General features: G+C 47.8%; 70 protein-coding genes. 21 read left to right on the top strand and 49 right to left on the bottom strand.

Going from position 1 to position 54,731, the window contains the following annotated elements; genetic code table 11:
• Window positions 1-59 precede the first annotated feature (59 nt).
• Window positions 60-1,100: a rod shape-determining protein gene (locus IE082_RS09010; RefSeq protein ID WP_189493595.1), complete on the bottom strand. Its 1,041-nt coding sequence runs from the start codon at window positions 1,098-1,100 to the stop codon at window positions 60-62.
• Between the two features lie 604 nt (window positions 1,101-1,704).
• Here IE082_RS09010 and IE082_RS09005 point away from each other — a divergent pair.
• Window positions 1,705-2,505, top strand: coding sequence for a sulfite exporter TauE/SafE family protein (locus IE082_RS09005; RefSeq protein ID WP_189493594.1), 801 nt, complete (start codon window positions 1,705-1,707; stop codon window positions 2,503-2,505).
• A gap of 105 nt (window positions 2,506-2,610) precedes the next feature.
• On the opposite strand, the gene IE082_RS09000 is transcribed toward IE082_RS09005, so the two are convergent.
• The gene (locus IE082_RS09000; protein ID WP_189493593.1) at window positions 2,611-4,815 is read right to left on the bottom strand and encodes a PhoX family protein; all 2,205 of its coding nucleotides are present in this window, start codon (window positions 4,813-4,815) and stop codon (window positions 2,611-2,613) included.
• 140 nt (window positions 4,816-4,955) lie between these two features.
• On the opposite strand from IE082_RS09000, the gene IE082_RS08995 reads away from it, so the two are divergent.
• Entirely contained in the window at window positions 4,956-5,420 is a 465-nt protein-coding gene (locus IE082_RS08995; RefSeq protein WP_189493592.1) for a methylglyoxal synthase, read from the top strand.
• A gap of 68 nt (window positions 5,421-5,488) precedes the next feature.
• Here the strand turns inward: IE082_RS08995 and dsbD are convergent, their stop codons facing one another.
• From dsbD to rplC, 29 genes are all read right to left on the bottom strand, one after another.
• Window positions 5,489-7,249 carry a protein-disulfide reductase DsbD gene (dsbD, locus tag IE082_RS08990; RefSeq protein WP_229809802.1) on the bottom strand — a complete coding sequence of 587 codons (1,761 nt, stop codon included), beginning with the start codon at window positions 7,247-7,249 and terminating at the stop codon, window positions 5,489-5,491.
• A 162-nt stretch (window positions 7,250-7,411) separates the two neighbouring features.
• Window positions 7,412-7,783, bottom strand: coding sequence for a 50S ribosomal protein L17 (gene rplQ, locus IE082_RS08985; RefSeq protein WP_189493590.1), 372 nt, complete (start codon window positions 7,781-7,783; stop codon window positions 7,412-7,414).
• Between the two features lie 154 nt (window positions 7,784-7,937).
• Complete coding sequence (locus tag IE082_RS08980; protein WP_189493589.1) at window positions 7,938-8,924, bottom strand: DNA-directed RNA polymerase subunit alpha; 987 nt, start codon at window positions 8,922-8,924, stop codon at window positions 7,938-7,940.
• A gap of 210 nt (window positions 8,925-9,134) precedes the next feature.
• A complete protein-coding gene (gene rpsD, locus IE082_RS08975) occupies window positions 9,135-9,758 on the bottom strand; it encodes a 30S ribosomal protein S4 (protein WP_189493588.1) in 624 nt (207 codons plus the stop codon).
• A gap of 403 nt (window positions 9,759-10,161) precedes the next feature.
• On the bottom strand, window positions 10,162-10,563 hold the full coding sequence (rpsK, locus tag IE082_RS08970) for a 30S ribosomal protein S11 (RefSeq protein WP_189493587.1): 402 nt from the start codon (window positions 10,561-10,563) through the stop codon (window positions 10,162-10,164).
• A 24-nt stretch (window positions 10,564-10,587) separates the two neighbouring features.
• Window positions 10,588-10,953: a 30S ribosomal protein S13 gene (gene rpsM / locus IE082_RS08965; protein WP_189493586.1), complete on the bottom strand. Its 366-nt coding sequence runs from the start codon at window positions 10,951-10,953 to the stop codon at window positions 10,588-10,590.
• 20 nt (window positions 10,954-10,973) lie between these two features.
• Entirely contained in the window at window positions 10,974-11,090 is a 117-nt protein-coding gene (gene rpmJ, locus IE082_RS08960; protein WP_114561834.1) for a 50S ribosomal protein L36, read from the bottom strand.
• Window positions 11,091-11,125: 35 nt separating this feature from the next.
• A complete protein-coding gene (gene infA, locus IE082_RS08955) occupies window positions 11,126-11,344 on the bottom strand; it encodes a translation initiation factor IF-1 (protein ID WP_189493585.1) in 219 nt (72 codons plus the stop codon).
• Window position 11,345: 1 nt separating this feature from the next.
• Entirely contained in the window at window positions 11,346-12,671 is a 1,326-nt protein-coding gene (gene secY / locus IE082_RS08950; RefSeq protein WP_189493584.1) for a preprotein translocase subunit SecY, read from the bottom strand.
• Between the two features lie 15 nt (window positions 12,672-12,686).
• Window positions 12,687-13,121, bottom strand: a complete 435-nt coding sequence (gene rplO, locus IE082_RS08945; RefSeq protein WP_189493583.1) for a 50S ribosomal protein L15 — start codon at window positions 13,119-13,121, stop codon at window positions 12,687-12,689.
• Between the two features lie 12 nt (window positions 13,122-13,133).
• On the bottom strand, window positions 13,134-13,313 hold the full coding sequence (gene rpmD, locus IE082_RS08940; RefSeq protein WP_189493582.1) for a 50S ribosomal protein L30: 180 nt from the start codon (window positions 13,311-13,313) through the stop codon (window positions 13,134-13,136).
• 9 nt (window positions 13,314-13,322) lie between these two features.
• Window positions 13,323-13,838 carry a 30S ribosomal protein S5 gene (rpsE, locus tag IE082_RS08935; RefSeq protein WP_189493581.1) on the bottom strand — a complete coding sequence of 172 codons (516 nt, stop codon included), beginning with the start codon at window positions 13,836-13,838 and terminating at the stop codon, window positions 13,323-13,325.
• A gap of 20 nt (window positions 13,839-13,858) precedes the next feature.
• A complete protein-coding gene (gene rplR / locus IE082_RS08930) occupies window positions 13,859-14,218 on the bottom strand; it encodes a 50S ribosomal protein L18 (RefSeq protein ID WP_229809801.1) in 360 nt (119 codons plus the stop codon).
• A 65-nt stretch (window positions 14,219-14,283) separates the two neighbouring features.
• A complete protein-coding gene (gene rplF / locus IE082_RS08925) occupies window positions 14,284-14,814 on the bottom strand; it encodes a 50S ribosomal protein L6 (RefSeq protein ID WP_189493579.1) in 531 nt (176 codons plus the stop codon).
• Window positions 14,815-14,832: 18 nt separating this feature from the next.
• Window positions 14,833-15,228, bottom strand: coding sequence for a 30S ribosomal protein S8 (gene rpsH, locus IE082_RS08920; RefSeq protein ID WP_189493578.1), 396 nt, complete (start codon window positions 15,226-15,228; stop codon window positions 14,833-14,835).
• Window positions 15,229-15,242: 14 nt separating this feature from the next.
• Window positions 15,243-15,548: a 30S ribosomal protein S14 gene (gene rpsN / locus IE082_RS08915; RefSeq protein WP_189493577.1), complete on the bottom strand. Its 306-nt coding sequence runs from the start codon at window positions 15,546-15,548 to the stop codon at window positions 15,243-15,245.
• A gap of 10 nt (window positions 15,549-15,558) precedes the next feature.
• Window positions 15,559-16,098 carry a 50S ribosomal protein L5 gene (gene rplE / locus IE082_RS08910; protein WP_189493576.1) on the bottom strand — a complete coding sequence of 180 codons (540 nt, stop codon included), beginning with the start codon at window positions 16,096-16,098 and terminating at the stop codon, window positions 15,559-15,561.
• A 12-nt stretch (window positions 16,099-16,110) separates the two neighbouring features.
• Window positions 16,111-16,422 carry a 50S ribosomal protein L24 gene (gene rplX / locus IE082_RS08905; protein ID WP_189493575.1) on the bottom strand — a complete coding sequence of 104 codons (312 nt, stop codon included), beginning with the start codon at window positions 16,420-16,422 and terminating at the stop codon, window positions 16,111-16,113.
• Between the two features lie 11 nt (window positions 16,423-16,433).
• Complete coding sequence (gene rplN, locus IE082_RS08900) at window positions 16,434-16,802, bottom strand: 50S ribosomal protein L14 (protein ID WP_189493574.1); 369 nt, start codon at window positions 16,800-16,802, stop codon at window positions 16,434-16,436.
• 354 nt (window positions 16,803-17,156) lie between these two features.
• Window positions 17,157-17,423 (bottom strand): 30S ribosomal protein S17, encoded by a 267-nt coding sequence (gene rpsQ / locus IE082_RS08895; RefSeq protein WP_189493573.1) that lies wholly within the window; start codon window positions 17,421-17,423, stop codon window positions 17,157-17,159.
• Window positions 17,423-17,626, bottom strand: coding sequence for a 50S ribosomal protein L29 (gene rpmC, locus IE082_RS08890; RefSeq protein ID WP_189493572.1), 204 nt, complete (start codon window positions 17,624-17,626; stop codon window positions 17,423-17,425). The genes rpsQ and rpmC overlap by 1 nt, the downstream gene beginning before the upstream one ends.
• A 9-nt stretch (window positions 17,627-17,635) precedes the next feature.
• Window positions 17,636-18,052: a 50S ribosomal protein L16 gene (rplP, locus tag IE082_RS08885; protein ID WP_189493571.1), complete on the bottom strand. Its 417-nt coding sequence runs from the start codon at window positions 18,050-18,052 to the stop codon at window positions 17,636-17,638.
• Between the two features lie 2 nt (window positions 18,053-18,054).
• Window positions 18,055-18,846, bottom strand: coding sequence for a 30S ribosomal protein S3 (gene rpsC, locus IE082_RS08880; RefSeq protein WP_189493570.1), 792 nt, complete (start codon window positions 18,844-18,846; stop codon window positions 18,055-18,057).
• Window positions 18,847-18,855: 9 nt separating this feature from the next.
• Entirely contained in the window at window positions 18,856-19,185 is a 330-nt protein-coding gene (gene rplV / locus IE082_RS08875) for a 50S ribosomal protein L22 (RefSeq protein ID WP_189493569.1), read from the bottom strand.
• Between the two features lie 12 nt (window positions 19,186-19,197).
• The gene (gene rpsS, locus IE082_RS08870) at window positions 19,198-19,473 is read right to left on the bottom strand and encodes a 30S ribosomal protein S19 (protein WP_133621062.1); all 276 of its coding nucleotides are present in this window, start codon (window positions 19,471-19,473) and stop codon (window positions 19,198-19,200) included.
• Window positions 19,474-19,483: 10 nt separating this feature from the next.
• Window positions 19,484-20,311 carry a 50S ribosomal protein L2 gene (gene rplB, locus IE082_RS08865; protein WP_189493568.1) on the bottom strand — a complete coding sequence of 276 codons (828 nt, stop codon included), beginning with the start codon at window positions 20,309-20,311 and terminating at the stop codon, window positions 19,484-19,486.
• A complete protein-coding gene (gene rplW / locus IE082_RS08860) occupies window positions 20,311-20,610 on the bottom strand; it encodes a 50S ribosomal protein L23 (protein WP_189493567.1) in 300 nt (99 codons plus the stop codon). The genes rplB and rplW overlap by 1 nt, the downstream gene beginning before the upstream one ends.
• Entirely contained in the window at window positions 20,607-21,212 is a 606-nt protein-coding gene (gene rplD, locus IE082_RS08855) for a 50S ribosomal protein L4 (RefSeq protein WP_189493566.1), read from the bottom strand. Before rplD ends, rplW begins: the two co-directional genes overlap by 4 nt.
• The gene (gene rplC, locus IE082_RS08850) at window positions 21,212-21,877 is read right to left on the bottom strand and encodes a 50S ribosomal protein L3 (protein ID WP_189493565.1); all 666 of its coding nucleotides are present in this window, start codon (window positions 21,875-21,877) and stop codon (window positions 21,212-21,214) included. Before rplC ends, rplD begins: the two co-directional genes overlap by 1 nt.
• Window positions 21,878-22,322: 445 nt before the next feature.
• On the opposite strand from rplC, the gene ggt reads away from it, so the two are divergent.
• The gene (gene ggt / locus IE082_RS08845) at window positions 22,323-24,089 is read left to right on the top strand and encodes a gamma-glutamyltransferase (protein ID WP_189493564.1); all 1,767 of its coding nucleotides are present in this window, start codon (window positions 22,323-22,325) and stop codon (window positions 24,087-24,089) included.
• A 118-nt stretch (window positions 24,090-24,207) separates the two neighbouring features.
• Here ggt and IE082_RS08840 read toward each other — a convergent pair whose 3' ends face one another.
• Complete coding sequence (locus IE082_RS08840) at window positions 24,208-25,140, bottom strand: alpha/beta hydrolase family protein (protein WP_189493563.1); 933 nt, start codon at window positions 25,138-25,140, stop codon at window positions 24,208-24,210.
• A 183-nt stretch (window positions 25,141-25,323) separates the two neighbouring features.
• On the opposite strand from IE082_RS08840, the gene IE082_RS08835 reads away from it, so the two are divergent.
• Complete coding sequence (locus tag IE082_RS08835; protein WP_229809797.1) at window positions 25,324-26,235, top strand: helix-turn-helix transcriptional regulator; 912 nt, start codon at window positions 25,324-25,326, stop codon at window positions 26,233-26,235.
• 65 nt (window positions 26,236-26,300) lie between these two features.
• Here the strand turns inward: IE082_RS08835 and ygiD are convergent, their stop codons facing one another.
• Window positions 26,301-27,128 (bottom strand): 4,5-DOPA-extradiol-dioxygenase, encoded by an 828-nt coding sequence (ygiD, locus tag IE082_RS08830; protein WP_189493561.1) that lies wholly within the window; start codon window positions 27,126-27,128, stop codon window positions 26,301-26,303.
• Window positions 27,129-27,257: 129 nt separating this feature from the next.
• On the opposite strand from ygiD, the gene IE082_RS08825 reads away from it, so the two are divergent.
• Window positions 27,258-27,848: a glutathione S-transferase C-terminal domain-containing protein gene (locus tag IE082_RS08825; RefSeq protein WP_229809796.1), complete on the top strand. Its 591-nt coding sequence runs from the start codon at window positions 27,258-27,260 to the stop codon at window positions 27,846-27,848.
• 72 nt (window positions 27,849-27,920) lie between these two features.
• Here IE082_RS08825 and aceB read toward each other — a convergent pair whose 3' ends face one another.
• The 4 genes from aceB to IE082_RS08805 form a co-directional block, all read right to left on the bottom strand.
• Entirely contained in the window at window positions 27,921-29,504 is a 1,584-nt protein-coding gene (gene aceB / locus IE082_RS08820) for a malate synthase A (RefSeq protein ID WP_189493560.1), read from the bottom strand.
• Between the two features lie 276 nt (window positions 29,505-29,780).
• Window positions 29,781-30,170, bottom strand: a complete 390-nt coding sequence (locus IE082_RS08815; protein WP_189493559.1) for a DoxX family protein — start codon at window positions 30,168-30,170, stop codon at window positions 29,781-29,783.
• Between the two features lie 83 nt (window positions 30,171-30,253).
• Window positions 30,254-30,493, bottom strand: a complete 240-nt coding sequence (locus IE082_RS08810; protein WP_505706068.1) for a DUF2798 domain-containing protein — start codon at window positions 30,491-30,493, stop codon at window positions 30,254-30,256.
• 7 nt (window positions 30,494-30,500) lie between these two features.
• Entirely contained in the window at window positions 30,501-31,223 is a 723-nt protein-coding gene (locus tag IE082_RS08805; protein ID WP_189493557.1) for a pirin family protein, read from the bottom strand.
• A 107-nt stretch (window positions 31,224-31,330) separates the two neighbouring features.
• On the opposite strand from IE082_RS08805, the gene IE082_RS08800 reads away from it, so the two are divergent.
• Window positions 31,331-32,239, top strand: a complete 909-nt coding sequence (locus IE082_RS08800) for a LysR family transcriptional regulator (RefSeq protein WP_189493556.1) — start codon at window positions 31,331-31,333, stop codon at window positions 32,237-32,239.
• Between the two features lie 814 nt (window positions 32,240-33,053).
• Here IE082_RS08800 and IE082_RS08795 read toward each other — a convergent pair.
• From IE082_RS08795 to IE082_RS08785, 3 genes are all read right to left on the bottom strand, one after another.
• On the bottom strand, window positions 33,054-33,683 hold the full coding sequence (locus IE082_RS08795) for a hypothetical protein (RefSeq protein WP_189493555.1): 630 nt from the start codon (window positions 33,681-33,683) through the stop codon (window positions 33,054-33,056).
• The gene (locus IE082_RS08790) at window positions 33,683-34,216 is read right to left on the bottom strand and encodes a PAAR domain-containing protein (protein ID WP_189493554.1); all 534 of its coding nucleotides are present in this window, start codon (window positions 34,214-34,216) and stop codon (window positions 33,683-33,685) included. The genes IE082_RS08795 and IE082_RS08790 overlap by 1 nt, the downstream gene beginning before the upstream one ends.
• Before the next feature lie 83 nt (window positions 34,217-34,299).
• Window positions 34,300-34,737 (bottom strand): OB-fold-containig protein, encoded by a 438-nt coding sequence (locus tag IE082_RS08785; RefSeq protein ID WP_189493553.1) that lies wholly within the window; start codon window positions 34,735-34,737, stop codon window positions 34,300-34,302.
• Between the two features lie 129 nt (window positions 34,738-34,866).
• Here IE082_RS08785 and IE082_RS08780 point away from each other — a divergent pair, with 129 nt between their 5' ends.
• The 5 genes from IE082_RS08780 to mutT all read left to right on the top strand — a co-directional run bounded on the left by IE082_RS08780 (window position 34,867) and on the right by mutT (window position 39,146).
• The gene (locus IE082_RS08780; RefSeq protein WP_189493552.1) at window positions 34,867-35,715 is read left to right on the top strand and encodes a DUF3025 domain-containing protein; all 849 of its coding nucleotides are present in this window, start codon (window positions 34,867-34,869) and stop codon (window positions 35,713-35,715) included.
• Between the two features lie 33 nt (window positions 35,716-35,748).
• Window positions 35,749-36,972, top strand: a complete 1,224-nt coding sequence (gene argJ / locus IE082_RS08775) for a bifunctional glutamate N-acetyltransferase/amino-acid acetyltransferase ArgJ (RefSeq protein ID WP_189493551.1) — start codon at window positions 35,749-35,751, stop codon at window positions 36,970-36,972.
• Window positions 36,973-37,272: 300 nt separating this feature from the next.
• Complete coding sequence (locus tag IE082_RS08770) at window positions 37,273-37,611, top strand: hypothetical protein (RefSeq protein WP_189493550.1); 339 nt, start codon at window positions 37,273-37,275, stop codon at window positions 37,609-37,611.
• A 210-nt stretch (window positions 37,612-37,821) separates the two neighbouring features.
• Entirely contained in the window at window positions 37,822-38,709 is an 888-nt protein-coding gene (locus IE082_RS08765; protein ID WP_189493549.1) for an ATP-binding protein, read from the top strand.
• Window positions 38,706-39,146: an 8-oxo-dGTP diphosphatase MutT gene (gene mutT / locus IE082_RS08760; protein ID WP_189493548.1), complete on the top strand. Its 441-nt coding sequence runs from the start codon at window positions 38,706-38,708 to the stop codon at window positions 39,144-39,146. Before IE082_RS08765 ends, mutT begins: the two co-directional genes overlap by 4 nt.
• 222 nt (window positions 39,147-39,368) lie before the next feature.
• Here the strand turns inward: mutT and IE082_RS08755 are convergent, their stop codons facing one another.
• The gene (locus tag IE082_RS08755; protein WP_189493547.1) at window positions 39,369-40,301 is read right to left on the bottom strand and encodes a glutaminase; all 933 of its coding nucleotides are present in this window, start codon (window positions 40,299-40,301) and stop codon (window positions 39,369-39,371) included.
• 162 nt (window positions 40,302-40,463) lie between these two features.
• On the opposite strand from IE082_RS08755, the gene IE082_RS08750 reads away from it, so the two are divergent.
• Genes IE082_RS08750 through pyrF form a run of 4 tightly spaced genes read left to right on the top strand, consistent with a single transcriptional unit; the run spans window position 40,464 to window position 45,907 of the window.
• On the top strand, window positions 40,464-42,803 hold the full coding sequence (locus IE082_RS08750) for a patatin-like phospholipase family protein (RefSeq protein ID WP_189493546.1): 2,340 nt from the start codon (window positions 40,464-40,466) through the stop codon (window positions 42,801-42,803).
• Between the two features lie 3 nt (window positions 42,804-42,806).
• On the top strand, window positions 42,807-43,997 hold the full coding sequence (locus tag IE082_RS08745; protein ID WP_189493545.1) for a YjgN family protein: 1,191 nt from the start codon (window positions 42,807-42,809) through the stop codon (window positions 43,995-43,997).
• 8 nt (window positions 43,998-44,005) lie between these two features.
• Window positions 44,006-45,052, top strand: a complete 1,047-nt coding sequence (locus tag IE082_RS08740) for a M48 family metallopeptidase (RefSeq protein WP_189493544.1) — start codon at window positions 44,006-44,008, stop codon at window positions 45,050-45,052.
• 6 nt (window positions 45,053-45,058) lie between these two features.
• Complete coding sequence (gene pyrF / locus IE082_RS08735; protein ID WP_189493543.1) at window positions 45,059-45,907, top strand: orotidine-5'-phosphate decarboxylase; 849 nt, start codon at window positions 45,059-45,061, stop codon at window positions 45,905-45,907.
• Between the two features lie 63 nt (window positions 45,908-45,970).
• Here the strand turns inward: pyrF and nhaA are convergent, their stop codons facing one another.
• The 6 genes from nhaA to IE082_RS08705 all read right to left on the bottom strand — a co-directional run bounded on the left by nhaA (window position 45,971) and on the right by IE082_RS08705 (window position 50,248).
• Window positions 45,971-47,134, bottom strand: coding sequence for a Na+/H+ antiporter NhaA (gene nhaA / locus IE082_RS08730; RefSeq protein WP_189493542.1), 1,164 nt, complete (start codon window positions 47,132-47,134; stop codon window positions 45,971-45,973).
• Window positions 47,135-47,222: 88 nt separating this feature from the next.
• On the bottom strand, window positions 47,223-47,957 hold the full coding sequence (locus IE082_RS08725; protein ID WP_189493541.1) for a 2OG-Fe dioxygenase family protein: 735 nt from the start codon (window positions 47,955-47,957) through the stop codon (window positions 47,223-47,225).
• Window positions 47,958-47,961: 4 nt separating this feature from the next.
• A complete protein-coding gene (locus IE082_RS08720; protein WP_189493540.1) occupies window positions 47,962-48,966 on the bottom strand; it encodes an NAD(P)H-dependent glycerol-3-phosphate dehydrogenase in 1,005 nt (334 codons plus the stop codon).
• A gap of 118 nt (window positions 48,967-49,084) precedes the next feature.
• Window positions 49,085-49,540: a protein-export chaperone SecB gene (secB, locus tag IE082_RS08715; RefSeq protein ID WP_189493539.1), complete on the bottom strand. Its 456-nt coding sequence runs from the start codon at window positions 49,538-49,540 to the stop codon at window positions 49,085-49,087.
• Between the two features lie 31 nt (window positions 49,541-49,571).
• Complete coding sequence (gene grxC / locus IE082_RS08710) at window positions 49,572-49,829, bottom strand: glutaredoxin 3 (protein ID WP_189493632.1); 258 nt, start codon at window positions 49,827-49,829, stop codon at window positions 49,572-49,574.
• Window positions 49,830-49,840: 11 nt separating this feature from the next.
• Window positions 49,841-50,248: a rhodanese-like domain-containing protein gene (locus IE082_RS08705; protein ID WP_189493538.1), complete on the bottom strand. Its 408-nt coding sequence runs from the start codon at window positions 50,246-50,248 to the stop codon at window positions 49,841-49,843.
• Window positions 50,249-50,440: 192 nt separating this feature from the next.
• On the opposite strand from IE082_RS08705, the gene gpmA reads away from it, so the two are divergent.
• The 6 genes from gpmA (at window position 50,441) to IE082_RS08680 (ending at window position 53,963) form a co-directional block, all read left to right on the top strand.
• Window positions 50,441-51,187 carry a 2,3-diphosphoglycerate-dependent phosphoglycerate mutase gene (gene gpmA / locus IE082_RS08700; RefSeq protein ID WP_189493537.1) on the top strand — a complete coding sequence of 249 codons (747 nt, stop codon included), beginning with the start codon at window positions 50,441-50,443 and terminating at the stop codon, window positions 51,185-51,187.
• A 56-nt stretch (window positions 51,188-51,243) separates the two neighbouring features.
• Window positions 51,244-52,680 carry a S41 family peptidase gene (locus IE082_RS08695; protein WP_189493536.1) on the top strand — a complete coding sequence of 479 codons (1,437 nt, stop codon included), beginning with the start codon at window positions 51,244-51,246 and terminating at the stop codon, window positions 52,678-52,680.
• Window positions 52,681-52,774: 94 nt separating this feature from the next.
• Complete coding sequence (locus IE082_RS08690; RefSeq protein ID WP_189493535.1) at window positions 52,775-53,131, top strand: class I SAM-dependent methyltransferase; 357 nt, start codon at window positions 52,775-52,777, stop codon at window positions 53,129-53,131.
• A gap of 130 nt (window positions 53,132-53,261) precedes the next feature.
• The gene (locus IE082_RS11365) at window positions 53,262-53,384 is read left to right on the top strand and encodes a hypothetical protein (RefSeq protein WP_268244691.1); all 123 of its coding nucleotides are present in this window, start codon (window positions 53,262-53,264) and stop codon (window positions 53,382-53,384) included.
• Window positions 53,381-53,701, top strand: coding sequence for a tetratricopeptide repeat protein (locus IE082_RS08685; RefSeq protein WP_189493534.1), 321 nt, complete (start codon window positions 53,381-53,383; stop codon window positions 53,699-53,701). Before IE082_RS11365 ends, IE082_RS08685 begins: the two co-directional genes overlap by 4 nt.
• A complete protein-coding gene (locus tag IE082_RS08680; RefSeq protein WP_189493533.1) occupies window positions 53,694-53,963 on the top strand; it encodes a hypothetical protein in 270 nt (89 codons plus the stop codon). The genes IE082_RS08685 and IE082_RS08680 overlap by 8 nt, the downstream gene beginning before the upstream one ends.
• Before the next feature lie 187 nt (window positions 53,964-54,150).
• Here IE082_RS08680 and rpsJ read toward each other — a convergent pair whose 3' ends face one another.
• Window positions 54,151-54,459 (bottom strand): 30S ribosomal protein S10, encoded by a 309-nt coding sequence (rpsJ, locus tag IE082_RS08675; RefSeq protein WP_114561857.1) that lies wholly within the window; start codon window positions 54,457-54,459, stop codon window positions 54,151-54,153.
• A gap of 147 nt (window positions 54,460-54,606) precedes the next feature.
• Window positions 54,607-54,731: EF-Tu C-terminal domain-related protein (locus IE082_RS08670; protein WP_505706069.1), on the bottom strand; the 125-nt coding region annotated here is incomplete at its 5' end.

The raw sequence follows: 54,731 nt of genomic DNA, 5'->3' as shown, positions 1-54,731 counted from the left end.
ATTCAATGACCAAAAAGAAAAATCGTGACAGACTCATCACGCTGAATGAAATCACTAAATCACTCGTATGAGTACAAAGAGTTCAGCTTATCCAAATGATCCAAGGCCATGCCGGAACCACGCACCACACAGGTGAGTGGGTTTTCAGCGACATAAACAGGCAAACCTGTTTCCTCTTGAAGTAATCTATCAAGGTCTTTGAGCAACGCACCACCGCCTGTCAGGACAATCCCAATCTCAGCAATGTCTGAACTTAACTCTGGCGGAGTTTGTTCGAGCGCGATTTTCACTGTTGAAACAATACCATTGAGCGGCTCAGACAGGGCTTCAAGAATCTCGTTAGAGTTGACAGTGAAGCTGCGTGGCACGCCTTCAGCAAGATTGCGCCCTTTGACTTCGATTTCGCGCACATCAGCACCAGGGAATGCGGTGCCGATTTCTTTTTTAATCGCTTCAGCTGTCGGCTCACCAATCAACATACCGTAATTGCGGCGAATGTAGTTGACGATGGCTTCATCAAACTTATCGCCACCAATACGCACAGAGTTTTGGTAAACCATGCCACCGAGTGAAATCACGCCTACCTCTGTCGTGCCGCCACCAATATCCACCACCATCGAACCACGTGCATCAAACACAGGCAAGCCAGCGCCGAGTGCCGCTGCCATTGGTTCTTCAATCAGATGCGCTTCGGATGCACCCGCATTTTGAGCAGACTCACGAATCGCACGACGCTCTACTTGAGTCGAACCACAAGGCACGCAGATAACAATGCGTGGGCTGGGTTTGAACAAATTGGACTCGTGAACCGAGCGGATGAAATGCTTGAGCATGGTCTCAGTGACCGAAAAATCGGCAATCACGCCATCTTTCAAAGGACGGATGGCTTCAATATTACCGGGTACTTTACCGAGCATCTGTTTGGCCTCTAAACCGACGGCTTGAACCGAGGAGCGGCCTGTTTTGTTGTCATGACGAATCGCGACAACCGATGGCTCATCGAGCACAATGCCTTTGTTGCGCGCATAAATCAACGTATTGGCCGTGCCAAGGTCAATCGCGAGATCGTTAGAGACATATTTGCGTAAAAATTTAAACATGAGAGCGTCCTTTGATGATGAACAAGCAACAAAGCAACCAGCCAGCATCACTTTGCAAAAATAGGGGGAGTCGAAGCAGAAACAGCACCACCACAGCATGTACTGAGGCCTTCAAATAAGTGCGGCAAGAATGCGCGCGCATAAGCCCATAATGATACCCTAAAATTTAGCCGCTCACATATATTTGATGGGCTTTTCAGCGCACCAGGCGCAAAGTTTTTCTCATCACTAAAATCCACTTTTCAATCATTATTCCCTCATGTGAACGATCCAGAGAATCGTCCTTAGATAACAAAAAGACCACTTACCCACCAAACAATTGCGCTACAATGACATCGCTACCTGAGCCATACGCGATGAAGCCATTACTCTTTGGACCAATATGCATTATGAGCTACAAAACATCATTAAACGGGCGTGAGCGTCTCTCTGTCAGATGAACCCGAAGTTTAATTGCTTGTAGCGCCCTGAACCGCCAGGTTCAAGGGTTCGGCTGAACGTATGGCACGGGGGCACTAATTAGACGAAAAAAGTCAATACTGCTTTTTTCCAAACAAAAATCGAGCGACTCACTGAGTCGCTCGCTTCGTTTAACGGAAAAACCATGGATATTCTCTGGCTCGCTTACCCCCTACTCGGCTGTGTGGTCGGATTTTTGGCGGGATTGCTCGGTGTCGGCGGCGGCCTCATCACCGTACCGATTCTCACACTCTTACTCCAGGCTCAAGGATTACATCATCCAGACCTGCACAAAATCGCCCTTGCCACATCCACAACCGCCATATCTTTCACCGCATTTGCGAGTATGCGCTCACACGCAAAGCATGATAATGTTCATTGGGATGTGGTTAAGCGCTTTTTGCCCGGCATTTTGCTCGGTACGCTCATCGGTGCTCAATTGGTCAATGTGCTTCCTGTCATACCTTTGCGCGTGGTATTTGTGTTGTTCACATTCTATACCGCCTATTCAATGCTGGCCAATAAACAACCCAAACCCAGCAGAACCCTCCCCAACACCCCCACAATGTTTGGCGTTGGTAATGGTATCGGCATTTTTTCAACATTAATTTCTGCAGGCGGTGGCTTCATCTCTGTGCCATTCATGATTTGGTGCAACATTAATGCCCGTTTGGCGATGGGTACGTCTGCAGCATTGGGTTTCCCGATCGCTGTCGGGGGTGTCATCAGCTATTTGATCACAGCACATAATGTCCCTCATTTACCTCCCCATACTTTCGCTTACATTTATTGGCCTGCTGTCGTGGGTATAGTGGCCACAAGCTTTCTGGTCGCCCCGCTTGGCGCACGCATGGCGCAACGCTGGAATATTTACACCCTAAAACGTCTTTTCGCAGTGATGTTGATTGGTTTGGGGTTGCAAATGTTGTACAAAATGACGATGTGATGACGTTGCCTGAGACTTTTCAGCAAATCTTCGCATCAATTGTTTAGGTAAAAAACGGCGCTCATAGAGCGCCGTGTGAATGTCACTTGGAGACGTGAAGATTGGTTAACTACCAATCACCCCACCATCATTTTTGGTGATGACGATTGTGGCTGAACGCGGCCGTTTACCTGCACCGTAACCTGCGTTGGCTGGCCATTGGCTGGTGTATTTGCTCGGGTCTGCAATGTCGGCTTGCTTGGTGCCCTCGCCAGGGTGTTGGATATTGACGAAAATGGTTTTGCCATCAGGTGTTTCGCAAAAACCTGTGATTTCACAATCTTTCGGCCCCACAAGGAAACGCTTTAAGCTCATGTCGGTCGGCTTTTTGCCCACAAATGTCGTGACAGGCACCACCGTGCCATCTGCCTTGGTGTGGTTAAGCGTGACTTTTTCGCCATCGCCCACACGGCCAGGTATGGCAGCGAGCATCATGCAGTTTGAAGCATCCGTGTATGCGCCATCATCAGTTTGAATCCAGCACAAGCCTGTACGGCGGCTGAAAGCGATGCCATCTGGACTTGAGAAATCTTGATCCTCCGTCAAACCAGACAGGTTGATGCTTTTCGCATCAGCAATCGCCTCTGCACCAAACAAATAAACATCCCATGTAAACGTCGGCTTGCCGCGACCGCCATTTTCACGCAAGCGAAGAATGTGGCCATTCGGATTGCCTGTTTGCGCTTTGTCCTTTTTCATGTCCGTATAGGCACGTGGGTTCGCAGCATCGGGCATCAGCTGGGCTTTTTTCTCAGGGTCTGGATTGATGGTGCGGTTACTGTTATTGGTTAGAGTGAAATACACTTCACCAGTGACAGGGTGCACACCATTCCACTCTGGGCGATCCATTTTCGTGGCGCCAACGGCGTCAGCGGCGAGGCGAGCGTTGACACAGATGTCTGCCTGATCGGCAAATTTGTATTTGCTGTAGTTGGCAACTGTCGGGTTATCCATGGTCAACTCAATCCATTCACCACGGCCAGAGGCATCAAACTTCGCCACATACAACGTACCATGATCCAAGTATTTGTCACCGATGGCGAGTCGATCTGCGGCTGTCGCATCGGCGGGATTCCACAACTCTTTTGTCACCCATTTGTAAATGTACTCGTTGCGCGCATCATCACCCATGTAAAAGCGCAGTGGTTGACGCGCTTTCGGAATGCTATAAGCCGCCGATTCGTGAGCGAATCGACCCAAACCTGTGCGTTTTTTCACCATCCGTGTCGGATTGTACGGATCCACTTCAACGATGTAGCCAAAAGTGTTCATCTCGTTGCGGTAGTCATCAGAGCCATCAACACTGCTGCCAATTTTGCTGTTATTCCAGCGCACGTACTTGTCGTCTGTGCCCGCGCTTTCCCAACCATGGCGGGAGGCTTCGCCTTGTTTGCGTCCATAACGATTCAGGGCGATAACGCTTTTATCACCACGAGCGGCATCATCATTCGCGCTGCGGTTGAAATAACCGTACCAGTTTTCTTCGCCTGAAAGCATCGTGCCCCACGGTGTGCTGCCTGTGCCGCAGTTGTTTAATGTCCCACGTGTTTTCGTACCATTTGGAGAGTATTTGGTCACCATGAGTGCATGACCGCGTGCTGGACCTGAAATCTCAACAGGTGTTAGTTGTGTGACACGTCGATTCAACGGTGAGTTTTGGATCGTACGCCACTGCCCGCGCTCAGAGCGAACCTCAACAAAGGATAGACCATGAATGGCCAACTCTTTGTCAACTTCAACCGCTGGGCGAGGCAATGTGGATGTGCCACCATCTGCATGAATAAAAAATGATGAGAGTTTTTCATCAGTGGTGGCTTCATGATTCATAGCAAGCAGTCCACGTGTCGTAGCACTCGTCGAAGGTTGACCATTGGCATCCAAGCCGAACCACTCCATACCATCGTGATGGTCACCCGCACGCTTGTCAAAATCCATATCCGTGCCATCATTTTTGTACGCAGGTATGTCTGCACTAAGAGGATCGCCCAGCGCATAAATGACTGATGCCGTATAACCTGCTGGCACCAAGACCGAGTCGGCACGACTCTTTGGTACCGCCTTAAAGCCCAATAGCTTTTGAGCGGTTTTTACCGACTGAGCTGATGCCTCTAATGGCAAGCCAGCTACTGTCGCGGCTCCTGCCAATGCAACACCAGTACGCAATACATCACGACGGCTAACGCGTGCATGCAAAATCTCAGCGAACGTGCTGTTGTATGTTGTATTGGAATTTTCATCATTAAAGTCTATGATGTCAGTCGTGGTGTTCATGTCAAGTCCCCTTTGAGTTGTGTAATAAACAAATGAGACTATAAAAAACCCACATGAAAAACCCGTGACAACTTCATCACCATTTCATGACACAACCGACCTCAAACGTCATCAGATTGTCATATAACAGGATTTAAATAATGAATCAGCTCGCCAAAAAAATTGCGCTCATCGCACACGACAACAAGAAACAAGACCTTCTCGACTGGTGTGCATACAACCAAAAAAGCCTGCAAACTCATCAATTCTACGCCACAGGCACAACCGGTCAATTGCTACAGGACAGACTGGGATTTTCTGTGACGTGTTTTCAAAGCGGCCCTCTCGGCGGTGACCAACAAATCGGTGCCAAGATTGTTGAAGGTGAAATTGACCTGTTGATCTTTTTTTGGGATCCACTTGAGCCGATGTCACACGACCCAGACATCAAGGCTTTATTGCGACTCGCTGTCCTGTGGAACATACCCAGCGCATGTAATGTCGCCACCGCTGACTTTCTCATCAGCAGTCCGTTATTCACTGGCGGTTATGAACGCCAACAGCCAGACTTCACCACTTATCGACAACGCGCATTGAAATTGAAAGAATCAAGCCATCAAGCGTAAAAAACGCCCGTCTCGATACAGCAGACAAGCATTCAAACAAAAAGGCGCATCATTTGCGCCTTTTTGTTTCACCGAACCATTTCCAACCGCTTTAAAAATCCATCAGGTGGCTCAAAACCCACCACGCGCAGTCGCTCTTTCCCAGTCAAAGGCTCAAGCACCAAAACCGCAGGCGGTCCATACAAACCGAAGCGCTGCAAAAGGGCGGCATGTTCATCATTAAACGCCGTCATATCCACACGCACCAGCGTCATATCGGCGAATCGCTCACGCACCCGTGCATCGCTGAATGTCTTCTGCTCCATCTCAATACATGAACGACACCAGTCAGCGTATAAATCAAGCACAATGGGTTTATCCGACGTTTCAATGATTTTTTGCAAACCCGCTGCATCGCTCGCAGGCGCAAACACCATTTCAACCGCAGGCTCACCCCACGCGCGCTCCCAATATTTCCCCCACAGTGGCTGGGCAATCCACAACGCAGCGATCAACATCAGCACACCAATGAGCTGCTTCACGCGCACCATCCACAAACCGCTTTTCGGTAAAACACGCCCCAAACCAGCCCCCAACAGCAGCAGTGGCAAACCCATACCATAAGCCAGTACCAACAACGCCACGCCACCCAACCACACATTGCCTGTCTGAGCAATGAATGCCATCAAACCAATCAACGGCGCGGTCACACAGGGTGAGGCTATCAAGGCCGATGCCACCCCAAATATCGCCGCGCCCACATAACCTTGACGACCAAAACCCGTCATGCGCTGCACCCAACCAACCCAACGCTCTGGCAACTGCAGCGCAAACACATCAAACATCGACAACGCGAGCAAAATCAGTACCAGTGAGAAACCACAGAGCACCCACGGACTTTGCAGATACTGATGCAGTGTCGCCCCCGTCTGTGCCACCAAAACCCCGACCAACGCATACGCCACCGCCATACCAGTCACATACGCCACCGCCAACCAAAAACCGCTCATCCGAGAGACGTTTTTTTGCCCAGCCAAAATCGTCGATAAAATCGGCAGCATCGGCAACATGCAAGGCGTTAGCGACAGCAACACACCCAGACCAAACACCAAAGCCAACGCATAAAACACATTGCGCCCCTCAAAAATCGTGCGCGCATAAGCGGTATTGTCCACGCCAGCTGCCCTGTCCCACTGTGCGCTGTTTGCACGTGCAGACTCTAATGTCGGTGTAGCAGCAGAACTTTCGGAGGAGGCCGCACTACTACTGATCGAGGCACTTTGTTCCGTTACCGCTGATGGTGCTTCAGGTATGGATGAGGAAGCATTAAGCGACTGAGCTTTATCAGTAGATGGTTGCTCAGATTGGTTCGTGGTTTTTTGTGCCGCAGCCTCAATGGACACACTATTCTTGGCTGCACCCACAGCCGTCAATACCGCTTGCGTTTGGCGCGGCGGATAGCACAAACCTTTATCAGCACAACCACGCGAAATCACCACCAACTTAAACAGACCCTCCGCGTCTTTCATTTTGCGAACAGGCACATCCACGCTGACGCTATTATGATAAATCGCCATTTCTTTATTAAAGTTCTCATCGAACTTCATTTCTGCTTTGGGCAACTTCACCACACCATTTTGCACCACCGAACCATCAGGACTCACCACACGAAAAGCAAACTCATCGCGATACATATAATAGTTGGGCGCAATCGTAAAAGTCACACGTACCGACTCGCTGCCCTGCATCTTTGCCGAAAAACCAAAAGCCTGATCAGGCGGTAAAAAACCAGCGTTCTGAGCACTCGCCACAGATGCAAGAATCCCCACCAAGTACAAGCAAAAAACCATCACATACCGCGAACACGCCATCCACATATTATTGACTTTCTCAAACCATCACAGGCATTTGCCCATTCATACTATTCTACTTGAAATCAAACAGAGCCATTTTGAATGAGCGCAAAAAAACGGATTGATAAATCAATCCGTTTTTCACAATCTCAAAACAACTTATTCAGCCGCTTCTGGACGGTCAACCAACTCAACAAACGCCATTGGTGCATTGTCACCCACACGGTAACCGCATTTCAAAATACGGATGTAACCACCTGGACGATTTGCGTAGCGAGGGCCGAGTTCATCAAATAATTTTTTGACGATGTCTTTGTCACGCAAGCGATCAAACGCCAAACGCTGGTTAGACAAGCTGTTGGTTTTACCCAAAGTAATCAATGGCTCAATCACTTTACGCAGGTCTTTGGCTTTTGGCAAAGTCGTTTTGATGACTTCGTGTTGTAACAAAGACACAGACATGTTGCGGAACATAGCCAAACGGTGGCTGCTGGTGCGATTGAGTTTACGTAAACCTGAACGATGACGCATGATAATAATCCTTAAAAATAATCTAAAATTCAGCTCTTCTATCCCAAAGGGGCGGGCTCGTATCTGTTTTTATCAAGGCTTTTGCTCGGGCATTCCAAGCAAAACCCCCAATTCTCAAGCCAAGAAAGTCATCATTGACTTTCTTGGGTCAACCTTAAACCTCTAAACCAGCAGGCGGCCAGTTGTCTAATTTCATACCAAGTGTCAAGCCGCGAGCAGCCAACACTTCTTTGATTTCAGATAGCGACTTGCGACCCAAGTTTGGCGTTTTGAGCAAATCTTGTTCAGAACGACGCACCAAGTCGCCGATGTACTGAATCGCTTCCGCTTTCAAGCAATTTGCTGAACGCACAGTCAACTCGAGTTCATCCACAGGGCGGAGTAAAATCGGGTCAAACTGTGGCGCATTGCTGCGTTGCGTCAGTGCATCACCAGAATCTTCCGTACTTTGCAAATCAGCAAATACTGACAACTGCTCAATCAAAATACCAGCCGATTGACGAACCGCATCTTCTGGGCTAATGACGCCATTGGTTTCAATGTGCATCACGACTTTGTCCAAATCCGTGCGCTGTTCCACACGAGCCGACTCAACCGCATAACTCACTTTGCGGATGGGAGAAAACGAAGCATCCAACAAAATGTGGCCAATTTTCTTACTGTGATCATCGGCAAATGCACGTACGTTACCAGGCACATAACCACGGCCTTTTTCAATCTTAATCTGCATATCGAGTTCGCCACCAGCCAAGTGAGCGATCACATGGCCAGGGTTAACGATTTCGACTTCATGCGAACCTTCGATGTCTGCCGCGGTAACAACGCCTTGACCTGATTTTTTCAAAGTCAAAGTGATGTCATCACGCGTGTGCAATTTGAAGACAATGCCTTTAACATTCAAAAGAATGTCAACCACATCCTCTTGCACGCCATCCAACGTCGAGTACTCATGCAAAGCACCCGCGATTTGCACTTCAGTCGCGGCATAGCCGGTCATTGAAGACAACAAAACACGGCGCAATGCGTTACCCAAAGTGTGGCCATAACCACGCTCAAATGGTTCCAAGACCACTTTTGCGCTGTTCTCACCCGTAGCGTCCACAGAAATGTTGCGAGGCTTTAAAAATGTGTTTTTAGACATAAAATTCCTTTCAACAAAATTCTGATTGGTGTCAAACCCATCAGAATCCGGGGTGATGTGATGTAAACTTTAGAGCTGTAGCAGTGATGGTCACTGCTCGATATTCTTTTGATAAATATTGCAGATTTTCACATGGTTTTTTTCAAAAATTTTCCGGGATTCCCGCAAAATTTTTCAAATACATGAAAAAGCAAAGATTTACTTTTTTGATTATCGTGAATACAACTCAACAATCAAGCTTTCATTCACATCGTGCGCAACGTCAGAGCGATCAGGCGCAGCTTTGAATGTGCCTTCCATTTTCTTAGCGTCCACAGCAACCCATGATGGCATGCCGATTTGTTCGGCCAATTGCAAAGATTCTGCAATACGAACTTGTTTTTTACTTTTTTCAACAATGCTGATCACATCGTTTGGCTTAACTTGAATTGAAGGAATGTTAGCAACTTGACCGTTCAACGCAATCGACTTATGGCTCACCAATTGGCGTGCTTCAGCACGCGTTGAACCAAAACCCATACGGTAAACCACGTTATCCAGACGTTGCTCAAGCAAACGAACCAAGTGTTCACCTGTGTTGCCACGCAAACGATCAGCTTCCGCAAAGTAACGGCGGAATTGACGCTCTAACACGCCATACATACGTTTCAATTTTTGTTTTTCACGCAATTGATTACCAAAATCAGAGGTACGCGCGCCAGATTTGGCACCGTGTTGACCTGGTTTAACATCAGCTTTACACTTAGAGTCCAAAGAGCGACGCGCGCTTTTCAGGAATAAATCGGTACCTTCACGGCGAGAGAGTTTAGCCTTAGGGCCAGTATAACGTGCCACAGTAGTGTCCTTATTTGATGATGCTCCGCCAAAAACGACGGAGCATGTTCTTACGCAACTATTTACTATAAACAGAGGTAAAAACAGTGGGCTTAAGTTTATGCGACCACACCCAAAAGTATGGTTCACACGACAGGTAAAGCCAACAACGAGGCTGGCTTTTTCAAAAACTCATAAAATGCACAAAGCAAAAAATGCGTAATCGCCAATTATACTCGGCGAGTACGCTTTTTGTCCAGCATTTCGTGAATCTGATGAAACTTTGATGCGGCATCTATCACCACATACAGACAAATGAGCGCACTCTATTGTCTGATTCTCGATAGTTTTGGTCAGTTACTTTTACCAAAATGGCCAATGTCTAAGGAAGAAAGCAATCAAAAAATGCTTTTCCCGTGATTCATTAGATACGACGGCGCTTTGGAGGGCGGCAACCGTTATGCGGCACTGGCGTCACGTCTTGAATAGATGTGATTTTAATGCCCAACGCATTCATCGCACGCACAGAAGACTCGCGACCTGGGCCTGGGCCCTTGATGCGAACTTCGAGGTTTTTGATGCCGTATTCTTGAGCCACTTTACCAGCCGATTCAGCAGCAACCTGCGCCGCGAAGGGTGTTGATTTACGTGAGCCTTTGAAACCGGCACCACCTGCAGTCGCCCACGACAACGCATTGCCTTGGCGATCAGTGATCGTGATGATGGTGTTATTGAAAGAAGCATGAACGTGCAAGATGCCGTCCGCTACATTCTTTTTGACTTTTTTACGCGCGCGAGCAGCGGCGTTATTTGCAGCTTTAGCCATTTAAATTTTCCTTAAATTCGCCGATTATTTTTTATTCGCAATACTTGCTTTACGCGGACCTTTACGCGTACGCGCATTGGTTTTTGTGCGCTGACCACGTGCAGGCAAGCCTTTACGATGGCGCATACCACGGTAGCAACCCAAATCCATCAAACGTTTGATAGACATAGTCACTTCACGACGCAAGTCACCTTCAATCGTGAATGTGCCAACGGCATCACGCAACTTTTCCAAATCCGCGTCATCCAAGTCTTTGACTTTCTTATTTGCCGCAACGCCTGTTGCTTCGCAAATTTTGAGCGCGCGAGGACGACCAATACCGTAAATCGCAGTCAAACCAATCGAAGTGTGTTTGTGCGGCGGGATGTTAACACCAGCAATACGTGCCATTTATATTTCCTTTGAGCTAATTAACCTTGACGTTGCTTGTGACGTGGGTCACTTGAGCAAATCACACGCACGACGCGATTGCGACGAATAATTTTGCAATTGCGGCAAATGCGTTTTACCGATGCGAGTACTTTCATTTTAAAACTCCTCTACAAACTTTTGAGACTCTAAATTACTTAGAGCGGAATACGATTCGTGCTTTAGACAAATCATAAGGGGTCAATTCAACCGTGACCTTATCTCCAGCGAGAATGCGAATGTAGTTTTTACGCATTTTGCCAGAAATATGACCCAGTACCACGTGTCCGTTTTCCAACTTGACTTTGAAGGTGGCGTTGGGTAATGCCTCCAACACCTCGCCTTGCATTTGAATTGCATCATCTTTTGCCATCTTACTTGCTACCTTTAAAGTTGGCTTTTTTCATCAGCGATTCGTATTGAGAACTCATCATCGAAGATTGAACCTGGGACATGAAGTCCATAGCCACAACCACAATAATCAACAATGATGTACCACCAAACGCCATAGAACTCGACCACTGAGCAGCCATTAATTCAGGCACCACGCAGACAAAAGCCATATACGCTGCACCGACCAACGTCAAGCGAGTAATGATTCTGTCCAAGTAGCGAGTGGTTTGCTCACCAGGACGGATACCTGGAATCACTGCGCCACTTTTCTTCAGATTGTCTGACACGTCACGGCTGTTGAAAACCAAGGCGGTGTAAAAGAAACTAAAGAAAACAATCGCCGCAACATAAAGCGTGATATAGAGAGGCTTCCCTGGCGACAACTCAGCCGCCAAATCACGCAACCAAATGGTTTGCGAGTCAGAGAAAATATTCACAATCGTCGCAGGAAACAGCAAAATTGACGAAGCAAAAATCGCTGGAATCACACTAGCCATGTTTAACTTCAATGGTAAGATAGAACTCTGGCCACCATAAACTTTATTACCGACTTGGCGTTTTGCATAGTTGATTGGCAGTTTACGCTGTGCACGTTCAACGAACACAATGAACGCAATTAACGCAACTGCTAAAACAATGATCAGCAAGGCTGTGAAGTAACCGATTGAGCCATTACCCACTTTTTCAAAGAATGATGAAATCCCAACAGGCAGAGATGACACAATTCCCGTGAAAATAATCAAAGAAATACCGTTGCCCAAACCACGCTCAGTAATCTGCTCACCTAACCACATCAAAAACATAGTACCAGTGACAAGAGTGACGACCGCAATAGCCAAAGCTGCTACACCCGGTTGAATCACAGGAGCCTCTGAACCCTGAAGATTCGTCACAACAAAAAATGACTGAATCAGAGCCAGACCCAAAGTGCCATAACGGGTGTACTGCGTGATTTTGCGCTGCCCTGCTTGACCTTCTTTTTTCAATGCTTCCAAAGAAGGCACGACAATCGCTGCAAGCTGCATCACAATCGATGCGGTGATGTATGGGGTAATCCCAATCGCCACCACAGAAAAACGTGATACAGCACCACCAGAGAATAGATTCATCAAACCTAGTAAACCGTTTTGATTTTCACTAAACAAAGTCTTTAAGCTATCAGGATCCACACCAGGTACAGGGATATGAGCCAAGATACGGTACACAATCAATGCCAACACCAAAAAAATCAAGCGTTGTTTGAGCTCAGCATTGCCTTTTGAGGCACCGCCGAGCTGCGAATTAGAAGCTAATTTGGCTGTAGCCATTAATTAATCTCTCTTTTACTCAGCGACTGAGCCACCAGCAGCTTCGATTGCGGCGCGAGCGCCAGCAGAAGCCATGATGCCAGACAAAGTGACTTTACGGCTGATCTCGCCAGTCGCAACAACTTTAGCACTGGTAATCAACTCGCCCAACAAGCCAGCTTGTTTCAACGCCAACAAATCAACCGTATCAACTGGCAATTTGTTCAAATCAGACAAAGTGACTTCACCAACAAAGCGACGCGTCAATGACGTGAAGCCACGTTTTGGCAAACGACGGTACATAGGCATTTGACCGCCTTCAAAACCGACCTTATGGAAGCCGCCTGCACGTGATTTTTGACCTTTGTGACCACGGCCTGCGGTTTTACCCAGGCCAGAGCCGATACCACGACCAACGCGACGACGCGCTTTGGTTGCGCCTTCAGCTGGTGCAATCGTATTCAAATACATATCATTCCCCAATTAAGCAACAACGCGCACTAAATAGGCGACTTTGTTGATCATGCCGCGCACTGCGGGTGTGTCTTCTAACTCGCGAACTTGACCGATTTTTTTCAGGCCGAGACCCAAAACCGTGTCGCGATGAGATTGTTTGGTGCCAATAACACTTTTCACCAGTGTGACTTTTACTGTAGCTGTCATATTGACTCCTTAGCTTGTGATATCTTCAACACTCTTACCACGCTTAGCAGCGATGTCAGAAGGTGTTGATTGTTTACGCAAACCGTCGAGGGTTGCGCGAACCAAGTTGTAAGGATTCGATGAGCCCAATGATTTAGCCACCACATTGTGAATGCCCATCACGTCAAATACGGCACGCATTGGACCACCTGCAATCACACCAGTACCGTCTTTGGCTGGAGACATCAACACAGAAGCCGCGCCATGTTTACCGGTCACAGAGTGTTGCAATGTGCCATCTTTGATTGGGATACGAACCATAGAGCGGCGAGCTTGATCCATGGCTTTTTGAACGGCCACAGGTACCTCACGTGCTTTACCTTTACCCATGCCGATGCGGCCATCGCCATCACCAACCACGGTCAAGGCCGCGAAACCCATAATACGACCACCCTTAACCACTTTGGTAACGCGGTTGACGGCAATCATTTTCTCACGCAAGCCGTCATCCGCCTGTGTTTGATCTTTTGCTTGAACTTTAGACATAAGAATTCCTTAATTTCGGCTTAGAACTGTAAGCCAGCTTCGCGAGCTGCTTCAGCCAAGGCCTTAATGCGACCATGGAATTGAAAACCTGAGCGATCGAACGCGACTTGAGTCACGCCAGCTACTTTGGCCTTTTCAGCAATGGCCTTACCCACCGCAGCAGCTGCCGCGACGTTACCGCCATTGCCTTTGAGCTCTGTGCGCAAAGTAGCTTCTTGCGAAGAGGCAGTGGCCAGCACTTTAGAGCCATCAGCAGAAATCAAGTTGGCATAAATGTGTGAATTGGTGCGATGAACCGCCAAACGAGTGACTTTCAACTCAGCAATTTTGGCACGGGTTTTGCGTGCTCGGCGCAAACGCGCTTGCTTTTTGTCTTGCATCATAATTCCTTTAAATTTTCGTTAGCCGTACGCTGGACAAACGAGCCAGCGTATCAACTTAACGATTATTTTTTCTTGGTTTCTTTGATAATCACCACTTCATCAGCGTAACGCACACCCTTGCCTTTGTAAGGCTCTGGTGGACGGTATGCACGAACCTCAGCGGCCACTTGGCCAACCTGTTGTTTGTCCACGCCTTTGATAATGATCTCAGTTTGAGATGGGGTTTCAGCAGTCACGCCTTCGGGCATTTGATGCACGACGTCGTGAGAAAAGCCCAGCTCCAACTTCAAACCAGTGCCTTCGGCTTTGGCGCGGTAACCGACGCCGACCAAAGTCAGTTTCTTTTGAAAACCTTCTGTCACGCCTTTAACCATGTTGGCCAACAAAGCACGGGTAGTACCCGACAGAGCGTTGGCTTCACGTGATTCATCTTTGCGTGTGATGGTCAATTGACCATCTTTGTTTTCGATAGCGAGCTTGTCGCTGAACACCGATTCCAAAGTACCTAATTTACCTTTAACAGTAACTTTGTTACCTGCAATCGCGATGTCAGCACCATTGATCGCAACCGGATTTTTACCTACTCGAGACATGTTTTTCTCCTTTTCCGATTACGCAACGACGCACAAAACTTCGCCACCCACGCCAAGCGCACGCGCTTTGCGATCGGTAATAACGCCTTTAGATGTTGACAAAATTGCCACACCCAAACCGTCCATTACACGAGGAATTGCATCAGATTGACGATAAATACGCAAACCTGGTTTAGACACACGCTCAATACGCTCAATCACAGGACGACCCGCATGGTATTTCAGCGCAATATCTAAAACCGGCTTGGCTGTTTCGCCACCAATTTTAAATTCTTCAATATAGCCTTCGTCTTTCAACACTTGCGCAATGGCCACTTTCAGTTTAGAAGAAGGCATAGATACCGCTGCTTTCTCAACCATCTGTGCATTGCGGATGCGTGTCAACATATCGGCAATTGGATCACTCATACTCATCTTGTATTCTCCTATTACCAGCTGGCTTTAACCAAGCCCGGAATTTCACCGTTCATGGCAGCATCACGCAGTTTGCTGCGACCCAAACCAAATTGACGGAACGTACCACGTGGGCGGCCAGTCAATTGGCAACGATTGCGCAGACGAGTTGGGTTTGCATTGCGTGGTAATGCCTGCAATTTCAAACGCGCTTCGTAACGCTCTTCTTCAGACTTTGATTGGTCATTAATGACGGCAACCAAGGCAGCGCGTTTGGCAGCAAATTTCGCCACCAATGTTTCACGCTTTTTCTCACGATTGATCAGAGATAATTTAGCCATTATTTCACCCTTAGTTTCTGAACGGGAATTTGAACGCCGCGAGCAAAGCTTTTGCTTCTGCGTCAGTTTTCGCCGTGGTCGTCACAGAGATATTCAAACCGCGCAATGCGTCGATTTTCTCGTATTCGATTTCAGGGAAAATGATTTGTTCTTTCACACCGATGTTGTAGTTACCACGGCCGTCGAATGATTTACCATTCACACCACGGAAGTCACGAACACGCGGGAACGCAACAGTGACCAATCGATCCAAAAACTCGTACATGGTCACGCCACGCAAAGTCACCATACAGCCGATTGGGTAGTCTTCACGAATCTTGAAGCCCGCAATCGCTTTACGCGCTTTGGTGACCACAGGCTTTTGACCAGCGATTTTGGTCATATCGCCAACAGCAAAGTCAATGACTTTTTTGTCGGCAACCGCCTCACCCACACCCATGTTCAAGGTGATTTTGGTGATGCGTGGAACTTCCATGGTTGATTTGTAACCAAACCTTTCCATCAACTCAGGAACGATTTTTTCTTTATAGATTGCTTGTAAACGAGACATTTTTTATTCCCCTTACGCCACGACTTCGCCGTTTGATTTAAAGACGCGAACTTTTTTACCGTCCACTTCTTTAATCGCAACGCGATCCGCTTTTTGGGTTTTTGTATTGAACAACGCCACGTTAGAAATATGAATCGGCATTTCTTTGCTAACAATACCACCTTCACGTTGCAACATTGGGTTCGGGCGTTGATGCTTTTTCACAACATTAATGCCTTCAACTTTAACGTAGTCCGCGTCAACGCGCTGAGAAACCACACCGCGCTTACCTTTATCTTTGCCAGTTAAGACAACGACATTATCGCCTTTGCGAATTTTTTCCATGTCAGTTCTCCTTACAGCACTTCTGGCGCCAAAGACACGATTTTCATGAACTTCTCACCACGCAATTCGCGAGTGACAGGCCCGAAAATACGAGTGCCGATTGGCTCCAATTTAGCATTCAACAATACGGCCGCGTTGTCGTCAAATTTGACTTTCGAGCCATCAGCGCGGCGAACGCCAGCAGCAGTGCGAACCACCACGGCGTTATAAACCTCACCTTTTTTGACGCGACCACGTGGGGCTGCGTCTTTAATACTGACCTTGATGACATCACCAACGCTAGCATAGCGGCGTTTAGAACCGCCCAACACTTTGATACACATTACCGAACGAGCGCCAGTGTTGTCGGCGACATCCAGCTTACTTTGCATCTGAATCATGATATATTCCCAACTTAATCGCTCTCATCTTGCATCACAACAAGACAAGCGGTCAGTTTTGGTCTCACTACACCCTGCCTAACTGCGGCCAAACAGAGGTAGCACTTGAGTAAGATTCCCGTTACTTTGGGAAGCAGACATTCTTTGAATTGCCAAAAGCTAAAAATTGCTTTTGACAAAGAACCGCTATTCTAACGGACTTTTAATCTGTATTGCAAGGTTTTATTCAAGCAAAACAACAACAAAATCATTTTTTTGAGTGTCTGTTGCATATTTAACCCATTAATTCACACCGCGAAAAGCACAAAAATAACCCCACACTTTGTAAGCGTGGGGTTTTGTCAAAGTGTGATATTAAATCACGCGAGCCGCTTCGATGAGGCGAGTGACAGCCCAAGACTTGGTCTTAGAGACTGGACGCGTTTCTTCGATTTCAACGAGATCGCCTTCGTTGTATTGGTTCGCATCATCATGCGCGTGGTACTTTTTCGATTGAACGATAATTTTACCGTACAAAGGATGAGTGACACGACGCTCGACGAGTACAGTGACCGTTTTGTCCATTTTATTAGACGTCACGCGGCCAACCAACAGACGACGTAAAGATTTGGTTTCACTCATTATGCACCTGCCTTTTGTTGCATCACAGTACGAACGCGAGCAATGTTGCGACGAACCGTTTTGAGTTTATTAACATCGGTCAATTGTTGCATCGCGCGCTGCATACGCAAATTGAACTGCTCTTTGAGGAGCGCATTCAATTCGGTTTGCAATGCAGCAGTGTCTTTGGCCGACAGCTCTTTTAAAAATTCGCTAGTTTTCATGATTTCTCCTTAACCACCAATATTGCGCGTTACAAACACGCATTTCAATGGCAATTTGGCTTCCGCCAAACGGAAGGCTTCACGCGCGAGCTGCTCAGGAACACCATCCATTTCGTACAACATTTTACCAGGTTGAATCTCGGCAACGTAGTACTCTGGATTACCTTTACCATTACCCATACGAACCTCTGCAGGTTTGTTAGAGATTGGCTTGTCTGGGTAAATACGGATCCAGATACGACCACCACGTTTGATGTGACGAGTCATAGCACGACGCGCTGATTCGATTTGACGGGCAGTGATACGGCCACGTTCTACGCATTTGAGGCCGAAGTCGCCGAAAGACACATCAGCACCGCGTGTTGCCACGCCAGTGTTACGGCCTTTCTGCTCTTTACGGTATTTTCTACGTGCGGGTTGTAACATACTTATTCTCCTGCAGCAGCTGGTTTAGCATCAGCAGGCTTGCGAATGCGTCGCGCTGGTGCATCACCGTCACGGCGTTTGCGGTCGCCTGATGGGCGGCCTTCACGACGTGGTTGTTTGTCATCTTTACCATCGTGCTCGTAGCCTGTGCCTGGCAAGTTTTTACGTGACAATGTGTCACCCTTGTAGACCCAAACTTTGATGCCGATGATGCCATAAGCGGTCAACGCTGTGCTGGTTGCATAGTCGATGTTTGCTCGCAAAGTATGCAAAGGCACTCGACCTTCACGATACCACTCAGAACGAGCAATCTCAATACCATTCAAACGGCCTGAGCTCATGATTTTGATGCCTTGCGCACCCAAACGAGTCGCGCCCTGCATCGCACGACGCATGGCACGGCGGAACATGACACGTTTTTCGAGCTGCTGTGCAATGCCGTCACCGATGAGTTGCGCGTCGATTTCTGGCTTGCGCACTTCTTCGATATTAACGTGCACAGGCACTTTCATCATCTTTTGCAGTTCAGTGCGCAAAACTTCAATGTCTTCGCCTTTTTTGCCAATCACAACGCCTGGGCGCGATGAGAAGATGGTGATGCGTGCTGTTTTCGCAGGACGCTCAATCAAAATACGCGCTACAGAAGCGTTTTTCAATTTTTTCTTGAGGTATTCACGCACTTTCAAGTCTTCGTTCAACGTGGTTGCGAAGTCTTTATTAGCAGCGTACCAGCGAGAATCCCAGTCACGAGTTACTGGCAAACGAAAGCCAGTTGGGTTAATCTTTTGTCCCATCTTGACTCCTTATTGACCGACAGTCACAGTGATGTGACAAGTTTGTTTTTCGATGCTGTTACCACGACCTTTGGCGCGTGGTGACATACGCTTTAACGATGCACCTTTGTCAACGTAAATTTTAGTGACGCGTAATTCGTCAATATCAGCACCGTCATTGTGTTCGGCATTGGCAATTGCTGATTCCAATACCTTTTTCACAATCACAGCCGCTTTTTTACGTGTAAAAGTCAACGTGTTCAATGCTTGCTCGACGTTTTTGCCGCGAATCAAATCGGCCACAAGGCGACCTTTTTGAGCCGACAAGCGAACGCCGCGCAAAATAGCAGTAGTTTCCATGTTCGCTTACCCTTATTTCTTCGCTTTTTTGTCTGCCGCGTGACCTTTAAAAGTACGCGTCAAGGCAAATTCGCCGAGTTTATGACCGACCATGTTTTCAGAAACATAGACAGGCACGTGTTGACGGCCGTTGTGCACTGCAATGGTTAAGCCGATAAAATCAGGCAAAACCGTTGAGCGACGTGACCACGTTTTGATAGGCTTTTTGTCACGATTTGCAACTGCCGCTTCTACTTTTTTCAATAAGTGAGCGTCACAAAATGGACCTTTTTTAACTGAACGAGCCATTATTCACTCCTTATTTGTAGCGACGTTTAACAATCATGCTATCGGTACGCTTGTTACGGCGAGTACGATAACCCTTGGTCTTCTGACCCCATGGTGACACAGGATGCATACCAGCTGAAGTACGACCTTCACCACCACCGTGCGGGTGATCAACCGGATTCATCACAACACCACGCACCGTTGGGCGGATACCACGCCAGCGCGTTGCACCTGCTTTACCGATTTGACGCAAACCATGCTCTTCGTTACCGACCTCACCAATGGTGGCGCGGCAATCAACGTGTACGCGGCGAACTTCACCTGAGCGCAAACGCAATTGAGCGTAGATGCCTTCACGAGCCATTAATTGAACTGAAGTACCAGCTGAACGAGCGATTTGCGCGCCTTTGCCCGGCTTCATTTCGATACAGTGAATGGTTGAGCCGACAGGAATATTGCGAATTGGCAATGTATTACCTGTTTTGATTGGCGCTTCTGAACCGCTGATGAGTTCCTGACCAGCTGATACACCACGTGGAGCGATGATGTAGCGGCGTTCGCCGTCTGCGTACAACAACAAAGCAATGTTCGCCGAACGGTTTGGATCATACTCCAAACGCTCTACTTTTGCTGGAATACCATCTTTGTCATTGCGCTTGAAGTCGATGACGCGATAGTGGTGCTTGTGACCGCCGCCTTTATGGCGAGTGGTGATGACACCACGGTGGTTACGACCAGCATTTTGCTTTTGTGGTTCAAGCAAAGGAGCGTGAGGCGCGCCTTTGTGCAACTCTTTATTAACAACCTTAACTAGGCCACGACGGCCAGGCGAGGTTGGTTTGACTTTTACGAGTGCCATTATTTAACCTCCTCGTCAAAGTGGATTTCTTGACCTTTTTTCAAGGCCACGTATGCCAAGCGCGCATTAGAGCGACGACCTAAGCCACGACCTGTGCGCTTGGTTTTGCCCTTACGGTTGATGACACGAACGCCTTCAACTTCCACTTTAAACAACAATTCAACAGCCGCTTTGATTTCAGGCTTTGTGGCACATGGCATCACGCGGAAAGCCACTTGCTCATGCTTTTCTGCGATAAACGTGCTTTTTTCTGAAACGATTGGCGCGAGTAAAACTTGCATTAAACGTTCTTGATTCATGACAAGATCTCCTCGATTTGCGCGACCGCACCTTTGGTGACCACAACTTTACCGAAGTACAACAAAGACAATGGATCAACGTGCTTTGGTTCTAAAACCATCACATTAACCAAGTTGCGTGTTGCCAAGAACAAGTTATCAGAAAAGTCATCAGTGATGATGAGCGTAGACGTCAAACCCATGCTTTTTAATTTATCAGAAACCAATTTGGTTTTTGGTGCTTCAACAACGAAGTTTTCCACCACAACCAAGCGATCGTCACGAACGAGTTGGGAGAAAATACTGCACAAAGCTGCGCGGTGCATTTTACGGTTAACTTTTTGCGTGAAGTTTTCATCAGGGGAATTCGGGAACGCACGTCCACCTCCGCGCCAAATCGGCGACGAAGTCATACCTGAACGCGCACGACCCGTACCCTTTTGACGCCAAGGTTTTTTGGTACTGTGCTTAACCGTTTCACGACTTTTTTGCGCACGATTGCCTGAACGAGCATTGGCTTGGTAGGCAACAACAACTTGATGAATCAAAGCTTCGTTGTAATCACGACCAAATACCGCGTCAGATGCTGCGACCGAACCACCTTCCAAGAGCTTAATATCCATTATTTCGCTCCTTTCACTGCGCTTTTCACGATGACTTCACCGTTTTTAGAACCTGGAACCGCGCCCTTAACAAGCAACAAGCCACGTTCTACGTCAACACGTGCGATTTCTAAATTTTGCACCGTGCGATTTACATCACCCATGTGACCCGTCATACGCTTACCAGGAAATACACGACCTGGATCTTGCGCCATACCGATAGAGCCAGGTACATTGTGTGAGCGTGAGTTACCGTGTGTGGCACGGCCAGAACCGAAGTTGTAACGTTTAATCGTACCTGCATAGCCTTTACCGATGGTAACGCCAGATACATCAACTTTTTGACCAACTTGGAAAATTTCGACAGAAACGTTTGCGCCAGCCGCTAATTCAGATGCAGCATCAGCAGACAAACGAAACTCTTTAGTGAACGAACCCGCTTCCACACCTGCTTTTGCTAAGTGACCCGCTTGGGCTTTAGCAACGCGTGATGCACGACGAGTACCGTAAGTGACTTGAACAGCTGTGTAGCCGTCAGTCTCTTGTGTCTTGACTTGGGTAACGCGGTTGTTTGACACATCCAACACTGTTACTGGAATAGACTCGCCATCCTCAGTAAAAATGCGGGTCATGCCCACTTTGCGACCCAACAGACCCAGTCCATTGTGACTCATTATTAACTCCATTCCCGACTACGATTGGTCAGGGTAGATGATATTTAGTGTTTTTTGATTAAAAACACCACTGACAACCCATAAACAAAAAAGGTTAGCTTTGTATGATATTACAATTCTTGTCCATTGGCAAGCCTTCTTGACGGTAAAACCTTGTAAAAGTCGTTGTTTTTTAAAGATTTATGGCAAAAAGCAACAACAAGCAGACACTCTGTTTACTTTTGCCACCCGCTTGTTTCAATAGTGCGGAATGTTCGTTCCGCCCATTTATGCGTTTGAGATGATTTTGGCTCGTCACAGCCAACCAAAATCATGGGCAATTTATGTATTTTTGTTCTTTTACTTTTGTCTGGCTTTCTGCTATCTTTATTGGATTGCTGGTTATTTGTCAAACCTGACCATCAATTAAAAATTTTAACATTTTAACACTATATAGCACTATATATTAGGAGCACACATGAGGTCTCGTCACACCGCGCATCAACTACTCAAATCAACATTATTGGCCAGCACCATCCTTACAGCCTTGAGCGTTACCGCTCAAGATGCCAATCCAGAGGCTGCCAGCGGCAAATCCGTCGGAAAAGCGTCTATTTCCTCCAAAAAATTTATGGCCGCCACAGCAAACCCTCTTGCAACCAATGCCGCTTACGATGTGCTAAAAAAAGGTGGCTCCGCGGTTGATGCTGCGATTGCTGCCCAGCTGGTGCTCGGTTTGACAGAACCACAGTCATCAGGGATTGCGGGCGGTGCATTCTTATTGACCTTTGATGGTAAAAATGTGACCAACTATGACGGCCGCGAAACCGCGCCTAAAAAAGTCAATGAAAAGTTATTCCAAACTGATGCGGGCGCAGACATGGCTTTTTATGACGCAGTGGTAGGCGGACGATCAGTCGGTGTGCCTGGCGTGGTTGCAATGTTGGACTTAGCGCACAAACGCGAAGGCAAATTGCCTTGGGCAGAACTGTTCAAACCAGCTATCGCGCTAGCTGAAAACGGTTTTGCGATTTCCCCACGCTTAAATACTTTACTGAAAACCGAAAAATACCTAAACAAAGACGAAGCGGCTAAAACTTATTTCTACGAAGCGGATGGCATCACGCCCAAAGCCGTGGGTACGGTTTTGAAAAACCCTGAGTATGCAGCCGTCCTCAAAACCATTGCCAAACAGGGTCCAAAAGGCTTTTACACAGGCGATGTTGCCAAAGCCATCGTCAATAAAGTCAACAGCCACCCCACCAACCCCGGCAGCATGGCACTGGCCGATATGGCAGGTTACAAAGCGAAAACACGCACAGCGGTCTGCGGCGATTATCGTGGTCACAAAATCTGCGGTCCCGCTGCACCAAGCTCAGGCGGCGTTGCGGTTCTGCAAATTTTGGGCATGTTGGAGCGGTTTGATTTGAAAAACCTCAAACCAGCCGATGCACAAGCGATTCACTATTACACTGAAGCCGGCAGTTACGCATTTGCTGATCGCGGCATGTATTTGGCAGACCCTGATTTTGTCAAAGTGCCGACTGCGGCGCTGATAGACAAAAATTACTTGGCTCGTCGCTCAGCGTTGATTGACCCCAACAAATCCATCGCGGGCAAAGCCACCGCTGGCGTCCCTGAGGAAATGAAAAAAGTCGCCCGCATCGACCTCGGTTCACCAGAGTTGACATCAACGTCGCATATTTCTATTGTTGATGCGAACGGTCACGCCGTATCCATGACCACGTCCATCGAAGACCAGTTCGGCGCACGCCAATTTGTCAAAGGTATGCTGCTAAACAACCAATTGACTGATTTTTCATTCTCACCCATGAACAAAGACGGCTCAGCAGTCGCCAATCGCGTCCAAGCAGGCAAACGCCCACGCTCATCGATGGCACCCGTGCTCGTGTTTGATAAAGCAGGTAACCTCGAAATGGTGGTTGGCTCACCCGGCGGCTCGCGCATCATCAACTACGTGGCGCAAACATTGGTCAATCTGATTGATTGGAAAATGGATCCACAAACCGCCGTTGATGCCGCCCACTATGGCAGCCGCAACAATGGCAAAACCGAGTTAGAAAAGGGCGCAGATTGGACCGCAGCCACAGCCGAACTCAAAGCCAAAGGCCACGACGTGATTGAAGGTGAAACCACCAGCGGTTTATCAGCCATCGTCAAAACACCAAACGGTTACATCGGCGGTGCAGACTCTCGCCGCGAAGGCACGGTGAAAGGCGACTAATCATCTCTCCAAATCACAAAAAAGCGAGCTTAGGCTCGCTTTTTTGTGAGTTGGCAGTTTAAACCAAAGTACGCCAAATTTTGGCAATGCGACGAATAAGAATTGCTTCGCCAAGCGATTAGTTTTTCATGTATTTGTCAAACCAACCTAGCAATCTCTCTGGATGCTTACCAAAATAGTTGTAGCCCGCCCAGCGGCGTGGCGTACCTTCAATCCAAAATATCTCTTTTTCTTTGGCGCCCAAAAGTTCAAAGGTTTTTTCACCGTCTTCAACGGATGTCCAACGATCTTCACGCACTTGCACCACCAGTGTGGGCATTTTGACGTCTGGGGCAAACAGATGAGGCGTCATTTCTGAATTTTTCAAGCCGCCTGCTTTGACTTGTTCAAAGTCTAAAATATCAGGGAAATCACCTGCACCAGGCACAACTGAATTGGCGTAATGCTTGGTGAATGTCTCCATGGAGACCACCATTGGGCTGACCATGCACGCCACGTCTTTGAACAAATCAGGACGACCTGAAATAGCCTCGTACTGGGCATTGCCACCTGTGCAGCGGCTCAATAAACCGACTTTCATTTTTGATAATTCTGGATGCGCATTCACATAATTCTGTGCACCTACGCAGTCACGCCACTCATAACGACCGACGCCACACGCACCGTTATTGCCCGTGCCGCTGCGCCCCAGATTGCGAAGGTCATAAGTCAAGATGTTGTAGCCTGCATCGTGCAGGTGTTTCAGCTCATGTAAAAAATTGATTTCCGTTGGATCGAGCACGTCCCATGGGGAGAGATGTCCTGCTAGGCCGTATCGGTTCATTGGCAGTGGGTGGTTAGCAATGATGAGTAAATTCGATGGCTTTGCCGCTGGGATATACCAAGCTTCCAATGGCACACCATCCAACGAAGGGAAAAACACATCCTCGTAAGCCATACCATGATCGGCAGGGGTTTTGAGGATTGGGGTACGCATGGGTTTGGCTGAGAAGTTGGCGACAGCTTGAATGACTGCAAATTGCTCGGGACTAGGTTGACGTGAGTCTGACATTTTTGATCCTTATAGGTGTAAATTCAAATAAATTTACCCACCACAGCCATTGTGGGAGTGTTTGAAATTCTAAGTATTGGTGGACGGTTTGCCGATGCCTAAAAAATTCAAAAGTTTGCCTAAAATGTTCATCCTCTCTGTTAAATATTGCTCAAACGCTCTAACATCATGCAAAATATGCTCATGAACAACATTGCCTTACTGAATCTGACTCAGCAATTGATTGAACAATTGCAAAAGCAATCCAACCAAAAAGCGGAAGGGATATTTACCACTGCTTGTCCAAATGTTGACGTTTTTTATCAAGCGCACGGACAACAACATCAACCAACACTCTACACACCTGGATTTGTGTTTTTGTTTTCGGGCGAAAAAAGCACACAGCTCGGACAGATGCATTATGTCTATAACGCCACACAAGGGTTGCTTTTAACAGGGGTTTATCCCGTTTATTGCGATGCCAGCGCCAGTGAACAAGAACCATTGATTGGGATACAAATTCGATTTGATCGAATGCAAGTGGCGCAGTTGATGCACCAAATCACGCAGCGCATGACAGAAATACAAACAATTGAGCACGCAGTGACGAAACCCACAGGTTTTTTGGCTGTAAGGATAACCCCAGCCATTCAAGTGGCTTTGTACGGTTTATTGAGTACATTGCGTGACGAAGTGGCTTGTGATTTATTCGTGCCAACACACATTCAAAACCTTATTTATTCTGCACTTGACCAGGCCGAAGTAAGGGCGTTTATTGCTGGATGGGTAGCACAAGATGGTCGTTTTGCGCAGTTTTTACAAGCCACAGATTTTATCTTGCGCCAGTTGAACCAACCCATAACGTTGAAGGATATTGCTGCGCATGCTGGCATGAGCATTCCAACACTGCAACGTGCATTCAAGCATTATGCAGCAGACTCACCCATGCAATACATCAAAAAAGTTCGTTTAAGTCATGCCTACGTGCACTTGACCCAAACAACTTGTACCGTACAAAGCGCTGCATATGCTGTGGGTTATGAAAGCGTATCTCAGTTTAGCAGAGAGTTTAAACGCTATTACGGTCAAAGCCCGCAAGGAATTAAACGCGGCTAAAAAACATCACATGGGCTCAAACTTTACTTCTTTTTGGAAACGCTATATTTTTTCAGCCTCCAAGCCTATTGGCTCACCACCAAACTGCGCATGGTAATGGATGCGCCATCGATAGTCGTATTAAATTGCAACACGTCATCTTTGTCTTCCCTCAAGCCCAACGTGTACAACAAGGGATAATAATGTTCCGCGGTGTTAATTGACAATTGCGCCGCTGCGCCAAACTGCTCAAAATCAATCAGAGCATCGTCATCTCTGTCCGCGATTTTCGCCTCGCTGATCGCATCAAACTCGACAGCCCAGTCATACACACTGCCATCAAAGCGCATGGTGCGAAGATTATGAACTATGTTACCGCTGCTGATAATAAGCACGCCCTTGCGGCGCAAAAAGCGTAACGCCCGCCCCAATTCATAGTGATAACGCGGCTCACGACTCATCGCCACAGACAGTTGAAAGACAGGCACATCCGCTTGTGGAAACATCGGCATAATCACACACCAAGCCCCATGATCTAAGCCGTATGACTCATGCACGCCAACAGGTGTTGCCGTTTGTGCATGTAGGTGCTGCGCAATCTCATGCGCCAATTCTGGAGAACCAGCCGCAGGATAGTTTTGTTGATACATTTGCGGCGGAAAGTTATAGAAATCATAAATCGTCTCAGGCAATGCAGCCTCACTGACCAAGCTGTCCTGCCGCGTCGTCCAATGCGCGCTGATGCACAAAATGGCATTCGGCTTACCCAGTCGTTGACCAAGAGCTTGCCAGCTTCGATAGTAATCATTGTCTGGCAAAACATTCATCGGCGAGCCGTGCCCGACGAAAATGACGGGCATGACAGGCGTGTTTGCCAACGGTTTGAGCGTATTAAATAATTGATTGATGTTCATTGAGTTGTCCTTGGTTGTCAGTCACGACACATGAGCGTAATATAGCATCAGGATTTCCCTGTATCTATATGTGTTCACGCAAATGACTATTGCAAAAACAATACAATAGGAAAAACATCATGAAACTGATTGGTTCGCTTCCCCTCCCCTTTCGTTCGCAAAATCCGCATCCTGCTCGCAGAAAAAGGCTTGCCCTATGAATTCGTTTTAGAAGACGTCTGGGGTGACAACCACATCCCCGAATACAATCCACTCATTCAAGTACCCTGCCTTATTCTCGAAGATGGCTACGCAGTATTTGACTCAAGGGTGATTGAGGATTATCTCGAAGACTTAGTGCCTATGCACATCCCGACAGATATTTACAGGAAACTGGCGGTGAAAAAATGGACCGCACTGGCTGACGGCATCCTCGATGCTGGTGTGAAAATTCGAGTGGATACTGTGCTGCGCCCCATAGAAAAAAGTCACCAACCTTGGATTGACCGCCAAACAGCCAAAATCATGCAGGGACTCGATTGTATGGAATCGCATTTAACCCATCATCTTTGGTGCGCCAATAATGCTTATAGCCTAGCGGATGTGGCCACTGTCAGTATGCTCGGCTTTTTGGATTTTCGGATGCCTCAGTTAGCGTGGCGTGAGTCTCACCCGCACTTGGCGAAACTGGCAAACTACTTAAATGAATTAGAACCCTTCAAAAGCACACTGCCTCAATAATCAACCCACAAAAAAACCGTCAGCAAACGCTGACGGTTTTTTATTTTTATCACACTGACTGCGACAAAGCCATCAAAACTCTTCGTACAACGGCAAAGTTAGAAACTCAACAAAATCATCACGTGTGCTCATGTCTTCAAAAATCTGAGCAGCTTTAGCAACAGTGCTCAAGCCTTTGAGTGCAGACTCAACTTTGGCTGTTTCTTCAGTCACCATGCTGCGCACCAAATCAGCAGTGACTTTGCGACCATCGTCCAGCACACCTTTGTCTGAGCGTATCCATTGCCAGACTTGCGAGCGAGAGATTTCGGCAGTGGCGGCGTCTTCCATCAGGTTGTGAATCGGTACACAGCCATTGCCCGCGAGCCACGCTGCGAGGTAATGAATGCCCACATTGATGTTGTTGCGTAAACCATTCTCTGTGATGGGCGCTTCGGGTTTGAAATTGAGCAAATCATCAGCCGTAACCGTCACGTCATCACGCTGTTTCTCGAACTGGTTCGGTTTGTCGCCAAGCACTTTGACGAATTCTGCCATCGCCACATCCACCAAGCCTGGGTGCGCGACCCAACCACCATCGTACCCATCTCTCGCATCGCGGGTTTTGTCATTGCGAATGCCTGTGAAGGCGCGCTCGTTTGCCTCAACATCAGTTTTGCTGGGAATCAAGGCACTCATACCGCCCATGGCGGGTGCGCCGCGCTTGTGGCAGGTTTTGACCAACAATAATGCGTAAGCGCGCATGAATGGCGCCGTCATCGTCACTTGCGAGCGGTCGGCCAAGCAGAAGTCTTTGTCGTTTTTGAATTTTTTGATGCACGAGAAAATATAATCCCAGCGACCTGCATTCAAGCCCGCACTGTGCTCACACAACTCATACAAAATCTCATCCATCTCAAAAGCCGCCACAATGGTTTCAATCAACACCGTCGCTTTAATCGTGCCTTGCGGAATACCCAGGTTGTCTTGCGCACGAACAAATACGTCATTCCATAAGCGTGCTTCTAAATGCGACTCCATTTTGGGCAGATAAAAATACGGGCCTGCACCGCGTGCGAGCAGCTCTTTCGCATTGTGGAAAAAGTACAAACCGAAATCAAACAAACCACCCGACATCCGCTCACCATCGACCAGCACATGCTTTTCGTCTAAATGCCAGCCACGCGGGCGCACGAGCAATGTCGCGGTTTTGTCATTGAGCTTGTACGATTTGCCATTGGTCTCAAAATCAACTTGGCGACGAATCGCGTCAAATAAATTGATTTGTCCCTGAACTTGATTGTCCCAGCTGGGTGCGTTTGAATCTTCGAAATCCGACATATAAGCATCTGCGGCCGAATTCAGCGCATTGATAATCATCTTGCGCTCAACAGGCCCTGTAATCTCAACTCGGCGACACTGCAAAGCAGCAGGAATTGCTGCAACTCGCCAGTTTCCCTCACGCACCGACGCTGTTTCCGCCAAAAAATCAGGTCGCTCACCCGCATCGAGGCGCGCCGCACGCGCCACGCGCGCCGCCAACAGCTCTCGACGTCTCGATGCAAACGTTCGGTGCAAGTCAGCAATGAAACTCAATGCCTCAAATGACAAAATCGCCGCATACTCGGCACGCACTGTGCCATTGATTTGCACACCAGCAGGAAGAGGAATGGACATGAAGTGCTCCTGAGAGGAAGTTGAGATTTATCTGTATTATGTCTTATATAAGAGTTAATGGCAAGGCTTTTGTTGCAGTGCGGACTTGTGCTTTATATTTTGAGCATGGGTCATCGGCTATGACCGCATACACCCCTCCTTTCTTCATCAATCCTCCGAAAAAACCATTAAGACACGATAAAAAAACCCACACCAAGTTGGTGTGGGTCAGAAAGGGAAGCACAGCCTCCCACAGCAGTAATCATTGGGTCATACTGTACCCAAACAATATGTTGATTATTTGGATGCGCGAACTGTTGTGCAGCTGTTGGCTGCCAACAAAAACAACCCACCCGCAATCGCGAGGTTTTTAAAGAAGTTGATTTGCTGCATCTGTGCCATTTCGGCAGGTGCTGCCCAGAACTGGTGAAAACCCAGTGCGGATACGATACAAAACACCGCGAGAATTAGCGCAGCCCAATAGGTTTTGACATTAAACAACAAAGCAGCAGCAACACCGACCTCGACCACGATGGCCAAAATCGCAGCAACAGTGGGTAATGGCAGACCCTGTGACGCGATGTAATCCACCGTGCCTTCAAAGCCTGTGATTTTGCTCAAACCCGCAGGGATAAACAATGCGGCAATGAGCACGCGGCCTAAGATGTTTAGAACTTGAGATGACATGATAAAAATTTCCTATAAAAAAGGTGTGTCAAGATAAAGGGACACGATTAAAGAAACAACTGCTGATTTATAACATGAACAAACTACTTCGTGGGCGACTGAACCAGTCGCGCCACAATCTGTGTGACCAAAGGTCGAAGGACGAACAACAACACAAAGGCAATCGGCCAAACCCGAACATACGCATGCATCCATTGTGAAAAAAAACTTTCGCCCCAACCTTGATTAATCAAAGTAACAAAGCCAGACATCAAAAGTGCCATAAAACATGACATGAAAAATGCTGTAAGTAGAGCAGCATATTTAGAGTGAATTTTTGTCATAGCAACCTCAATCTAAAGCAGGTAAATCGAACAACAACACTTGAGTACCGTCACTCAAGAGCGCATCCACACTGGATTCATCGCTCATCTGCACAGCATCACCAGCGGACAAGCGCACGCCATTCACCGTGGCTGAGCCAGTGGCAACATGAACATAGGCCAATCGTTGAGGACCCAAAGCGTAGTGACGCTCACTCAAACCATCATCCGCGTGAGCGACGAGAAACACGGCGTCTTGATACAACCGAAACGCCCCCTTTTGCCCCAACCACTGCCCATTCGGTGCAGCAATCGCACGCCAACCATCGTGGACTGGCAAATCACTGAGGTTCTGCTGTTCATATTCGGGCTCAATGCCTGTCACGTTTGGCTCAATCCAAATTTGCAATAAATGCGTGATCGAGTCATCTCTCGAATTAAACTCCGAGTGACGCACACCGCGCCCTGCGCTCATTTTTTGCACTTGTCCTTTGAGAATCGCCGCTTGGTTGCCCATGCTGTCGCGGTGTGACAACTCACCATCGAGAATGTAGGTGATGATTTCCATGTCCTGATGACCGTGCATGCCAAATCCCATGGTCGGTGCAACCAAATCTTCATTGATGACCCGCAGCGGCCCAAAGCCCATGCGAGCAGGATTAAAGTACTGTGAAAACGAGAAACTGTGCTTGGCTTTTAACCAACCATGGTCAGCACCGCCGCGCTCGCTAGATAAAATCGTTTGCAACATGATGTCCTCCTAAAAAATTTCGATAAGCACAGTGTACGCCGAACACATACTAAGATAAATCGGTAAAATGCCAAATAACTTTCTCAAAAATGGAACAGTCATCCACCATGCAAACGCCCTCATTAGACAATCTACATTTGTTCATCGCTGTCGCTGACGCAGGTGGTTTTAGCCGAGCCGCCGAGCGACTCGATTTGCCCGTCGCGACACTCTCCCGTCGCATCGCTGCGCTCGAAAAAGAACTCAACATTCCCCTGTTTAAACGCAACACCCGCAACGTCAGTCTCACGCCAGCGGGCGAAGAGTTCTACGCGAGCCTCGTACCCGCACTTGAGTCTGTGCAGTTAGCCATGAATGAGCTGTCCAACTCAGCCGCCCGCATTGAGGGGCACATTCGCCTGACCACCCCAGCCGACTTTGCTCGTCTGTGTTTGTCCAAACCTTTGAGCCAGTTTCTCAGCCTCAACCCACACGTTCGTTTGGACTTGAATCTGAACTCTCATCGCATGGATTTGGTCAAAGAGCATGTTGACTTGGCGATCCGCATTGGCCATCTCAGCGACTCGGCGCTGTATGCCACCCACCTATTTGACATGCCACTCAAACTCTACGCATCGCCAAGCTATCTGGCCAGCCTGCCGTGCATTCAAACCCCCGAAGACCTCAAACACTGCAACCTGATTCGTCTGAAAACCAACGGCAACAGCCCTGTCGGTTTGCTGCGGTTACAAAAAGGCAAACAAACCATCGAGCAAACCCTGCAAGGCAACCTCACGGCCAATGATATGGGTGTGGTGATTTCCCTCACCGAAGCAGCAGCAGGCATCGCCCTCATCCCCGAAGCTTTCATCACGAATCAAGTCGCCAGCGGGACACTGGTGAAAGTCCTACCTGACTGGCGCAGCATCAAAACCCCTGTCCACGCCGTCACCACCGCCCGCAACCCGCCTGCTCGTGTCAAAGCACTCGTTGCTTATCTCAAAGAGCAACTGGCTTACCTGCATGTCAAGGACTGAGCAAGCCAAGTCTTTTTTGGAAAAGGCCAAAATCTCTCATCGCCCCCAAACAAAAAAGCCCGAAGTGAGATTCAAGTCAGAAATTTTGCTAATAAAGTCACATTTTTAGAAAGACATATCCACAAAAATGTTTTACAACACTAAGAAATAGGCAGGTGACTACGAAAGATGGTAGAGCAAGGCTCATCGTTTTTTTGATTGGTACACCATTCATTCGCAAAACTAAAAGAGAGCTGAGCAATAATGAAAAATGGATGATGGAAATTAATGGGTAAAGAATGGTGGTAGGGTTTAAACTACCACACATATTAATCCCAACGTCTTGATTAGTGAGGTTTTGGGTAATGTCCGTAAACAACATGAACAAAATCCCAAGGGGAAAAATCCAAAATAAGGACAAGGCAAATTTAAGAGTTTTCATCTTAAATGTAGTAGCCTCGCCCTTATAAACGTGACCCCATGCAAGGCAATTCTAAGCGATTTCATTTTTTACTCATCCCACTCGATGGCGTTTTTTAAAGTCCGTACTTAATAATTGACACAATTGCAGTAATAAAGATAGAAGCAAAAATTACTAAAGCTAAAAACACAAAAAATAAAAACGTGTTGAGTGCGCGATTTTCTCGGTTAGTAGAATTTAAAACGTATTTTCGATAAACAAACAAAATCCAAAAAATTAACAACCCTATCATTAAACATAAAATAACCCCTGCAATAGACGAATCAATCTTAGGGAAATTGTCCATATTTGCCCAACTTAAGGGAAGAATAAGAAGCCAACAAACAAAATGAAACGTTAAGAAAAAAGCATTTTTCATCGAATTGCCTCACCTTTAAAATAACTTGATGGTATAGGCATTTCCCATCCTGGTGTGTTGTACCCTGGTGTTGAAATTTGCGGCACATAGCCCATAACTGCTTTTAACAAACCTGAAATATACGAACTACTGTTGTATTCGCCATTCCGCATAACGCTCCCTATAACATTCTTTGGAAGTGAGTAATCAAGAGTGTAGCTACTAAAAGAATGAGCTTTCTTTATAATCTCTTGCGCAAACTTTTGCTTACTCATTCCCTTTGGTGGCTCAACAGGTATCTTCACCTTTATTTCATCTGGCACAGTGTTTCGATAAAAATTTGTTCTAATTAGCTTTAGGTTTTTATTCCCAAGGCTTCTATCGTCCGTTGGCTGACCATCAATTGCTATTATTCCTGTATAAGCATCATCAATAACGATTGTAAAATGTAGATCTGGTCCATTAGGATTAATATAACCAGGTTCAATTTTCACATCCTTAAAAATCCCAGACCCTCTTTTAGCTCCAGCTATACGACCATATAGGGTCACATTTGGCTCTGAATGTTTAACTGCCTCAACAGAGCCTAATATTGTATTCGTTGGTTTTTGCCCACTTGGTTTGGCTTTTGCGTTGTTTGTTGCCATCAAATAATTCCCTCTTGTTCTAATGCCGACACACCAAACCAAGCCGTTAAAGTTTCTGCGCCTTCAGTATTAATACGCGGGCATAAGCCGAACTCATCGGTATACCCCTTGTACACCTTGCCCGTACTTGATTTAATATAATACGCAATACCATCGAGAACTTGCCCCGTTTTTTCGTCTACGGCTCTAATTTGCTCATCGTAAAATGGAGCTAATGCGGGATTCCCGTAGGCATCATCATCGTATGATGATGTATGGTGCAAAACAGAAAGCATGGGCGGCGGCGGATGGCAAGCACATATACATAAGTCGCCCTCCAAAGCGGCTTGCTTACCGTTACCAACTGCAAATCTTCTCGGTCCACCTGATTTTGCAATAACACCTATTTTCCCGCAAGCCTCGCATTTGACTTGCCCACCAATCAAAGCAACTGGGAACATCCCATCACCAAGTGTACTGGTAACACCATTAGGCAGAACGGCTCCACCTGTAACAGGTGGATCTCCTACAACAATTTGTTTTCTCTTTACCATAGTTTGCCCTCCCTTTTGGCTAAATTACAAGTCCAATTGTAGATGCTTTTAATCGTCGGTTGTGGCCAACTCTCAAAATATCTTCACGCGCCCGCCGTCCCTTCGCTCAACACGCCACGTTGCCCTACTAAACTTTGCTCACTCACCGCCCGCGTTTCGTCAGCGGGCACCAGTCGCGCCAGCACGCCACCAAACAAACTCGCATTCACCAATCCGAGAAACACCGCATGAATACTCGCCAGCCAAATCGGCAAAGCTGCGCCCGTCACAGACTGCGCCACACTCTGAATCGCAAAGCCACTCAATGAAAACCCCGTGAGCCACAAAATCACCACCACCAAAATCGGCACTCGTCCCACATGCAACCACCCCAAACCATCCACATCAGGGATGAGCGAATCCAGTAAACTCGAAGGACTGGCCGCCAGCAACATCCCCACCACCTCGACAACAGCGAGTAAAATCATCAAGACCAACGCCGTGGCAAATGGCCATGTATCAGGGGCAGTTAATAGACTCATAGAAACTTTCAAAAAGAGAGGAAAAACGGTAGCATTGTGCCACACCACACCTTTTGATTCACTATAATCACACTACTTTTGATGGAATATCCATTTTATTTTTACACCATCGGGACAGGAGTTTGAGTTTTGAGTGACACGAATTTACCCGAGTCAGAACAATCTACTATTGACTGGCAAGCACCATGGTTGAAACACTTGCCGCTCGAAGCCTGCGACTGGGCGCAGTCGCCCGACCTCATAGAGTCACTCAACCATGCCACAAAGGGCGTGCTCCAATCAGGAAGTGGGCAAACACTCACATTCATCCCGCAAACTGATCTGCCAGATGGTGAGGCCTACGAAGCGCACATTTACCGCACAGGTGGCGTGCCGACTCGACTGAACCTGCATGATTTTTTCAACGCCTGTATTTGGCTGACATTCCCAAAAACCAAAGCCGTGCTCAACGCCCGCCAAGCCGAGCAAATCGCCACACTCGGTGTACAGCACGAGCGCGGCGTGGCACGCGACGCATTAACGCTGTTTGATGAAAATGCGGCGATTTTGATGACCTCCAACACGAGAATTTCTGACGCGCTTCGCCAATTTGATTGGCACAACGCCTTGGTGAGCACTCGCTCACTTTGGGACAACCCATTTCAACCAAACCCTTCAGCGCAAGCAGCCCTCTATCCTTTTGGCCATGCGCTGTTAGAAAAACTCACGGCACCGTACAAAGCGATTTGCACCCACACGTGGGTGGTCAGCGTTGAGGCGAACTGGTTCGCGTTGCCTCTGCCTGAGCGGTTGCGGGACTTGGATCGTCGATTGGCAAAGCAATTGACCCATATTTCCCTCAACCCACGGGATTTCTGCCCTTTGCCCGTTTTGGGCGTGCCGCACTTTTGGGCAGACAATGCTGACCAAACGTTTTACAATGACGCGCGCGTGTTTCGAGCGGGACGCACCCGACTGTCTGCCACGCCACAGCATTGAACAATAAAAACTTCAAATCAACAAGGACAAATCATGGCCGTCAATTTTCCCACCATCACTGCCGATGCACTTCACCCCGTGGCAGGCGTCAAACTCGGCTTCGCGCAAGCAGGCATTCGCAAAGCGGATAAAAAAGACGTGCTGGTGGTTCTACTTGACGAGGGCGCCACTGTCTCAGGCGTTTTTACCACCAATGCTTTTTGCGCCGCACCCGTCACAGTCTGTAAACAGCATTTGGCCGCACAATCAGGCATTCGCGCCCTCATCGTCAACACAGGCTGCGCCAATGCAGGCACGGGCGAACTTGGCATGACCAACGCACAAGCCACCTGCGACGAGCTGGCCAAACAACTCGGCATTTCAGCCAATCAAGTTCTGCCCTTCTCCACAGGCGTCATCCTCGAGCACCTACCGATGGACAAGCTGCTCACAGGCATCGCGCCCGCCATCGAAAATCTCAAAGAGGACAACTGGTACAACGCCGCGCAAGCCATCATGACCACCGACACACTGCCCAAAGCCGTGTCGCGCCAAATCACGATGGATAACCAAACCATCACCCTAACAGGCATCTCAAAAGGTGCGGGCATGATTAAGCCAAACATGGCCACTATGCTCGGCTACCTCGCCACCGATGTCGCCATCGCTCAGTCTGACCTCGACGAGCTCACCCGCCAAGTCGCGGACCAGTCATTCAACAGCATCACCATCGACGGCGACACATCGACCAATGACTCCTTCATTATCATGGCCAGCGGTGCATCAGGCGTTCGAGTAGAAAAAAACACAGCAGCGTGGCATGAATTCGCCGCCGCTCTCCAATCCGTCGCCACCGAACTCGCCCAACTCATCGTGCGTGACGGCGAGGGTGCTACCAAACTCATAAGCATCGTCGTCGAACAAGCGACAAGCACCGCAGAAGCCAAACAAATTGCCTACAGCATCGCCCACTCACCGCTCGTCAAAACCGCCTTCTACGCCAGCGATCCAAACCTTGGCCGCATCCTCGCCGCCATCGGCTACGCGGGCGTAGCTGATTTAGATGTTGCCGCACTTGAGTTGTATTTGGACAACGTCCACGTCGCCACACGCGGCGGTCGCCATCCCAACTACACAGAAGAGCAAGGCCAAGCCGTCATGAACCAATCCGAAATCACCGTGCGCGTCGTGCTCAATCGAGGCACAGCCAACGCCACGGTGTGGACGTGTGATTTCTCACATGAGTATGTGAGTATTAATGCGGATTATCGCTCCTAATAAAATCCAATAGCAAAGAAGAAACAAGCCTGTGAACACCCCAATCAATCCCTTACATCATTGGAACTATTTGATTTCTTTAGAGAAAGACCTAAAGCAAATGGCCGATTACATTGAGTTTAATATTTCGGATCATGAGAAAGTTTACTCNATAAAACCACATACGATAAAAAAGAAAATAAACCTACGTTGGTTCCACGCCTTACAAAAATAAACGCCCCTGATGCTGCTGATTACTCCTTTGACGACTTATGCAAAATGAAGGTTATCTATACTTCTTTTGACTATGAATGCCAACCCTTGACACAAATTGCTGAAAAGAGAAAGACTGGAAGCAGTGTCAAAATAGGCTTTTTAGATGCATACAACGCCCAAAAGCACAGTAGACCTGAAGACTTCAACCAAGCTAACTTAAAAAACGCACTCGATGCATTCGCTGCCCTTTTTTTATTGAACTGCTTTTATTACGCAAAAGAGCTAAGAGGGAATGACTCAAAAACCGTCCCAAAACCATGGCCAACTATAGTTACACTTGAGCCTCAATATCTGTATAGCAATGCCATGAATTTCGGCAGAAATGCTGATTTAAATCAATATGTTAAATTAGAGGGATTAAGAACAAAGGGCCAAAACCGATAGAAGCAAGAACAAAGCATATTGTCAGCTGGAATGCGAACATCAGAGTAAGGGTTTGGTCATGTTTACAAAAGCGATGGTTTCAACGCGCTCTACATCACTCGTTAAATGAGCAATGGCTTTAAGGCAAAATAGGCATGACTCAAGGTCACCCACAAACTTTCATGCCACTTTCTCCATGTAAAATTTCATCATAAATCAAACAAAAATACTATGAACCCACTTCTCACTCAAACCCTTGAAACCCTCAAAACCACCCTCGAGTGCGCGCAGCTCGTTTTACCCACCACAGAGCAGGATGTTAACTGGTCAGCCCACGCCTACACCTGGCAAGTACGCCACGGTCGTGGTTCGCTGCATGGCTTGGTCAATCCGCGCCTGTTTGACTTGGATGAGTTGAGTTCAATTGACCGTCAAAAAAATGCGGTGATTCGCAACACTGAGCAATTTGTCAAAGGCTTACCTGCGAATCATGTGTTACTCACGGGTGCACGTGGAACAGGTAAATCATCGTTGGTACGGGCGTGTCTCAAACGTTATGCGGATAATGGGTTGCGAGTGATTGAGGTGGAGAAGTCCGATTTACATGACTTGCCGCAGATTGTCGATTTGATTCGCCATCGGGCTGAGCGGTTTATCGTGTTTTGCGATGATTTGTCGTTTGAGCATCAGGATGTGGGCTATAAGGCTTTGAAAGTCGTATTGGATGGTTCATTCAGCGGCTATGCCGAAAACGTGCTGGTTTATGCCACGTCAAACCGCCGTCATTTATTGCCCGAATACATGTCAGACAATGTCGGCTACACCCACCCATCTGACGAAGAACTGCACCCATCCGAAACGGTGGAGGAAAAAATATCGTTGTCTGAGCGCTTCGGTTTGTGGCTGAGTTTTTATCCGTTCAAACAGGACGACTATTTGACCATTGTTATGCAATCCGTCGCCCGCCTTGGCTGGAGCCCAAGCTCAGAAGAAGAACAAACCGAACTACGCAAAGCCGCCCTCCAATTCACACTGGAGCGCGGCTCGCGCTCAGCGCGTGTGGCGCAACATTTCGCGCGTCAGTGGGTCGGCGAAAAATTACTGGGGCAATCATCATGAGCGAAATCAAAATCATTGACGTCGCAGTTGGTGTATTGTGTAACGATGCGGGTGAGGTGCTGTTTGCGCAACGCCCAGAAGGCAAGCCAATGGCGGGTTACTGGGAGTTTCCAGGCGGTAAATTAGAAAGCGGCGAATCCGTCCACCAAGCCCTCGCGCGTGAACTGCACGAAGAGCTGGGCATTAACATCGGCCCGTCAATTCACTGGCGCGTGATTGAGCACGTTTATCCGCATGCACATGTGTTGCTGCATTTTCAAATCATCCGCGAGTGGACAGGCACACCGCACGGTAAAGAAAATCAAGCGTTGCATTGGCAAAAGCTCGTGGTGCGCGATGGCGTGGTTGAGGCACAGGACACACAACCGATATTGCCTGCGACTGAGCCATTGCTGGTTGAGCTGGCCGATGCGATTGAACAAATATTGAGTGTTTAAATACCCTACATGGTCACTTTAGGAAATGCGAAGTAAGTCTACTTTTTCTGAAAAAGCCAACTTGTCTTATCCTATTGATTTGGTAACAAATTTTTTCAGGGTTTTCCTGGAAAAATTTCTATCTCTGAGCACGAAAACGAACAAAGTGAAGTTTCACGAGTTTCAAAACAAGCGCAGCGCAGTTTCTGTAAAAAGTAGGTTTTTACTTTTTTCGTATTCCCTTTACATCGCCAGCGACATCCGCCCCCACCCTGACAATTGCATCAGTCGCTCCAGCGCATAACCGCCAATGAGCGAGTTGCCTTTTGCATCAAGCTCGGGCGACCACACACATACTGTGCCGATGTTGGGAATCACCGCCACAATCCCACCGCCGACACCCGTTTTCAGCGGCAAGCCAATCCGATAAGCATAGTCGCCCGCCGCATCATAAGCACCACAAGTGAGTAACAAAGCATTAACGCGGCGAGCCGCTTCGCTGGTGAGCACCTGCTCGCCACTGCCAATGTCTAAACCATCGTTGGCGAGAAAAATGGCGGCCTGTGCCAGTTGGGTGCAACTCATCTCGGTGGCACATTGGCGGCAATAATTATCCAGCACCAGTTCTGGCGAATTAACAAAATTACCAAAACTTTTCATGAAGTAGGCCATGGCCATGTTGCGATGTGCGGTATCTCGCTCACTTTTGGCAACTTCTTTGTTCCAGTTCAAATCTGGCGAATCGGTCATGCGGCGCAAGAAATTCAATAATGCCAAATCAAGGTGCGCGTATCGCTGCGTCAAAATATCGGTGACCACCAACGCCCCCGCATTGATGAATGGATTACGAGGGATGCCATGCTCCGTTTCGAGCTGCACCATCGAGTTAAAGGCGTTACCGGACGGCTCACGGCCAATCCGCTGCCAAATATCGTCGCCAATCAACTTGAGTGCCAACACAAAGGTGAACAGCTTAGAAATACTCTGAATCGAGAACAGCACATGGGCATCGCCAACCGCATAATGCCGCCCATCCACCATGGCGATTGCCATGCCAAATTGATTCGGTTCAACCCTTGCTAAAGCGGGTATGTAGTCGGCAACGCGTCCTTTACCAAACAGCGGTTGAACTTCCTCAAAAATAGTGGCCAGCCACAGGTCTACAGATGTACTCATGGTGAAATTAGGTGTGGTTTTTCAATGGCATTATGTTACCGCGTTTGACCGATTCAGTTGGGTTTATTGGCGCGCTCAAGTGGCTTTTGTTACAATGTTCGCTAGACAGACGCCCTGTATCACGAGGCATTAAGGTCAATAAAATCAATTCTGGGAGCTGTTATGGCATGGCATGTGTTTCATCTCAACAAAACCACTGTGATCGGTCTACTGCTGATATCGGTTTGGGCTGTCACACCCCTCGCATTCGCACAAGAAACCTCAGGCACTGCCCCAACAAACACCCAAAACACCTCAGCATCCGCACCGAAATCCACACCAACAAAAGGGCGTGAAAAGGTTGGTTTGGTACTGTCAGGCGGCGGTGCCAGAGGCTTGGCGCATTTGGGTGTTTTACGTGCTTTAGAGAAACAACATGTACCGATTGATTATATTGCGGGCACCAGTGCTGGTGCTCTGATTGGCGGCATGTATGCCTCAGGGATGTCGGTGGATGAGATAGAAAACCGTATCAAAGATGTGGATTTGCAAGCCATCTCATTCGCCACTCAAGATCGTCGTTATCTACCACAAAACACCAGAAATTTAGAATACAGCTCAAATACCGCTGTCGATGTGAGCATCAGCGAAGGCGGTAAAGTTACCTTACCAATTGCCGTCTCGAGCGGCACACAAGTTGAGCAGTTACTGCGCGATATTTTACGTGACAAGCCTTATGACGTTGATTTTGACAAACTGCCGATCCCCTTTCGAGCGGTTGCATCGGATTTAAGCACTGGGCAAATGGTGGTGCTCAAGCAAGGCCAGTTGGTGCAAGCACTGCGCGCCAGTATGTCAATACCTGGGGTATTCGCCCCAGTTGAAAAAGATGGTGTTTTACTAGTTGATGGCATGGTCGCTCGTAACCTACCTGTGGATGTTGCCCGTCAAATGGGGGCCACACGTATCATCGCCGTAGATGTCGGCTCTGAGCTACACACCAAAGAAGAGCTCAACAGCGTGGTATCCGTCTCAGAGCAATTGCTCAGTTTACTCGTCAAGCGCAACGTTGAGGAGCAAGTGGCCAGCTTGACGAAAAATGACTTGTTAATTCGTCCCGCGCTGGGTAAACTGAGCAACCTTGACTTTAAAGCTGGTAAAGAAGCACCCGCTATCGGCGAAGCAGCGATGCAAACACCCGTGATTAAACACCAACTGGCCAGCCTCGCAGTTTCACCCGCAGCCTACACTGCGTACACAAATCGCCACGTCAATCAACCCGCAGCCAAAATCCCCGTTGACTACGTCAGGGTTGAAACCAATGGTTTGGCCAGCCCTGCCACGTTAGAAAGTCAACTGGCAATGAAAAACGGGGCGACATTTGACATTGATACCGTCAATCAAGACATTCAAACACTGATGACTTCTGGCCGCATTAGTGTGGTTCGCTATCAGGTCAATCGCGTGGGTGACAAAACCGAACTCGTCTACCAAGTTACTGAAAAAGACGGTGCATCTAATGCCTTGCGCGCTGGTATAGAGGTTCAAGGTGACTCGCCTACTAATCAACAATTTTCACTACATTTATCACACCATAAAGTTTGGCTAAACAAACTTGGTGGTGAGTGGCGCAATCAGTTAATCTTGGGTAAGAAAACTACTTTGATTAGCGAAATTAATCAACCATTCTCAAGCAGCACGTCCCTATTCATTCGCCCTCAGGTAAAAATTGCCTATGAAAAACTTCCTGTTTACTCTACACAAGGTAGCGATTCAGCAAGCGACACAAAAGGTCAAGACCTAGCCAGTGAGTACCGTCGTACTCGCAAAGAAATCGGATTTTTGATAGGCTCACCCATTAAACGCATTGGAGAGTGGGGTATTGGTGTGTCTCGTCGCCATGTTTACGTGTCTGGAAACGACGCCAATCCTGATGTCATTATTCCGAGTGTTGGCGTGTGGCGCACCACACTTGATACAAAGTTGACAATAGATCAGCTTGATGATTTATCTTTACCAACAAAAGGCTACTTCCTTCGCGCTTATGCAAATATCAGCCCTCAAACCACTCAAGGACATCGCTTTTGGCAAAGTGGCTTACAAACACTATGGGCGGCAAGCAAGAACTCTCATTCCATTAACCTGCGTTTTGAAGCGGCAGGTAGTAACAATGATGAGTCTGTCTATCTTTCCCCTTACAATTTAGGTGGTTATCAACGTTTATCTGGTTATTCTCCCGATCAGTTTATTGGTAATTACATGATGCTAACAAACGCCACTTACCGCTATCGAACAAAATGGTCTTTATTGGGCAACTCCTTATACTTAGGCGCCTCATTAGAAGCAGGTAACACATGGGACTCGCATCACGACATCAAAGCGGGTTCACTACGTTACTCTGGCAGCGTTTTTGGTGCATTAAATACCCCTATTGGTCCTGCACAGATAGGGGTTGGCCTTTCGGCCAAAGGCAATGCACGATTTTATTTCTCTCTCGGCAGAACATTCAGTGAAACCCCTTAATTCATGACTCCATCAAACATCGTTACAACCTATCTTGATAGCCAACCAAACCACTCAGCGCATCAAACCAACTTTGAAAAAGCCTTTGATGGTCAGCCTGACGACTGGAAAAATGCCCCCGTGAAAGCCGAGCCAATTCGCATGACGTTCTCAGGGCGAGGCAAAGACTACTTTTCGTTGTGGTTGACCAATTGGATTTTGGCGATTGTCACGCTGGGGGTTTATTCAGCATGGGCCAAAGTGAGGCGACTGCAATACATCCATCAAAACACCCAACTCGCAGGCTATGCATTTGGCTTTCATGGCGAGCCAAAAACGATTTTGTATGGCCGCATCATCGCCGTGGCTTTATTAATCGCTTCTTATCTCGGTGATTTTTTTCAAGAAGTGAATGGATTGGTCGCTGTCTCGTCTGGTGTTTCGCTTTTGTTGTTTTTGGCATTTCCTTGGTTCATGCGCTCGTCTATGCGGTTTTACTCTCGCAACAGCAGTTACCGCAATGTTCGATTTTCATTCAAAGGCTCCATCAGTGAGATTTATAAAATTTATCTGCTGGGACTGCTACTGACCTTTGTGACACTGGGCTTGGCTTTCCCCTATTTGGTGTATCGGGTGAGACGCTACCACGTCGAGAACAACCATTGGGGCAACAACGCCTTTGCCTTCGATGCCAAAAAAGGGGCGTTTTTTGGTGTGTATTTGGTTCATAGCATCATCGCCATTGGCCTGTACATGCTCGTCATTGCGGTTGCCAGTATTTATCTGGCCTCTTATATGCTTGAGATTGAGCGTATTTTAGAGGGTGGTGCTTCAGAAAAAATACAGATGCTTGTGCTGGCTGGATTAGCGGTCACCGCCATGTTTTTGTTCGTTGTCTACAAAATCAGTACCGCAATAACACAAGATTGGTTGTTCAAAATTTCATGGAACCACACCCGAATTGGTCAAAGTCAATTCACGTGTGACCTGCCTGTATTCAAATTGTACCTACTGCGCTGGTTCTGCTTTGTCACCAGCATCGTCACCTTGGGATTTTTTGCGCCATTCGCACACATGCTCATCACCAAAATACGCTTATCCAGCATCGGCCTGATTCCCGCTCATGACTTTGATCTGGCGCAAGCAGCCTTTGATGCAGACACCACACGCTCTGCCGAAGTGGCCGACATGCTCGACTTTGATATTTCTTGGTAAGGATGGTTATGGCACGAATTGACTTTTACGATGGCAGCAGTGCACACGCTCATGAGGCTCGTGTGTTTGTGCAAGATGGTGCAATCATCATCCATGCCAACGGCCATGGCTACACCATTGTTGCCTCAGAGGTAGAGCCCACCTTATCAACGCCGAATGCTCGTAGGTTCATCCATCTACCCCACCACATGGCTTTGGAGTTTCACGACAATGCTGACGCTGAACATCTACTCGATGAACTTAATGCGGCACACCTTAAACCCATGCGCTGGTTTGACAAACACTATCGCTCGTGGTCGTTCATCAGCAGCGCGTTCGCTGTCTTTGTGGTGTTGATTGCCGCGATTTATTTGTTTGTCTTGCCTGCCGCATCCGATGCCATTGCACAACGTTTACCCGCTGACTCGCTCAACATCATGAGCCAATCGGTCATCACTGAATTAGAATCCTCGGGTTACGTTAAAGCCTCCACATTGTCTGCCACTCGCCAAGCGGAGTTACTCGCTAAGTTCAACGCCCTTAAAAAACCCGACACCAGTGTGCCTTTCACCTTGCATTTTTTCAGCGCACCCGACATCGGCCCCAATGCATTTGCGCTACCATCAGGCGATGTGGTTTTACTCGATGAGTTGGTCAATGTCGCCAACAGCGATGCACAAATACTGGGGGTTTTATCGCATGAGCTAGGCCATGTCGCCCATCGTCACACCATGCGCAACATTGTCCAAAGCGGCATTGTCAGTTTTGCAGTATCGGCATGGCTAGATGACTATGGCAATACCCTCCTCAATCTCGGTGCTTCAACCATTTTGTCACAAAAATACTCTCGCGATTTTGAGCGCGAAGCCGATGACTACGCGATTAAGATGATGAAAATGAACAATCTATCTCCTGCTGAGCTTGCTGATTTGTTCGTGCTCATGGAAAAACAACAGACAGAATCCAATAGCAACACCACGGAATCCGAAGAATCATCAATCATTGATTTACTACAAAGTCACCCACCCACACCAGAGCGGATTGCCACACTACGTGCAGCTGCACAAACCAAATAACACCATATGAAAAACACCTTTATTGACCAACTCAATCGCGCATGGCATAGCCAAAATTCATTGCTCTGCGTCGGCATTGACCCCGATTTAGACAAGCTACCAACGCCGCTGAAAGACCTATCCATCCACGACGCTTTTTATGCCTTTGGTAAAAGCATTATTGATGCCACGGCACCCCATGTGTGCAGCTTCAAACCACAAATCGCTTATTTCGCCGCCCACTCTGCCGAGGACGTGCTGCAAGACCTCATTCGTTACAGCCATGAGCAGTATCCGCACATTCCTGTCATTCTGGATGCCAAGCGGGGGGACATCGGCTCAACTGCCACGCAGTACGCCAAAGAAGCCTTTGAGCGCTATCGTGCCGATGCAGTCACCGTCAATCCCTATATGGGACGAGACTCTATAGAGCCTTATTTGGCTTACCCAGACAAAGGCGTCATTATTTTGTGTCGCACATCCAACTCAGGTGGCTCAGATGTGCAGTTCCTTAATGTCCAAGTTGGCAACGAGACTCGCCCGCTGTACCAGCACATTGCCCACTTGGTGGCTCATGAGTGGAACACATCAGGACAATACGCCCTCGTGGTCGGCGCAACATTCCCCGATGAAATCCGCAAAGTTCGCGCCATCATCGGCGATATGCCGTTACTCATTCCGGGTATCGGTGCACAAGGCGGTGACTTGAAAGCAACACTCGATGCGGGTTTGACTCATCTGAACACGGGCGTCATCATCAACTCATCCCGTGCCATAATCTACGCAAAAGACAGCGAAGATTATCAAGCTGCAATGCAACAAGCCGCCGCTCAAACCCAAACAGACATCAACCAATATCGAAATACCACGGTATAACTGGTGCAATACAAACCGAGAGCAATGGCTCTCGGTTTTTACTTTTCACTCGCCCCCGATGACTCAAGCAGAGCGGCGAAACAATCTATGCAGCATCAAAAAACCGAACACGCCCGCAATCAACGACGCCAATAAAATCGACAGCTTCGCATCATTAATCATTGCTGCATCATCAAAAGCCAACAGTGTGATAAAAATGGACATCGTGAAACCAATCCCACCGAGCAATCCTGCACCAAAAATCGCCTTCCAATTCAAATCTGATGGCAAACTACACAGACCAAAACGCACGGCCAAATAAGTCATCAAGAAAATACCCAACGGTTTGCCCACCACCAAACCAAGCATGATGCCCACACTGTGGCTTTGACTCAAAGTTTGCCCAAGATCGCCACTCAATACAATCGCGGTATTGGCCAAAGCGAATATGGGCAGAATAATGAATGCGACAGGTTGATGCAATATGTGTTGGAGTTTGTATGAAATAGAGTTTTCTTCTTGGTCATCTTTGCCAAAAGGAATGGCAAACGCTAATAAAACACCCGTGATGGTAGCATGAACACCAGACTGCAGCATAAAGAACCACATCAAAACACCGCCGACCAAGTACACAGACAATCTTTTAATCTGAAGTCGATTAAACACCAACAAAAAGGCAAAAATACCCAAAGCGATGGTCAAATTGCCCCAGAAAATCGTTTTGGTATAAAAAATCGCAATGATTAAAATTGCACACAAATCATCAATCACTGCCAATGCCGTTAAAAAAATCTTCAGTGACACTGGCACGCGAGAACCTAACAACGATAAAACCCCTAAGGCAAACGCAATATCCGTCGCCATCGTAATCCCAGCACCAGACTGAGCGGGCGTGCCGTAATTGAGAGACAAATAAAGACCAGCGGGCACCAAGACCCCACCCAGCGCAGCAAACATCGGTAATAAAGCATCTTTTAAGCGAGACAACTCACCCACATACACTTCGCGCTCTAACTCCAAGCCAATCAACAAAAAGAAAATCGCCATCAGCGCATCATTCACCCAGTGCTCCACCGACAAACCCAGCCATTTGGTCTGCCACATGTCGAGGTATGACTCGCCAATCGGTGAGTTGGCCAATACTAAAGACAAAAGAGTACAAGCAATGAGCACCAAACCACCTGACTTTTCGCTTTCGAGGAAATCCTTGAACAGCGATTGGCTTGTGTGTGAACGAATTTTTGACATAACACCCCTCTGTAAGCACTAAAAATAGTATTTAATACTGGCCAAAAATCACAGCCAGCAACTAACCATCAAATAATCAAAAGAGGATTTATCCTCCTTGAAATCCGCCTTGGCGAAAAGTCAGCACCAAGGTATCACGATACCCCATCTGATCCAGTGGCTGTATGGGTGTGGACTCATGAATGACACGCTCATCATTGAGCAACAGAACACTCCAGGGTTGACTGAGTGTGAATCGTTGACCATTGGGTCCCTGAGCCTCAAACACCCGCGTTTCCCCCCCCTTGATGCCATAGCGATCAATCATGATGACCGCCACAAAATCCACTCCATCACGATGCGCACCTTCAGGCGTTGGACGACCAATGCCATCGGTGGTATCAATGCGAAATTGATGCGCCTCAATATACCACTGTGGCGTCGGCTTGAGCTGATGACACAATTGAACAAAGGCACGCAGGAGCGCAAGCCATGCGTCATGATGCGTCAGCTCGTCTGACATCGGTTCAAACCAGCGCTCCATTCCACCATGCAAAGCATTGTAAACGATAGGTTGCCAATGCGCCCGATGCGTCGTTTGTTTGATACTTTCGTCATCCGCGATGAAGCAACTATGACGGCGGTAGCGATAGCGCCCACCATCTTTGAGGTATTGATCTACAGGCAAATCTTGCCATGTCTCATTAAAACACTGCAAGACGCCAAGCTCAAGATGCGTTAACTCAGCCAATGTTTCAGCACTGAACACAGCATAACCTTGGGCGCGCATGGTTTCAATAAGAGAGCCAGCGTCAGTGAGTGGAGGAGAAATGAGTAAGCTCATCGTTTTAACTTTCAGTGGTGGGTTCACGTGACAGTAGTTGTTGCACAGCCAGCTGCGGGGTCATGCCATCGAGTAAGGCACACACCGTTTGCGTGATGGGCATATCCACACCATGCTGATGCGCCAATCGCGCCATGGCATGGGCACACAAAGCACCTTCCGCCACATGCCCTAACTGAATCGTGATGTCACCCACACTGCGCCCTTTCGCCAGCTCTAAACCCACTGCGCGATTGCGTGACAAACTACCTGTGGCTGTCAGGATCAAGTCACCCAAGCCTGTCAGGCCAGTCAATGTCGCAGGCTGTGCGCCCAGTGCTTGCCCCAAACGCAGCATTTCTGCAACACCGCGAGTAAGTAGTGCCGCGCGGGCATTCATGCCCAGAGACAAACCATCACATACACCAGCAGCAATTGCCAATACATTTTTCAACGCACCGCCAAGCTCAACACCGATGACATCGTGCGTGTGGTAAATCCGCAGTGCACTGTGGTGCAGTTGTTGGGCAAACAAAGCATTCAAACGCACAGAATTAGATGCCAAAGTCAAAGCACAGGGCTTTGCCTGCGCGACCTCTTGAGCAAAAGAAGGGCCAGACAACACACCACAAGCACTGGTTGCACCCAGCACATCAAACACAATTTGATGGGGCAGTTGCGCGCTGTCACGCGACAGACCTTTACACAACCACAGAACAAGTGCCCGCGCACCTATGCGCTTGACGTGTTCGACCATTTCACGCAAAGCAGCCAGCGGTGTGGCGATGATGATCAAATCATTCTCATGCGCATGTGTTTGGATGACTTTGTCCAGCGATGATGAAAAGCTCAATGCCTGACTCAAACGCACACTCGGTAAATACGCGCTATTAAAATGTGTTTGCGCAATCGAGGTCATTTGTAACTCATCTCGCCCCCAAAGCGTTACACGGTGGTCAGGTCGGTGCTCGGCAAGGCTTGATGCCAAAGCACTGCCCCATGCGCCTGCACCCAATATGGCAATATTCATGATTCATCCTGTGAGTAAACAAAGTACAACCACACCACACTAAAAACATCATCGCAACAACAAAAAACCCACGCACTTTAAACCAAGCACGTGGGTTTGGCTCAAAATACGACAAACATTATTGTTTGGTGGCGTTCTGAGCTTGTTCGAGCTTGCTTTGATAAAACTGCTCAAAGTTCATTTCGGCCAAATGCAATGGCGGCAATGAGGCACGCGTGAGCAAATCAGCAATGTTCGCACGCATGTACGGATACAACATTGATGGGCACACGATATTCAGCACTGGACCGAGTTGTTCCTCAGGCAAGTTGGTGATTTCAAAAATACCTGATTGCTTAACCTCAAGCAAGAAGAATACTTTTTCTTTGAGCTTAGCCGTAATCGTGGCATTCACATCCACTTCATACGCATCGTTGTCCAACTGACGGTTTTCGGTAGAGATTTCGATGGCGACTTGGGGCGCCTCGGTTTCCAAAAAAACTGCAGGGGCATTCGGCAACTCCAAAGAGGTGTCTTTGAGGTATACACGGCGCAAATCAAAAGTCGGTTGTGCTTGTTGTGCTTGTTCAGTCATTTTTCTTCCTTAAATGGTATTTATTGATGAATTACTGGTTGAGTAATGGGGTCAATTCACCCGCACGTTCGAGTGCAGCCAAATCGTCAAAGCCACCCACATGCGTTTGCCCGATGTAAATCTGTGGCACCGTGCGGCGGCCAGTGCGCGCCATCATGGCATCGCGTTCGGCAGGGTCTTCGTCAATGCGAATTTTTTCGATGGTTTCAACACCCTTTTGTTTGAGTAACATTTCTGCGCGGGTGCAATAAGCGCAGTAACCTGTGGTATACATGAGTACTTTTTGCATCATGACCTCACTCATTTGACCAAAGGCAATTGTGCTTCGCGCCAAGCCTTTAGGCCGCCCTCAAGCACGTGAATCTCGCCAAACTCAGCCGCAGCGAACGCTTTGACCGCGCCAGCCGCACGCTTGTCGCTTTCGCACACGAGTAACACAGGCTTGTCTTTTTTCAGCTTGAGCAAAGCGATTTGCTCTGACAACTGCTGGTAAGGCAATGACTTGGCATTTTGGATGTGTCCAGCGGCGTATTGCTCGACGTCACGCACATCAATAATCTGCGCTTTAGTGTTAATTAGTTGTGTCGCTTGCGTCACTGAGACTCGAGAAACACCACGCCCTGTAATAATAGGGAGTAAAAGCAAGCCACCCGACACCAAAGCGACGACGACCAGAGCAAAGTTCAGCGGTTCTAAGAAAAAATCCACAGAGAGTATCCTTAATAAGTCCATTGTTATTTTATGATGATGCGTTCAGATAACCCGTGTAAAAACCACAACGTACCCAAACGCAAAGAAACATTATAGAATAGAATGTGCTGCGCGTCCAAAATCATCTGCGCTTATATTTTTGTTGTCCTCACAGCCATTGTGATTAGGACATGCTTCAGGAGAGCATTTATGTATAAAGTCGTATTGTTTCGCCATGGCGAAAGCCAATGGAATCTTGAAAACCGCTTCACAGGCTGGACCGATGTGGATTTAACCGAAAACGGTCGTGCCGAAGCCGTTCGGGCAGGCAAGCTGCTAAAAGAAGCAGGCTTTCAGTTTGACATCGCCTTCACCTCCGTGTTGACCCGCGCGATTCGCACCCTTTGGGGTGTACTTGACGAAATGAATCAAATGTACATTCCCGTGCACCCTGACTGGCGCCTCAACGAGCGTCATTATGGCGCATTACAGGGTTTGAACAAATCAGAAACTGCTGCCAAATACGGCGATGAACAAGTGCATATTTGGCGCCGCGCTTACGCCATCGCACCAAACCCATTGGATCCTTCTGATGAACGTTTCGCAGGCAATGACCCGCGTTACGCCAACGTACCACGTGATTTATTGCCTTTGACTGAATGCTTACAAGACACTGTTCACCGTGTCGTACCTTACTGGGAAGAGTGCATTGTGCCCTTTATTTTGTCAGGAAAAAATGTGGTTATCGCCGCGCATGGCAATAGCTTACGCGCTTTGGTCAAGCACCTTGACGGCATTGGCGATGACGAAATTGTGAACCTCAACATCCCAACGGCGCAGCCTTTGGTGTATGAGCTCGATAAAGACTTAAAACCAATCAAGTCCTATTATCTGGGTGATGCCGATGCTATTGCCGCTGCGATGAATGCCGTGGCCAATCAAGGCAAGGCAAAATAATTGAAAAATACTGAAACGCGGGGCAATACGGCGTTTAATTGAATGGAAACTATTCCATGCCACTTTTAAAAATGGTTACAGAAATGAAAAAAGCAGGTTTGGTTATCAGCGGTGCAGTCGCTGGCGTGATGTTGAGTTTGGGTTTAACCGCCTTTGCAGACGATACCCCCACCAAAAAAGGGGCGCTACCAGTCGAGGCATTGAGCAAGCTATCACAAACATTCGGCGTGATTAAAGGCAATTACGTCGATGAGGTTAAAGATGAGGCAATACTTGAGGATGCCATCGCAGGCATGGTCAAAGAGCTTGACCCCCACTCCCAATACTTCAGCGAAAAAGAATTTGCAGAGTTCCGCGAAGAGATTTCAGGCAAGTTTTCAGGCATTGGCGCTGAAGTTCAAGCGGGTAAAGGCGCTATTTTGGTTATTACGCCAATTGAAGACTCGCCAGCATTCAAGGCGGGCATTCTCGCTGGTGACTCGATTGTGAAAATCGACGACACACCAGTGGCCAACTTAAGTGGTTTAAGTGCAGGCATTTCGCGTCTGCGTGGCAAAGAAGGCACCCCCGTCAAAGTCACAGTGGTGCGCAAAGGTGAATCAAAGCCTTTGGTGTTCAACATCATTCGAGCCGTCATTCAATCCCAAAGCGTCAAATCAAAAATGATTGAACCTGGTTACGCGTGGGTGCGTTTGACCAGCTTTCAAGACCCAACCCTTAAATTATTCGCCGAAAACATCCGTAAGCTTTATGCTCAAGGCGACATCAAAGGCTTGGTACTGGATTTACGCAACAACCCAGGCGGTTCATTGCCCGTGTCAATTGGCATCGCCTCAGCCTTTTTGCCCAAAGATGTGGTGGTGGTTTCATCAAAAGGACGTATTGCTCAGTCCAACGAAGTTTATAAAGCCACACCAAGCGCTTATGCAACCCGTGAGTTTCAAAACGACTTACTAAAAGACTTACCCGCCGCGATGAAAACAGTGCCCGTGGTTGTTTTGATTAATGGCGCCTCGGCTTCCGCATCAGAAGTGGTCTCAGGTGCGCTACAAGACCACAAACGCGCGACCATCATGGGGATTCAGAGCTTCGGAAAAGGCTCCGTACAGACGTTATTCCCCGTTGACCGTGAAGGCAAAACTGCCGTGAAAATCACGATTGCTCGCTACTACACCCCAAGTGGACAGTCGATTCAGGCGCGAGGCGTCATTCCTGATGTGGCATCAGATGAAAACGCGGATGGCAAAAACCCCATTTATACGCGCGAGTCCGACATTCAAGGTCATTTGTCCAATGACAGTGGCGTGAAAGAAGAAAAGCCCAAAGACATTTGGGATGAATGGGTAAATCAAGAAGACGACGATCTTGATGGCACGAAAAAGGAAAAAGCCAAACCAAAGGTTTATGGCGATACAGATGACTTTATGCTGCAGCAAGCCATCAAATACCTCAAAGGCCAACCCATCGTGCCCGTCAAAAAGAAAGCCCAATAAACCGATTGCTCAAAGCCCGTGACCCACATCACGGGCTTTGTCGTTGTAACGACAGATTGTCAAATAGTTTGACACAACATCAAAGGAAATAGCGATGTTACATCTGATACAAGAAAAAATCAAAACAGGCGAATCCATCAAACTAAATCTCGATTGTGGTTATAGCCACACGGATGACTTTATCAACATTGACAAATTCGCCAACAGTGTGCCCGACTGGGTCATGGATATCGAACAAATGCCATGGACCATTCCCAATGACACAGTGGATGAAATGGTCATGGCTCATGTCCTTGAGCACATTGGTCAAGAAGCCGCGGTTTATATGAGCGTTTGGCAGCAGCTTTATCGGGTCTGTCGAGATGGTGTGTTAGTTCACATCGTTGTGCACACCCTCGGCACAACAACTTTACTGCCGATCCAACCCATGTGCGCGCTGTCGCACCGTTGAGTCTGTCTCGATTGAATAGAGAAACCTGTGTGTATTGGACAAAGACTGGCTTTGCCAACACACCACTCCCACTGTACTATGAGGTCGATTTCACCACTGAAAACATCCTTTTGACTTTGAACCACATTGGATGAGCCGCTTTGAGAGCGGCGAATTGACAAAGTCTCAGTTATTTGAAGCCGAGCAACAATTCAACAACGTCGTGACCCAATATCGCTTCATGCTGCGCGTCAGAAAAGCCAGCAAACCATGACCAAGACACTAAAAGATCTGATGCAAAGCGGCTATAACGCCTTTACCAACAATGATTACAGTCAGACCATATCTCACTGTGAGGCCGTGCTGTCCATTGCCCCTGACAACGCTGAAGCTCATCATCTAATGTCTCACGCCTACAAAGTATTAGGCAACCATCACTTATCAGAAGCACTGCTGTATCGCGCCATTTCGCTTGATTCAGCCAACCCTCAATACCACTACAACGCCGCCGTCAACGCGTCAAAACAAGCCATCAAAACCGTGCCATGCTGCATATGCACAGGCACTGCGAGTCTCGCCCAATATGCATGACGCACTTTGGAATTACGGCGAATGTTTGCGCTTGGATGAGCACTTTGACGCCCAATACGGCCATGAAGCACAAATGCAAACTGAACTGCCCATCATCAACATGAGCGCGTACACAGAGAATTTCGCAGGCACATTGGCCGTAGCCAGCCTGTGCGAGCGGGTTATCACCATTGACACATCTTACTTTCATCTGTACGGTGCAGCTGGCCTGCCAACGTGGTTACTTTTATGTGAAAAGTGCGACTGGCGTAATAGTTGGTAGCGCAATGGCTATGACTGGTATGAGCACCTTGAACTCATTCACCAGCAGCGCGATGGAGATTGGTCTGATGTGTTTGCTGTAGTGGACAACAAACTTCAACAACCACCAGTCAATCACCTCAGACAACAAGCGAAATAACGCAAAAAAAACGCACCCTAAGGTGCGTTTTTTACAATCAAATCAGTTTTTACACTTTGATTTCGACATCAACGCCTGCTGGCAAGTCGAGCTTCATCAAAGCGTCAACCGTTTTATCCGTTGGATCTACGATGTCCATCAAGCGTTGGTGTGTGCGGATTTCGAACTGGTCACGTGACGTTTTGTTCACGTGAGGTGAGCGCAATACGTCAAAGCGTTGGATGCGTGTTGGCAAAGGTACTGGACCCTTAACAATCGCACCAGTGCGTTTGGCAGTTTCAACGATTTCAGCAGCTGACTGGTCGATCAAACGGTAGTCAAATGCTTTGAGACGGATACGAATTTTGGTGCTGGCCATAATATTTCCTAAAGAGCGTAGTGAACAGTATTGATATTTGGTTTAAATAAAACATCAATACTGTCACCGATTAAATAAAGAACGAAAAAACAATCAAGCAAAAACAGCGAAGCCGCCATTATAGCTGCTTCGCTGATATCATGCAAATTACGCGTTAATTTTAGCCACAACACCCGCGCCGACGGTACGACCGCCTTCACGAATCGCAAAGCGCAAACCTTCTTCCATCGCGATAGGTGCGATGAGTTTAACGCTGATTGATACGTTGTCAC

The organism is Formosimonas limnophila, from assembly GCF_014652675.1.
GTDB lineage: Bacteria > Pseudomonadota > Gammaproteobacteria > Burkholderiales > Burkholderiaceae > Hydromonas > Hydromonas limnophila.
The sequence above is the reverse complement of the archived record's forward strand: the minus strand, read 5'-3'. Positions and strand labels throughout refer to the sequence as shown.

What these genes read in the sequence shown, in the direction of transcription:
- IE082_RS08795 (WP_189493555.1), bottom strand. Translation starts at nt 33,683, where the DNA reads ATGGCAACAAACAACGCAAAAGCCAAACCAAGTGGGCAAAAACCAACG.
- IE082_RS08840 (WP_189493563.1), bottom strand. Translation starts at nt 25,140, where the DNA reads ATGTCAGACTCACGTCAACCTAGTCCCGAGCAATTTGCAGTCATTCAA.
- rpmD (WP_189493582.1), bottom strand. Translation starts at nt 13,313, where the DNA reads ATGACAGCTACAGTAAAAGTCACACTGGTGAAAAGTGTTATTGGCACC.
- IE082_RS08980 (WP_189493589.1), bottom strand. Translation starts at nt 8,924, where the DNA reads ATGTCTAAAAACACATTTTTAAAGCCTCGCAACATTTCTGTGGACGCT.
- rplW (WP_189493567.1), bottom strand. Translation starts at nt 20,610, where the DNA reads ATGAATCAAGAACGTTTAATGCAAGTTTTACTCGCGCCAATCGTTTCA.
- IE082_RS08745 (WP_189493545.1), top strand. Translation starts at nt 42,807, where the DNA reads ATGACTCCATCAAACATCGTTACAACCTATCTTGATAGCCAACCAAAC.
- IE082_RS08815 (WP_189493559.1), bottom strand. Translation starts at nt 30,170, where the DNA reads ATGTCATCTCAAGTTCTAAACATCTTAGGCCGCGTGCTCATTGCCGCA.
- IE082_RS09005 (WP_189493594.1), top strand. Translation starts at nt 1,705, where the DNA reads ATGGATATTCTCTGGCTCGCTTACCCCCTACTCGGCTGTGTGGTCGGA.
- aceB (WP_189493560.1), bottom strand. Translation starts at nt 29,504, where the DNA reads ATGTCCATTCCTCTTCCTGCTGGTGTGCAAATCAATGGCACAGTGCGT.
- secY (WP_189493584.1), bottom strand. Translation starts at nt 12,671, where the DNA reads ATGGCTACAGCCAAATTAGCTTCTAATTCGCAGCTCGGCGGTGCCTCA.
- IE082_RS08790 (WP_189493554.1), bottom strand. Translation starts at nt 34,216, where the DNA reads ATGGTAAAGAGAAAACAAATTGTTGTAGGAGATCCACCTGTTACAGGT.
- dsbD (WP_229809802.1), bottom strand. Translation starts at nt 7,249, where the DNA reads ATGGTTTTTTGCTTGTACTTGGTGGGGATTCTTGCATCTGTGGCGAGT.
- IE082_RS09000 (WP_189493593.1), bottom strand. Translation starts at nt 4,815, where the DNA reads ATGAACACCACGACTGACATCATAGACTTTAATGATGAAAATTCCAAT.
- IE082_RS08810 (WP_505706068.1), bottom strand. Translation starts at nt 30,493, where the DNA reads ATGACAAAAATTCACTCTAAATATGCTGCTCTACTTACAGCATTTTTC.
- ggt (WP_189493564.1), top strand. Translation starts at nt 22,323, where the DNA reads ATGAGGTCTCGTCACACCGCGCATCAACTACTCAAATCAACATTATTG.
- rplX (WP_189493575.1), bottom strand. Translation starts at nt 16,422, where the DNA reads ATGGAAAAAATTCGCAAAGGCGATAATGTCGTTGTCTTAACTGGCAAA.
- IE082_RS08680 (WP_189493533.1), top strand. Translation starts at nt 53,694, where the DNA reads ATGCATGACGCACTTTGGAATTACGGCGAATGTTTGCGCTTGGATGAG.
- IE082_RS08835 (WP_229809797.1), top strand. Translation starts at nt 25,324, where the DNA reads ATGAACAACATTGCCTTACTGAATCTGACTCAGCAATTGATTGAACAA.
- mutT (WP_189493548.1), top strand. Translation starts at nt 38,706, where the DNA reads ATGAGCGAAATCAAAATCATTGACGTCGCAGTTGGTGTATTGTGTAAC.
- IE082_RS08740 (WP_189493544.1), top strand. Translation starts at nt 44,006, where the DNA reads ATGGCACGAATTGACTTTTACGATGGCAGCAGTGCACACGCTCATGAG.
- IE082_RS08750 (WP_189493546.1), top strand. Translation starts at nt 40,464, where the DNA reads ATGGCATGGCATGTGTTTCATCTCAACAAAACCACTGTGATCGGTCTA.
- rpsH (WP_189493578.1), bottom strand. Translation starts at nt 15,228, where the DNA reads ATGAGTATGAGTGATCCAATTGCCGATATGTTGACACGCATCCGCAAT.
- rplD (WP_189493566.1), bottom strand. Translation starts at nt 21,212, where the DNA reads ATGGATATTAAGCTCTTGGAAGGTGGTTCGGTCGCAGCATCTGACGCG.
- IE082_RS08785 (WP_189493553.1), bottom strand. Translation starts at nt 34,737, where the DNA reads ATGAGTCTATTAACTGCCCCTGATACATGGCCATTTGCCACGGCGTTG.
- IE082_RS08800 (WP_189493556.1), top strand. Translation starts at nt 31,331, where the DNA reads ATGCAAACGCCCTCATTAGACAATCTACATTTGTTCATCGCTGTCGCT.
- IE082_RS08720 (WP_189493540.1), bottom strand. Translation starts at nt 48,966, where the DNA reads ATGAATATTGCCATATTGGGTGCAGGCGCATGGGGCAGTGCTTTGGCA.
- ygiD (WP_189493561.1), bottom strand. Translation starts at nt 27,128, where the DNA reads ATGAACATCAATCAATTATTTAATACGCTCAAACCGTTGGCAAACACG.
- rplF (WP_189493579.1), bottom strand. Translation starts at nt 14,814, where the DNA reads ATGTCTCGAGTAGGTAAAAATCCGGTTGCGATCAATGGTGCTGACATC.
- IE082_RS09010 (WP_189493595.1), bottom strand. Translation starts at nt 1,100, where the DNA reads ATGTTTAAATTTTTACGCAAATATGTCTCTAACGATCTCGCGATTGAC.
- IE082_RS08695 (WP_189493536.1), top strand. Translation starts at nt 51,244, where the DNA reads ATGCCACTTTTAAAAATGGTTACAGAAATGAAAAAAGCAGGTTTGGTT.
- IE082_RS08690 (WP_189493535.1), top strand. Translation starts at nt 52,775, where the DNA reads ATGTTACATCTGATACAAGAAAAAATCAAAACAGGCGAATCCATCAAA.
- rpmC (WP_189493572.1), bottom strand. Translation starts at nt 17,626, where the DNA reads ATGAAAACTAGCGAATTTTTAAAAGAGCTGTCGGCCAAAGACACTGCT.
- rpsQ (WP_189493573.1), bottom strand. Translation starts at nt 17,423, where the DNA reads ATGAGTGAAACCAAATCTTTACGTCGTCTGTTGGTTGGCCGCGTGACG.
- rplE (WP_189493576.1), bottom strand. Translation starts at nt 16,098, where the DNA reads ATGTCTCGTTTACAAGCAATCTATAAAGAAAAAATCGTTCCTGAGTTG.
- rplO (WP_189493583.1), bottom strand. Translation starts at nt 13,121, where the DNA reads ATGTATTTGAATACGATTGCACCAGCTGAAGGCGCAACCAAAGCGCGT.
- rpsK (WP_189493587.1), bottom strand. Translation starts at nt 10,563, where the DNA reads ATGGCTAAAGCTGCAAATAACGCCGCTGCTCGCGCGCGTAAAAAAGTC.
- rpsJ (WP_114561857.1), bottom strand. Translation starts at nt 54,459, where the DNA reads ATGGCCAGCACCAAAATTCGTATCCGTCTCAAAGCATTTGACTACCGT.
- argJ (WP_189493551.1), top strand. Translation starts at nt 35,749, where the DNA reads ATGGCCGTCAATTTTCCCACCATCACTGCCGATGCACTTCACCCCGTG.
- IE082_RS08685 (WP_189493534.1), top strand. Translation starts at nt 53,381, where the DNA reads ATGACCAAGACACTAAAAGATCTGATGCAAAGCGGCTATAACGCCTTT.
- nhaA (WP_189493542.1), bottom strand. Translation starts at nt 47,134, where the DNA reads ATGTCAAAAATTCGTTCACACACAAGCCAATCGCTGTTCAAGGATTTC.
- rpmJ (WP_114561834.1), bottom strand. Translation starts at nt 11,090, where the DNA reads ATGAAAGTACTCGCATCGGTAAAACGCATTTGCCGCAATTGCAAAATT.
- IE082_RS08725 (WP_189493541.1), bottom strand. Translation starts at nt 47,957, where the DNA reads ATGAGCTTACTCATTTCTCCTCCACTCACTGACGCTGGCTCTCTTATT.
- rpsE (WP_189493581.1), bottom strand. Translation starts at nt 13,838, where the DNA reads ATGTCTAAAGTTCAAGCAAAAGATCAAACACAGGCGGATGACGGCTTG.
- infA (WP_189493585.1), bottom strand. Translation starts at nt 11,344, where the DNA reads ATGGCAAAAGATGATGCAATTCAAATGCAAGGCGAGGTGTTGGAGGCA.
- grxC (WP_189493632.1), bottom strand. Translation starts at nt 49,829, where the DNA reads ATGCAAAAAGTACTCATGTATACCACAGGTTACTGCGCTTATTGCACC.
- IE082_RS08765 (WP_189493549.1), top strand. Translation starts at nt 37,822, where the DNA reads ATGAACCCACTTCTCACTCAAACCCTTGAAACCCTCAAAACCACCCTC.
- rplP (WP_189493571.1), bottom strand. Translation starts at nt 18,052, where the DNA reads ATGTTACAACCCGCACGTAGAAAATACCGTAAAGAGCAGAAAGGCCGT.
- rpsM (WP_189493586.1), bottom strand. Translation starts at nt 10,953, where the DNA reads ATGGCACGTATTGCTGGTGTTAACATCCCGCCGCACAAACACACTTCG.
- rplB (WP_189493568.1), bottom strand. Translation starts at nt 20,311, where the DNA reads ATGGCACTCGTAAAAGTCAAACCAACCTCGCCTGGCCGTCGTGGCCTA.
- rpsS (WP_133621062.1), bottom strand. Translation starts at nt 19,473, where the DNA reads ATGGCTCGTTCAGTTAAAAAAGGTCCATTTTGTGACGCTCACTTATTG.
- IE082_RS08995 (WP_189493592.1), top strand. Translation starts at nt 4,956, where the DNA reads ATGAATCAGCTCGCCAAAAAAATTGCGCTCATCGCACACGACAACAAG.
- IE082_RS08755 (WP_189493547.1), bottom strand. Translation starts at nt 40,301, where the DNA reads ATGAGTACATCTGTAGACCTGTGGCTGGCCACTATTTTTGAGGAAGTT.
- IE082_RS08805 (WP_189493557.1), bottom strand. Translation starts at nt 31,223, where the DNA reads ATGTTGCAAACGATTTTATCTAGCGAGCGCGGCGGTGCTGACCATGGT.
- rpsN (WP_189493577.1), bottom strand. Translation starts at nt 15,548, where the DNA reads ATGGCTAAATTATCTCTGATCAATCGTGAGAAAAAGCGTGAAACATTG.
- IE082_RS11365 (WP_268244691.1), top strand. Translation starts at nt 53,262, where the DNA reads ATGAGCCGCTTTGAGAGCGGCGAATTGACAAAGTCTCAGTTATTTGAA.
- rplR (WP_229809801.1), bottom strand. Translation starts at nt 14,218, where the DNA reads ATGCAAGACAAAAAGCAAGCGCGTTTGCGCCGAGCACGCAAAACCCGT.
- rplN (WP_189493574.1), bottom strand. Translation starts at nt 16,802, where the DNA reads ATGATTCAGATGCAAAGTAAGCTGGATGTCGCCGACAACACTGGCGCT.
- secB (WP_189493539.1), bottom strand. Translation starts at nt 49,540, where the DNA reads ATGACTGAACAAGCACAACAAGCACAACCGACTTTTGATTTGCGCCGT.
- rpsC (WP_189493570.1), bottom strand. Translation starts at nt 18,846, where the DNA reads ATGGGACAAAAGATTAACCCAACTGGCTTTCGTTTGCCAGTAACTCGT.
- rplC (WP_189493565.1), bottom strand. Translation starts at nt 21,877, where the DNA reads ATGGAGTTAATAATGAGTCACAATGGACTGGGTCTGTTGGGTCGCAAA.
- pyrF (WP_189493543.1), top strand. Translation starts at nt 45,059, where the DNA reads ATGAAAAACACCTTTATTGACCAACTCAATCGCGCATGGCATAGCCAA.
- rplQ (WP_189493590.1), bottom strand. Translation starts at nt 7,783, where the DNA reads ATGCGTCATCGTTCAGGTTTACGTAAACTCAATCGCACCAGCAGCCAC.
- gpmA (WP_189493537.1), top strand. Translation starts at nt 50,441, where the DNA reads ATGTATAAAGTCGTATTGTTTCGCCATGGCGAAAGCCAATGGAATCTT.
- rplV (WP_189493569.1), bottom strand. Translation starts at nt 19,185, where the DNA reads ATGGAAACTACTGCTATTTTGCGCGGCGTTCGCTTGTCGGCTCAAAAA.